The sequence below is a fragment of the Amycolatopsis sp. NPDC043885 genome (genome assembly GCF_056435685.1).
The window spans coordinates 113,871-164,059 of record NZ_JBWKEA010000022.1 but is presented as its reverse complement, the minus strand read 5'-3'; the positions used below and the strand labels follow the sequence as shown (position 1 = coordinate 164,059).

Below are 50,189 nucleotides of genomic sequence, written 5' to 3'. Positions count from 1 at the left end.
AGGAGGCCTTCACGGACACATGATCAGCCCCAGCCAAATCCAGTAGGCACCCAAGACGCTCTCGGCCCTGACCCGAACCGCCACTCACGACCCCACTTCGGCTCTGCCGGCCCCTGGGGTCAACCGAGGGAAGGAGGCCTTCACGCGCTCAGGACGGCAGTTCCCGCTCGGACCCGCGTGCCTGCCCAGTGATCAGCTGCTCGACGCCGTCCAGGATCCGCGCCAGCCCGAACCGGAAGGTGTGCAGCGGCGCGCTCGCCGCACCGTGCGTCTCGCCGGCCGCCTGCCCGATCCGCGCCGCGAGCGGGAACAGCCCGGCGTCGGCTTCGGGGATCTCCGCGAGCACGGGCGCGCTGGCCGTCCACCACTCCATGTCCGTCAGCCCGGATCGCCGTACGAGACTCGCCGATTCAACCGAGCCGCGCGCGATGCCCTGGACGAACCCGTTGACCATCGCGACCACGGCATCCATTTCCAGGTCGGTGAGCCCGATCGCGTCGACGGCCCTCAGTTCGCGTTCGTGTTTGGCGAAGGTGTGCGGGCCTAGGGGGAGACGGCCGGTGGTGAGCTGGAGCATCCACGGATGCCGGTGGTACATCTCCCACGCGTCCTCGGCGAGGATCGTCATCGTGACCCGCCAGTCGTGGCTCTCCGGTGGATCGGTCAGTTCGCCGTGGACCCGGTCGATCATCAGGTCGAGCAGTTCGGCCCGGCCGGGGATGTAGGTGTAGATCGTCATGGGGGAGACGCCGAGTTTCTCCGCGCCTCGGCGCACCGACAGCGCGGTGATGCCCTCGGTGTCGGCCAGCTCGATCGAGGCGGTGACGATCTCCTCGACGGTGAGCTTCGGCTTGGGGCCGCGGCGGGGTTTCTCGCGCACACCCCAGAGCAGTTCGATGGTCCGCCGTGGATCGCCCGTGCCGGTGTGGTCCGCGTCTGTCATCACGTTCTCTCTACGGTGTACAGAGTTGTGTTATCCTGAACTGTACACCGTACAGAGATTGGGGTTGAGTGGCGTCTCACGACGGTTTCGGCAGTGTCGTTTTCGAACCGAAGAATCCCCCTCGGACCAGCGGATTCGTCTTCTGGAACGCCGAGGGGGACACGCCGGGGACCGGGGAGGTGACCGTCGCTCTCCCCGAGGTCACCACGGTGCCGTGCGTGCGGCTCCCGATGGCCGAGGCGCTCCCCGCGCTGCTGCGGCTTCGTGAGAGCGGCGATCCCTCCGCGCGTTTCTGGAGCGCAGCGGCCACGGCGGCGTTGAAGCTCGCCGAGGCGGGCAGGCTGCTGCCCGGGCTCACGGAGTCCGATGTGGACGCCTGGCGCGCGGGGCCGCTGGAACCCGCGGACGCCGCTTGGCTGCGCGAGTTGTCCGAGGCCATGCCGGCGCGGGCACGAGCGATCCCGGGCGAGGGAAACCTGCTTCCCGCGCGGTATCCGTTGCTGCGTGCGTTCCTCGACGCCGTGGCCGACACCCTTCCCCGTACGCCGGCGGCCGCGCAGGCGGCGGGCGTCAAGGCGTTCGCCACCGCGCCCGCGCATCGTGTCCCGCAGTTGCGGGACTGGGCGGCCGAGGTCGCGGCGGGGCTGGATTCGGGTGTCCGGGTCTCGGTGCGGATCGAGGCACCGGGTGACGACTTCACGAGCGGCCGCTTCAGCGGGGTCGTCCAGGTGCACAGTCTCGCCGATCCCGGCGTCCTGATCGACGCCGCCGCGCTCTGGGCGGGCGACGACCGGTTCGGCCCGCGAGCACGGATCGACGTCATGCTGGCACTTCGCCGCGCCGCCCAGCTGTGGCCACCGCTGGAACCCCTGCTCAGCGCCGCGGTGCCCGACGAGGTCGTACTCGGCGACACCGACATCACCGAACTGCTCACCACGGCCGCGCCCCTGCTGGCCACGGCGGGTATCGACGTGCACTGGCCCGCCGATCTCGTCCGTGACCTGAGCGCGAAGGCCGTCGTCGGCGGCGGTGCCGCGCCGCCTGCCGACCTTCCGTCGTTCTTCGCCGGCGGCACGTTGCTGCAGTTCGACTGGCAGCTCGCGCTCGGCGGCGCACCCCTCACCGCGGCAGAGATGGACGCGCTGGCCGAGGCCCACCGACCTGTCGTGCGGTTGCGCGATCAGTGGGTGCTGGTCGATCCGGCGTTGGCGGCGAAGGCGCGGGATCGCGCGTTGAAGCCGCTCACGCCGATCGACGCGCTCGGCGCCGCCCTGAGCGGGACGGCCGAGGTCGACGGTGAACGCGTCGACGTCCTCACCGACGGCTGGCTCGCCGCGTTGCGGGAACGGCTGCTCGCGCCACCTGAGCCGCAGGCACCGCCGCGCGGGCTGGCCGCGACCTTGCGCGACTACCAGATGCGCGGCCTGCAGTGGCTCACCGCCATGACGTCGATCGGGCTCGGTGGCTGTCTCGCCGACGACATGGGTCTCGGCAAGACGATCACGCTGATCTCGCTGCACCTGCATCGTGCGGACGGACCGACGCTGGTCGTCTGCCCGGCTTCACTGCTGGGGAACTGGGAACGCGAGATCACCCGGTTCGCCCCCGGTGTCCCGGTGCGCCGGTTCCACGGCACCGAACGCTCGCTCGAGGATCTCGACGGCGGCTTCGTGCTCACGACCTACGGCACGCTGCGCGCCGACCCGGAACCGCCGGCGAGTGTCCACTGGGGATTGCTGGTCGCCGACGAGGCCCAGCACGTCAAGAATCACCGCTCCGGCACGGCGAAGGCGTTGCGGACGCTGACGTCGTCGGCGCGGGTGGCGCTGACGGGCACCCCGGTGGAGAACAACCTCGCCGAGCTGTGGGCGATCCTGGACTGGACGACACCGGGCCTGCTCGGCACTATGGCCGACTTCCGCCGGGTGTGGGCGAAACCGGTCGAGTCCGGGAAGGACCCCGAGGCCGCGGAGCGCCTGTCCCGGCTGGTCCGGCCGTTCCTGCTGCGCCGCCGCAAATCCGATCCGGGGATCGCGCCGGAGCTGCCGCCCAAGACCGAGACCGACCGGCCGGTGACGCTCACCGCCGAGCAGGCGGCCCTCTACGAGGCGACGGTGCGCGAACTGATGGCCGAGATCGCCGGGAGTGAGGGCATCGCGCGCCGCGGCCGGATCGTCAAGCTGCTCACCGGACTCAAGCAGATCTGCAACCACCCCGCGCAGTACCTCAAGGAGCCGTCGGAAGCGGTGCTGGACGGGCGGTCGGGCAAGCTCGAGCTGCTCGACGAACTTCTGGGCACGATCCTCGCCGAGGACGGATCGGTGCTGGTGTTCACCCAGTATGTCGCCATGGCACGGCTGCTGGAACGTCATCTCGCGCAGCGCGGGATCGGCACGCAGCTGCTGCACGGCGGCACACCGGTGCCCAAACGCGAGGAGCTCGTGCGCCGGTTCCAGGCCGGTGAGGTGCCGGTGTTCCTGTTGTCGCTCAAGGCGGCGGGGACCGGGCTCAACCTGACCCGCGCCGATCACGTCGTGCACTACGACCGCTGGTGGAACCCCGCGGTGGAGGACCAGGCGACCGACCGCGCGTACCGGATCGGGCAGACCAGGCCGGTGCAGGTGCACCGGCTCATCGCCGAGGGCACGGTCGAGGACCGGATCGCGGCGATGCTGCGGGAGAAGCGTGCGCTCGCCGACGCGGTGCTCGCCGGCGGCGAGGCCGCGCTGACCGAACTGACCGACGCCGAGCTGGCCGAACTGGTCGAGTTGAGGAGCCGCCGATGAGCACGCCAGGCGACCGCGTCCGCGGTTTCCCCGCCTTCGGCGCCCAAAGCGGACGCGGCCAGTTCGCCCGCTCGTGGTGGGGCCGCGCGTGGATCAGCGCGATGGAGGACACCGCGCTGGATCTCCGTCAGCTCAAACAGGGCCGCAAGTACGCCGCGGCGGGCCGGGTCGGTCCGATCACGGTCAGCCCTGGGCGGATCGCCGCCGTGGTCGACGACCAGGAGGGCCAGTACCGCACCGAGGTCCGTCTCGCGGAGCTGACCGGCGACGAGTGGGACCGGTTCCTCGACCGGGTCGCCTCGCGCGCCGGGCATCTCGCCGCGTTGCTGGACCGGGACATGCCGCACGACCTCGTCGAGGCCGCCGACGACGCCGGGGTGCATCTGCTGCCCGGGATCGGCGACCTCGACCCGGACTGCGACTGCCCCGGCTGGGAGCTGCCGTGCCGCCATGCCGCCGCGCTGTCGTTCCAGGCTTCGTGGTTGCTCGACGCGGATCCGTTCGTGCTGCTGTTGATGCGCGGCAAGGGGGAGCGGGAACTGCTCGACGAATTGCAGCGACGCAACGCTCCCCGGTTCGTGCGCACCGGCGACGACGAAGTCCCGGCCGAGCGCGCGTACGCCGACGAGCCGGGTTCGTTGCCGGATCTCGCCGGATTCGCTCCCACTGGAGGCCCGACCGTGCCGGGTGCGCCCGGCATCCCGGCCGAGACCTTCGCCCTGCTGGTCGCCAACGCGAGCCAGATGGCAGGTGCGCTGCTGACGTCGCGGCCGAAGCTCACCCGTAAGCAGGACGCCGTCCGCCTCGCTGCGACTCATCCGGAGACCGTCGACAGGCTGCGCCCGGCCGAGAGCGCTGAGGACTTCGACCGTGCGGTGCTCGCCTGGCGGTACGGTGGCCGGACCGGTCTCGACGTCCTGGAGACCACGTGGACCCCGCCGCCGCAGGCGATGGGCCGGGCACGGGCCGCGTTCGCCGAAGTCGTGGACGACCCCGGCCAGGGGCTGGACGCCGAACGCAACCACTGCACCGTCCACGGAACCGGGGTGCAGGTACGGCTGGGCAAGGACGGGCTCTGGTATCCGTACCGGGATCAGTGGCCCGCCGGTCCTCCCGAAGCCGATCCCGGCGCGCTGTTCGCCGCGTTGCTCGGCTGATCCCACTGCCGCCCTCGCCGCAGCTGATCCAGGTGCGGCGAGGACAGGTGGAGGATTCGGTACCGGGTCTCGTCCGACTCCGGCGCCTCACCGGTCCACAGGCTGTAGCGGATGACCTGCCAGGTCCGGGGGTCGACGGCGAGCGCGCCCGAATGCGCGCCGTCCTGGCGCAGGTGCTCGCGAAGTCCGTCGAGAGTCTCGCCGAGGAAGGCGACCGGGTCGGTCTCGTCGGGGATCCGCACGACGTGCTTTCCCGCCGCGACCGGGGTCGAGCCGAAAGCGGGTCCTTCCTCGAACCCGAGCACGGTCCAGTGCTGCACGGCGGGACGCCCGAAGGATTCGACGATGCCGCTGAACGGACCGCCGAACAGGAAGGCGTTCATCCCGGCCTCGTCGTGCCACAGGTAGAAGGGCGAGTACTGGTTCAGCGTCGAGCCGTCGACGCCGCGCTCGCGGATCCCGTAGACCTTCAGCCCCAGACCGCCGAAGTCGTCGAGCAGATGCCCGCGCGTGGCGACGCGTTCGCGGATGATGCCCATGTCGTAGTCGGCGGGGAGGGTGATCTCGTACTGCATCGCATGCATGTCGTACATACTAGTAGGTACAGAGCTATTTCCGGTTGAGCCGGACGATCCCCTCGTCACCCTGCACCGCGACGACGGCGATCACCTGCCGGTTGATCTGGTGCACCATCCCCGGCGGACCCGACACCGCCTCGCCCATCCCGCCGGAAGCCGGAGCGAGACCCACCTTCCCGGACTGGACCGTGACCGCGAGCGGGCCGGCGCCGCCGTCGTTCGGGATCTGGTCGCCGGTCCGGACCAGCACCTCACACTCCCCATCCGAGCAGGCTTTCAGATTCCGCCCGTCCACCGCGACGAACGGCGCGCCGGACGGGGCCGCCGCCTCCATCAGCACACTTCCCGCGGAAGGCCTCGAACTCGCCGCGGCGAAGATCGGCGTCGGAGTCGCTGTCGCGCAGCCGGCGGCGAACAGCGCCAGGGGGACCAGGACCAGGCATCTTCGGCGATCGACCATGACCGACGAACGTAGCCGAAGCGCGAGCCCTTGCATGCACCCGAATTCCGCAATCGTGCGGTTGTTCGCAGTGCTCGGCGCCGGTCCGACCGGGGGAGTCGGCCGGACCGGCGCAGCACGTGGTCATGCGGGCACCGAGAGTCCGGAACGCGCGAAAAGGACTCACTTACCTGCGCGACACCTCGACATACCTCGGCAGGGCCGCCACCCAAGGAACTCAGCGAGGAGTGAAGGCCTCTTGGCTACCTTCAGGGTAAGCAAGGAGGCCTTCGCGGACGAGCCGTCATCGGGAGGCCGACCCTCCCGGCCGCTCAGACCTCCGCACGGGCGATGATCGCCCGCGTGTCCACTCCGGACGGAAGCGTCCCGAACGCGACACCCCAGTCGCCGCCCAGCCGCGACGCGCAGAACGCGTCGGCCACCGCCGGCGTCCCGTGCCGCACCAGCAACGAACCCTGCAGCACGAGCGCCATCGACTCGACCAGCCGCCGCGCCCGGTACTCGATGTCCGACAGATCCGACAGTTCCTTGCGCAGCCTGCCCACCGCGTCGTCCAGCCGCGCGTCGGCACCGGACGCCTGCTCGACCTCCGCGAAATACGCCGCCACCGACTCCGGTTGCTTCGCCATCGCCCGCAACGCGTCCAGCGCCGCGACGTTGCCCGAACCCTCCCAGATCGACATCAGCGGAGCCTCACGGTAGAGCCGCGGCATCCCCGACTCCTCGACGTACCCGTTCCCGCCGAGGCATTCCAGCGCCTCCACCGCGTGCGACGGACCGCGTTTGCACACCCAGTACTTCGTCACCGCCAGCCCCAGCCGCCGGAACGCCTGCTCCTGCTCGTCCTCCGGCCGGTCGGTGGCCGACGCGAGCCGCATCCCGACCATCGTCGCCGCCTCGGACTCCACGACGAGGTCTGCCAGCACGTTGCCCATCAGCGGCTGATCCACCAGATTCGCCCCGAACGCGAGACGATGCCGCGCGTGGTGGACCGCCCGCACGGCGCCGTACCGCATACCCGACGCGCTCCCGACCGCGCAGTCCAGCCGGGTGTTGTTCACCATCTCGATGATGGTGCGCACCCCGCGGCCTTCCTCGCCGATCAGCCAGCCGATCGCGTCGTCGTACTCGATCTCCGAGGACGCGTTGGACCGGTTGCCCAGCTTGTCCTTCAGCCGCTGCAACCGGATCCCGTTGCGCGTGCCGTCCGGCAGGATGCGGGGGAGCAGGAAACACGACAACCCGCCCGGTGCCTGGGCCAGCGTCAGGAACATGTCCGACATCGGCGCCGAGGTGAACCACTTGTGCCCGACGATCACATAACCGCCGTCGCCGAGCGGCCGCGCCGTGGTGGTGTTCGCCCGGACGTCGGAGCCACCCTGCTTCTCCGTCATCGACATCCCGGCGATGAGCCCGCGCTTCGAACTCGGCTCACGCAACCCGAAGTCGTACTCCGTCGCCGCCAGCAGCGGCTCGTACCGCGCGGACAGCTCGGGATTGAACCGCAACGCCGGAACCGCCGCGTACGTCATCGAAATCGGGCACGTGTGCCCCGCGTCGACCTGGCCCCAGACGTACATCTTCGCCGCCCGCGCCGCGTGCGCACCCGGCCGGGAATCCCGCCACGGCGCCGCGTGCAACCCATGGGACACCGCGACGTCCATCAGCTCGTGCCAGTGCGGGTGGAACTCGACCTCGTCGATCCGGTTCCCGACCCGGTCGTGCGTCCGGAGCACCGGCTCGTTCTCGTTGACCAGCCTGCCCCACTCCTGGGCCTGCTCGCTCCCGGCCAGCCTGCCGAGGGCGTGGACCTCGGCCACCGCCCAGCCCGCGCCCGCCCGCTCCAGCCCTTCCAGCAAGGCCGGGTCGGCGGCGACGTCGTACTCCGCCAGCGGCGGGACCTGATTGGTGACCTCATGAGTGCTCGGCATCGGAACCTCCCAAGGAACGCAGGACGAAAGTGCGCAGCCCGGACACCTCGTCCGCACTGCCGGTGGTCAACGGGCCGATCAGCACCTCGGCGGCCGCCCCGACGAGCGCCGCCGCGGTGACGTCCGCGTCCTGGGCGGGCAGCGCCCCGGACCGGACGCCGTCGGCCACGTGCTGGGCCACGACGTCACGGAAGGCACGCCGGAACACCAGCCGCTCGGCCTCGATCGGCGCGTCGACGGGCTCGGCCAGCAGCGCGTACGCCATCCGCGGCGTCTTCAGCGCCCGGCTCGCGAAGGTGTCGAAGACCGCCACGACCCGCTCGGCAGGCGTGCCGGGCCGCTCCGACACCTCGCGCACCGCCTCGACCTCACGCGTGACGACCTTGCGGAACAACTCCACGACCAGGGCGGCCTTGGTGGGGTAGTGGCGGTACACGCTCCCGACCGCCACGCCCGCCCGTTCGGCGACCGCCGACACCGAGCAACCCGCGTACCCGCGCTCGGCCAATTGCTCCATGGCGGCGGCGAGAACGGCGTCGCGCTGGGCGTCCAGGCGCTCCTGGACTTTCGGTGTACGTCGATACGGCACCCAAGAAGTGAAGCACTGATTCACACCTTCAGTCAACGCACCCTGGCGAGCCCCTCCACCGCCCTGGCGATGCCCTTCTTGTCATAAGCACTCGTCGGCATGGTCGCCGCATGGGCATGCCGGACCACCCCGTCCCGGTCGATCAGCACACTGCCCGACTGCTGCAGCATCTTCTTCGCCAATCCGAACGCCTCATGCGGCGTGCCGTTCCGGCCCGAGACCACCGGGAGCGACAACCCGCGCTTCGCCCGCCACGCCTTGGCCTCCGCCCGGCCCTCGGGAACCGCCACCAACACCCGCACACCGGCCGCCGCCAGCTCCTCGGACCGCGCCGCCAGGTCCTTCACATGGCCGGTGCACACCGGACACGTGGTCGAGCGCATGAAATAGATCAGCACTCCGGCCGTACCGCGGAACTCCGAAAGCCGCACGACCTGCCCGGTCGTGTCCTCCAGCGCGACATCAGGGACCGTGGAACCGATTTCGAGCATGAAAACTCCTCAAAAGAAGGTCAGGAAGCGGGGTCGTCGAGAAAGGCACGGACCGTCGCCCGCGCACGGTGCAGCCGGGACTTCATCGCGGCCGTGCTCAGACCGAGCGCGTCGGCGACCGCCCGGCCCGAATGCCCCTGGATGTCACGCATGATCAAGACGCGACGCTGGTCGGCGGGCAACTCGGCGATCGCCGCGGCCACCCGCTGCGCCTCCAGCCGATCCAACGCGTCTTCCTCGGCCGAAACCACCGCGACGGAATCCGCCGGACCCGCACCACGCACCACCCGGCGCGCCCGACGGAGGCATTCGTTGCGCACGATCCGGAACATCCACGACGCGAGCGCACCCGTGGCCCGCAGCGTGCCGATCTTCCGGTACAGGATGATCAGCGCCTCCTGCGCCGAATCCTCCGCGTCCTCCGGCGAAGCACACAGCGACCGCGCGAACCGCTGCACATGCGGATGGGAACCCGAGACCAGCGCGGCGATGGCGGACGCGTCCCCGCCCTGCGCCGCCACGATCAACGATTCCCTCGGCCACTCGGCCTCCACGACAACCTCCTCCTGCGCCGAGCTTGTCCCGGCCCCTACAAGAGCCGCGACCCTCGCGAAAGGATTCAGCAGCCTCCACGTGACCCCGCTCACCCCAGCGGGCGCACCACGAACCCCACGTCACCCGATGGCATGATCGCCGCTATGACATGGACCGCCCCCGAGGTGACCCGGCCGTCCGGCGACACCGCCGCCGACGAGCCGACCCTCCTGCCCTCCCTGCTGGCCTGGCACCGCAGCACCTTCCTCCACAAACTCGCCGGCCTCACCGGAGAACAGCTCGCCACGGCATCGGTCCCGCCGTCGAACATGACCCTGCTCGGCCTCGTCCGGCACCTCGCCAAGGTCGAACGCTTCTGGTTCCGCCTGCGCTACGCCGCACAGGACATCGAACCCCTCTACGACCCCGCCCTCGGCAAGGACCACGACTTCGAAGTCCTCGACGTCGCCAAAGCCGAAGAGGCATACGACATCCTCCTGGACGAGATCCGGCTCGCCGACGAAGCCGCCGCCGAAGGATCCCTCGACGACACCTTCGACCTCGGCGGGAACCCGTTCTCCCTGCGCATGCTCTACCTCCACATGATCGGCGAATACGCCCGCCACAACGGCCACGCCGACCTCATCCGCGAACGCGTCGACGGCCACACGGGAGCCTGACCATGGACTACGGATTCGTCGGCGCGGGCGAGATCACCGCCGCCATCGTCGAAGGCCTCAGCAAGGACATCACCGACCCGCCCTCGATCTTCCTCTCACCCCGCAGCCGCAGCGTCGGCCAAGAACTCTCGGCACGCTTCGCCAACGTCGAAGTCCGCGACAGCAACCAAGCCGTCCTCGACAGCGCCACGACCATCGTGCTCGCCGTCCGCCCGCCGATCGCCGAAGAAGTCCTCCGAGACCTCACCTTCCGGCCCGACCACGTCCTGATCAGCGCCCTCGCCGGCGTCCCCCTCGACCGGCTGCGCGACTGGGCCGCCCCCGCCCGCGAAGTCGTCCGGAGCATTCCCCTGCCCCCGGCCGCGCGCCGCCAAAGCCTCACCGCGATGTACCCCGACAACCCCGAAGCCCGAGCCCTCTTCGACAGCATCGGCGGCAGCGTCATCCCCGCCGCGGAGAAGGACCTCGACGTCTTCAGCGGCGCCACGGCCACCTTCGCCGCCCACCTCGACTACCTCGGCACCATCGCCGCCTGGATGACCGACCAAGGCATCGAAGACACCACGGCGACCGCCTTCACCAGCCACATCTTCGGCCAGCTCGGACACTCCCTCGTCCAGCAGAGCGGCTCCCTCGAAACCCTCACCGGCAAACACATGACCCCCGGCGGGCTCAACGAACAATTCCTCACCGACCTGCGCACCAACGGCGTCCCCGACACCGTCCGCCAGGCCCTCGACGGAATCCTCACCAGACTGCGAAACCAGTGACCGTCATCGAAAAGCTCCGGGCCGCCGGATGCGTCTTCGCCGAAGACGAAGCCCACCTGATCACCGCCGAAGCCCGCACCCCCGACGAACTCGACACCATGATCCAGCGCCGCATCGACGGCGAACCGCTCGAAGTCATCCTCGGCTGGGCGGAATTCCACGGACTGCGCATCACCGTCGAACCCGGCGTCTTCGTGCCACGGCAACGATCAGAACTCCTCGTCCGCCACGCCACCACCCTCGCCGGACCAGAAGCGGTCGTCCTCGACCTCTGCTGCGGCACCGGCGCACTCGGCGCCGCCATCGCCGCCGAACTCGGCGACATCCGGCTCTACGCGGCCGACATCGAGCCCGCCGCAGTCCGCTGCGCCCGCGTCAACGTCGCCCAAGCCAGGGGAGAGGTCTTCGAAGGCGACCTCTACACACCACTACCCGCGACGCTACGAGGCCGGGTCGACATCCTGGTCGTCAACGCCCCGTACGTCCCCACCGACGCCATCGCGATGATGCCGCCCGAAGCACGCGACCACGAACCTCGCGTCGCCCTCGACGGCGGGCACGACGGGGTCGACGTCCACCGCCGCGTCGCCGCCGAAGCCCCACAATGGCTCGCACCGGGCGGGCACCTGCTGATCGAAACCGGCGAAAGCCAGGCCGCGAGCACCGCGGAAGCCATGGCACACAACGGATTGACCCCCGAAGTGGTCACCGACGAAGCGCTGTACGCGACGATTGTTGTCGGTGCTCGGGTCTAGGGTCGCCGCCGTGACCGACTACCTCCAAACCACCCGCACCGCCTACGACACGGTCGCGGCCGACTATGCCGAACTGCTCCGCGACCACCTCGCCGGATCCACCTGGGACCGCGCCGTGCTCGGCGCGTACACCGAACTCGTCCAGGCCGCCGGAGGCGGCCGCGTCGCCGAAATCGGCTGCGGACCCGGCCGCATCACCGAGTACCTCCACCAGCTGGGCCTCGACATCCACGGCATCGACCTCTCCCCGGAAATGGTCGCCGTCGCCCGCAAGTGGTACCCCCACCTGGACTTCCGGGTAGGGGAGATGCCCGGTTTGTCCATTGAGGACGGTGCATTGACCGGCGTCGTCGCGTGGTACTCCATCATCCACACACCACGAGAGCGGCTGCCGGAGATCTTCGCCGACTTCCACCGGATCCTCGCCCCGGGCGGCCACCTGCTCGTGGCCTTCCAGGTCGGCGACGAAGTACGCCACATCGAGCACGCCTATGGGCACGACATCTCTTGCGACGCCTACCGCCTGTCGCCCGAGAAGATCACCGAGCAGCTGGGGGAGGCGAAGTTCAGCGTGCTCTCCACCCTCGTCCGTGAGCCGTCCGAGGAATTCGAAAGCACGCCACAGGCTTACTTGATCGCCCGCAAGCAGTAGCTCAAGGACGCCGAGCCTCGACGAGCCGGGCCGCCGAGCCGTAGAAAACGCCTCGGTCGGTCTGGTGCTCGGCGAGATCGGCTCGCAAGGCATCCACAGCCGCGGCGCGAGCGGCCTCATCCAGGTCGCTCAACCGGCCACCATGCTGCTCGACGATGAAGTCGGCCGCATCATCCACGTCGCGGCCGAAGTACATCGGCTTGTTCACCGCGGTACACCGGACGTCGGAGTACCCGGCAGACACCAGCAACTTCTCGGTCTCGCCCGGGTCGCTCAGCGCGAGATCCGACGACGGCACCGCACGGCCCGCCGCGAAGATCGTCCGGAACGTGGTGATCCATTCGTTGAGCCGCAACGGCTGCCACGTCAGCAGGACCAGACGGCCACCGGGCCGGGTCGCCCTGGCCAAGTTGGAGAACGCGGCCAGGGGAATACCGAAGAACATCGATCCATGCCTGCTGATCACCACATCGAACCGCGCCTCGGCGAACGGATGGATCTGCGCGTCCACCTGCGCGAAAGAGACATTGGGAACGCCTTCATCCTCGGCGAGCCGACGAGCGAGAACCAGCATCTCACCGGAGAGGTCGACACCCAGCGCGGAACCGTCACTGGCGAACCGTGCGGCGTCCCGCGTCGTCTGACCCGCACCGCAACCGACGTCGAGGACGTTGTCAGTCGGCCTGATGCCGGCCGCGGCGAAGAACGTGTCGCGATAAGCAGCGACACCGTCGTTGAAACGCTGCGCGCGCTTCGCCCAAAGAGCGCCGTCGTCACCGTCCCACGCCATCAACATCCGCTCGTTCGACGGATCGACATGCACAGCGGCGCTCTCGGACATTTCGACTACCCCCAGGTTCTCTTCCGAAAAACGACCCTAGCTGACGGAGTTCGGCCGGGACGTCAGCGAGCCTTTGATGGAACTGTTCGACCGGATCACCCGGCGTCTGGTCCCGTCCGACGCGAAGTAGCGTTGGCGATGTTGACCATCCAGGTGATCCCGAACTTGTCCACGAGCGCGCCGGCCTCGTCGCCCCGCGCCTGCTTCTCCAGCCGCATGGTCACCGTGCCGCCGACGGACAACTTCTCGAAATGGCCGCGGAGTTCGCCATCGCCACCGAGGTAGACCGCGACGTTGTTGCCAGGGGAGTGCGGCACGTCCTCGACCTGGCCGTCAACGTCGCAAGCCATCAGCGTGTATCCGTGCGGGGTGTCGAGCTGGGCGTGCATGACCTTGTCAGCGTCGGGGGAGTCCGGCGAGCCGAAGTCCGCGATCCACCGAATACACGACATCCTGTGGCGGGTATTCGCCGCAGGATTCAGGCCAGGCCCCAGTAAGCCAGCCAAGCGTCCAACGCCGGCCCGGGCGGGTTGAGCCGACGAGCACGGGCGACGTTCTCCTCGTCGTCAGGAACGACCTCGGCCAGAACCAGCACGTTCCCGCGAGCTTCGCCGACACCGAACAGACCTTCGTCAGAGAGCCTGCGCAGCGCCGTCTCCATCGCACGAAGCCGAAGATCGAACTCCGCGTCGGAGGCATCGTCGTCGGCGATGTCGAACACCTCCGGCCGGGCGGCGAACAGCTCGCGGACCGGCTTCAGATGTTCCTCACCACCGATCGAAAACGGTGAATCGGCGTAGGAGTAGCGGACGTCGTCGGCGTCTGGTCGCTGTGTCAGCGCCTCGTGCGACCACGCCGACAGAGCCGGACCAAAGGCTTCGCCGGGCGTGGTCAGCGTGACGTAGTAGAACGTGTGGCCGGGGTTGTCGCGGAACAGGTCTGTGACGGCTGCACGAGTGGCCGTGGTCAACGCGTCGGCAAGGTCGGCTTCGGTAGGAATCACCAGGGCATCGAACCATGTCCCGCTTCAGCCTGAGGGAGGACATGTCCTGACCTTACTTGACCTTACTTGACATAATGTACATTATCGGCACTTTGGCTGACCTGGATAACGATGGCCGAGAGGGGCCTCGATGCAGGCGCGAAGGGGTCCTTCGTCGCATTTCATGCAGTGAAAGCGCCCTTCGTCACGCCTGATGCGGGCATGGCTCCCTTTGGCTCACCCTGAACCGGGTCGCCACAGATCTCCTGAGGCGACCCATGGCACCCCCGGCGACGCGAAACGGAGGTCCGATCACCCAGCCTCAATACGTCACTGTGACGAATCGATGTGGGTCTCACGGAGCCATTGATGATCAATGGAGGCGTCAGGCGCGGTTGGATCTCGTCGAGTCGGCCAGTCTGGCGACGACATGGACCCAAGTGCCGCCTAGGTGGCCCAAGTGTCACGAAAGGGTCGTTCCTGACGCTTTCGTCCTGAATGACCCTTTCATGACACCCCGGAGAGCGACGGGCGAACCGGGATCCCCCGCGAGGGGTTTCCGGACCCATCACTCCGTTTCATGCATAATCACTATTATGCATGAAACGGAATATAACCGAGTGTAAGACTGTCGGTGCCATGCGGTACAAGATGTTCATGAGGGTTTCCGAGGCACAGCAAGCCTTTTTCGCCGCACGTCGTCCCCGTAAGGATTCTCCTCACACCACCGACGCCTACCGCCGCGACCTCGCCGGCATCACCGCACTTCTGCTTCGCGAACTGGACCGCTCCCCTGACGAACTCACTGTCGAGATGCTCACCGCCCAGGCGCTCCGCAACGCCTTCGGTGCCTTCGCAGACACCCACGCGAAGAGTTCGGTGCTCCGCGCCTGGTCGACCTGGAATCAGTTCCTCACCTTCTGCGTGTCCGACGGGTTGCTCGCGGGCAATCCGATGGGCGCGGTCGCCCGGCCGAAGGCGCCTCCGCTGACGCCGAAACCGTTGCGCGGTGAGGAAACCCCGGAGCAGCTGCTCGCTGCCGCCGCCGACGGCTCGCGCCGGACACGAGATCCATGGCCGGAGCGGGACGTCTTGGTGATCGCGCTGGGGCTGGTCGCCGGGCTGCGTGCCGCCGAGATGCGGGCCCTGACGGCGCGATCGCTGGTCGGCCGTCAGGGCGAGATGCGGCTGCACGTCCATGGCAAGGGAAGCCGCGACCGGTCGATCCCGGTGCAGCCGATCATGGAGAAGATCATCGAGGAGTACCTGGCCTCCTGTCGTCGGCGGTTCCCGCAGCAACGGTTCGGGCCCTCCACTCCCCTCCTCCGGGATCGTGCGGGCGAGCCGATCGGCCGCGGCGCGCTCGAGTACCTCGTCAAATCCTGCTATCGGTGGGCAGGCCTGCACGACCGCGTGCCGGTCGGGGCGAACCTCCACGCGTTGCGGCACACCTTCGCGACAAGGCTGGCGGAGGACGGCGCGACGGCGTCCGAGATCATGGCTTTGCTGGGGCACGCGAGCCTCGCGACCAGCCAGAACTACATCGAGGCGACCGGACGTGAGCAGCGTGCGGCGGCCGCGAGCAACCGGACGTACCGGGCGCTGGACGGGATCTTGTAGCTCAGCGGAGTTGTTCGAGGTCCTTGGCGGCCTGGGCGATCTCGCCGGCGAGGCCGCGGAGTTCGGCGACGGAAGCGCCGTCGTCGGCCGCGGTGACGACGTCTTCGGCGGCGCAGCGGAGTTGGAAGAGCCTGTCCTGCAGGGTGGCGATCTCGGTGTCGGAGAGGACGACAGCGTCTTCGGGGAGTCCGCTGCGTTGGAGGGCGGTGCGGCGTTCGTAGGCGCGCTGGCGGCAGGATTGCCCGCAGTAGCGGCGGCGCCTGCCGACGTTGCCGCCTTGTTCGAGCCGCCGGCCGCACCATCCGCAGTGTTTGGGTACCCCCGCGCGGCGGAGTTCGGACACCTCTTCGGCGGATGTCTTCGGGTGTTCGGCCACTTCCCTCACGGATCAGACCCTAGCTGGCCATCCGGCGATCATGCCGAGGCCACGACCGAAGTGCACACTAGTGGGGTGCCGACACCGTTTCCGTACCTCGCCGACCCGCTCCCGCGTGCCTTCGCCCATCGGGGCTGGCACCTCGGTGACCTGGAAGGACTGGAGAACTCGTTGCCTGCCTTCCAGCAGGCGGTGACGGAGGGTTATCGCTACCTGGAGACGGATGTGCACGCGACGTCGGATGGTGTGGTGGTCGTTCATCACGACGCGTCGTTGGACCGGACGACGGACGGCGCGGGGTTGATCTCCCGGCAGACGTGGGCTCAGTTGCGGACGGTCAAGGTCGGTGGCCGTGCGCCGTTGTCGCGGCTGGAGGACGTCCTCGAGGAGCTGCCGGAGGCGCGGTTCAACATCGATGTGAAGTCGAACGAGGCGGTGGCGCCCTTCGTGCGGGCGATCGAGCGGACCGGGGCGTACGACCGGGTCGCGGCGGCGTCGTTCTCCGACGCGCGGCTGGCGCGGATCCGGAAGCTGGCGGGGCCGAAGCTGGTTACCGCGATGGGGCCGCGTTCGGTGGCGGTGATGTGGGCGAACGGGTTCTTGCCGCTGGTGTCGTTGCGGGCCTTGTCACGGGGTGCGATGGCGCAGGTGCCGGTGCGGCAGGGGCGATTGAAGGTGGTGGACCGGGCGTTCCTGCGGCAGGCGACGCGTGGGGGTTTCGAGGTCCACACGTGGACGGTGGACGATCCGGCGGAGATGCGGCTGTTGCTGGATCTCGGGGTGCACGGGATCGTGACGGACCGGCCGGATCTGCTGCGTGACGTTCTTCGGGAACGCGGCGCTTGGCCTTCCTGATCCGCGTTTAGTCCTCTAAATGCGTTGTAAGCGCATTTAGAGGACTAAACGCGGGGACGTCATCGGGGTGCTTTTCCGTTCCAGGCGGCGTCCCAGGTCTTGGGTCCGAGCCGTCCTGAGTCGTTGATGCCGTTGGCTCGCTGGAGGGCGAGGACGGCTTCGCGGGTTTTGTCGTAGTAGCAGCCTGTTCCGGTGAAGCCGTAGCCGAAGGCGTTCATCCGCAGCTGGAACTGCTTCAGGGGTACCGCGCAGTCGCCGTAGGCGTAGACGACGCCGGGCCAGGCGGGTTTGGGTCCGCCTGGCGGAGCGGGCGGGGTGGGCTTCGGCTTGGGCGGAGGCGGCGGGGCGGGCTGTCCTCCCCCGCCGATGTAGGCGGAGTCGGCGTAGGACGGGACGCGTTTGCTGCGGCCGTCGCTGTCGTTGCGGAAGCCGAGTTTGCCGGCGCATTCCCAGGGTTGCCAGCCGCGCATGCGGTAGAGGTAGAGGGCCCGGTAGTCCTGCTCGCGGGGGGCGGCCTGGTCGGGTCGCCCTTGGCCGCCGACGCTGCGCCAGGTGGGCAGGTCGAACTGGTAGGCGCCGTAGTAGCCGTTGCCGGTGTTGATGTTGTAGCGCCCGCTCGATTCACACATGCGGAGCTTGGCCCAGTGGGAGCCGTGGGGATCCGCGGCGGCGGATCCGGTGGTGGCGATCTGCAGGCCCGTCACGGCGAGGGCGAGCAGGAGTGTTCTCGCCACTACGCGGTGTGCTGTGCGAAGGCGATGGGTCCTCATGAGCGGAACAGTAAGTATCAGCCCCGTGCTTCACAAGAGTCACAGATCGCTCACTAGCCTCACACGAAACACACGGGGATCGTGGCAGCGACACGCCGACAATGGTCGGGAAGGTGTCCGGGAAGGGTTCGTCCCGCGTCGAAACGAACACGGTCCGGACTCGTGCCGGACAGGTGGGTGTGATCACCAGTAGTCTCCCGCTGACCTCGACGTTCTCGACTTCAGGAGCAGTGCATGACGGTGGCCGGGACCCGTGATCGCAAGCGGGTGTGGCGGGCTTGGTACCTCTATGACTGGGCCAATTCGCCGTTCTATTCGTCGGTGATCACCGTCTTCGGTGCGCTCTATTTGAGCGAGATCGCGTCGGCGGACGCGAAGACGAATTTCACCCTTAACGGGGACAGGGCGTGCACCGATTCGAGTGGAGCTTCGAGCACCCTTCAGAACTGCGACGTCTCCTTGTTCGGGCTCCACTTCCCCGCTGGTTCGCTGTGGGGGTATCTGCTGTCGATCGCGACGGTGACGCAGGTGCTGGTGCTGCCGATCGCCGGCGCGATCGCGGACCGGAGCAGGCACAAGCGGCGGATCCTCGGCGGGTTCGCATTCCTGGGTGCGGTGGCGTCGGCGTTGATGTTCTTCATCGCGGGGACGAACTGGGAGGTCGGGGTCTGGACGTTCATCCTGGCCAACATCGGTTACGGCGGTGCGCTGGTCGTCTACTACTCGTTCCTGGTGGACATCGCGGAGCCCGATGAGCGGGACGCGGTGTCGTCGAAGGGATGGGCTTTCGGGTATCTCGGCGGTGGTCTGGCGCTGGCGCTGCAGCTCGGGTTCTTCATGGGGCACGAGTTCTTCGGGGTGAGTGAAGGACTGGCGATCCAGATCTGCTTCCTGACGTCGGGGATCTGGTGGGCGGTGTTCACGATCCCGGCGGTGCGGGCGCTCCCCCAGACTCATGTGCCGAAGTCGGGCGAGCGTGGCCTGTCGGTGCTGACGGCCGGGTTCAAGGAGTTGAAGCAGACGATCAAGGAGGCGAGGGCCTATCCCCTGACGCTGGCGTTCCTCGGCAGCTATCTGGTCTTCACCGACGGGATCACGACGGTGGTGGCGGTGTCGGCGCAGTACGGCAAGGACGAGCTGAAGTACAGCACCCAGGTGCTGATCGTCACGATCCTGGTGATCCAGTTCCTGGCGTACGCCGGGGCGATGATCCACGGGGCGATCGCGGCGCGGATCGGGGCGAAGAAGACGATTCTGGGCAGTTTGGTGGCCTGGGTGGCCGTGCTGTGCTTCGCGTTCTTCATCGAGGCTGGTCAGCCGTTGCAGTTCTACGCGGTGGCGGTCGGGATCGGGCTGGTGCTGGGGGGAACGAACGCGTTGTCGCGGTCGTTGTTCGGGCAGATGATCCCGGATGGGAAGGACGCGCAGTACTTCTCGCTGTACGTGGTCGGTGAGCGGGGGACGTCGTGGCTCGGTCCGCTGTTGTTCGCGGCGGTCGGGCAGATCACCGGCTCGTTCCGGTACGCGATCATCGCTCTGGTGATCTTCTTCGTGCTCGGTTTCGTGTTCGTGTGGCTGGTGCCGGTGCGCCGGGCGATCGAGGCGGCGGGCAACCGACCACCGGCGGTGCTGTGAGGGAGGAGCGTGCCGATAGGGTCGGGCGTCGTGACCGTACTGAAGGAGAGTGGCCCGGATCCCACGGACGCGTTGTCGTCGGTGCCGGTGGCGGGTTCACGGCGGGGTGTGCCGGTCGTCGGGAAGCTGAAGTTCTGTTACGGGCCGATGGACTGCGGGAAGTCGACGCTGGCTTTGCAGATCGACCACAACCACGCGCGGCAGGGTCGTCGTGGGATGGTGCTGGTGCGGCATGACCGGTCCGGGGAGCCGCAGATCACGAGCCGGATCGGATTGACGCGCAAGGCGATCGAGGTGGGGAACGAGACCGATCTGCGGTTGCTGGTGCGTGAGCAGTGGGCGGCCGGGCGGCATGTGGATTACCTGATCGTCGACGAGGCGCAGTTCTTGTCGCCCGATCAGGTGGATCAGCTGGCCGAACTGGCGGATGACGTCCAGATCGACGTGTACTGCTTCGGGATCGCGACGGATTTCCGGAGTGTGTTGTTCCCGGGTGCGGCGCGGTTGTTCGAGCTGGCGGACGAGTTGCAGCCGGTTCAGGTCGAGGTGCTGTGCTGGTGCGGGCAGACGGGGCGGTTCAACGCGCGGGTGTCCGATGGCGAGGTGCTGCGGGCCGGCGACACCGTGGTGGTGGCGGATACTGAGCAGATGGTCGTTGAATCTTCACCGGTATCACGTTCTGAGGGCGAACCGAGTACGGTCCGTTATCAGGTATTGTGCCGTCGCCACTTTCGACTGGGCGACCTGGGGCCCTCCTCGGCCCAACACGGTCAGTTACGGTTGACGTGACAGGCGTACTACTAGCCCATCTGGGGGATATCCGCACCAAGATGGCCGTATTGACGTCACGCCAGAGCGCGAAACCACTCCTACTAGGAGAAGCTGTTGCCACCGGGTGACACAGCTCATCGTGAGCAAGGACATGCTGTCCAGGGAATCCTCTGGCCGTCACTGTCGTTGCATAGGGTGAGCATCACCCTGGCTCCACCCGGAGCTGACTGAAAGGACCCCCATCATGGCCGACCGTGTTCTCCGTGGAAGCCGGCTGGGAGCGGTCAGCTACGAGACCGACCGCAACCACGACCTCGCGCCTCGGCGCACCGTGCGCTACGCCTGCCCCAAGAACCACGAGTTCGAGGTGCCCTTCTCCGACGACGCCGAGATCCCCTCGGTGTGGGAGTGCAGGCTGCACGGCAGCGAGTCCGAGATCGTGGACGGCGGGCAGCCGGAGCAGAAGAAGGTCAAGCCCCCGAGGACGCACTGGGACATGCTCCTGGAGCGCCGTTCGATCCCGGAGCTCGAAGATCTGCTCAACGAACGTCTCGCCGAGCTGAAGGGACGCAGGACCACCCGGTCCGCCTGACGCACGGCACAAGTAGCTAGCCCCACCACGAACCGGCGAAGCCCCCGCGACCTCCCACCGCGGGGGCTTCGCCGTGTCCGGGGTCAGGCGACCGCGACCAGGGGTACCAGTGCGTCGCGAAGGCGCCGCAGGTGCTCGGGTGGCGATTCGAGCAGCGGGAGCCGGACCGTGGCGTTCGGGATGACGCCGAGCTCGGCCAATGCGGCCTTGGCCATGATCGCTCCCTGCGAGGTGCGCATGACGGCCTCCGCCAGTGGAAGCAGCGTGGCGTTGAGCGATCGTGCGGTGTCGAGGTCTCCCCCGCGCACGGCGGCGATGAGTTGGGCGTTGCGGTCGGCGAAGGCGTTGCCCACGACGCTGACCAGGCCGGTGGCGCCGGCGGCGAGATAGGGCAGGTTGAGCTCGTCGATGCCGCAGTAATAGGCCAACGGCGTGCGCGCCATGACGGCCATCGCTTCGAATACGTCGCCCTTGGCGTCCTTCACGGCCCGGATCCTGGGGTGGCGGGCGAGTTCGATCAGGGTGGCCGCTTCCAAGGCCGTCCCGGTGCGGGCCGGGACGTCGTAGAGCATCACGGGCAGGTCGGTGGCGTCGGCGACCGTCAGGCAGTGCGCCACGATCCCGGCTTGTGTCGGCTTGGAGTAGTAGGGGCAGACGAGCAGGAGCGCGTCGGCGCCGGCCGCCTCGGCTTCCTTCGCGCGTCGGATGGAGGTGGTGGTGTCGTAGGTGCCGACACCGGCGATCACGCGCGCCCGGTTCCCGGTGCGGTTCGCCACCGTGTGGACGAGCCGCGCGGCTTCGGTGCCGGTCAGGGTGGGTGACTCCCCGGTGGTTCCGCCGACGACGATGCCGTCGCAGCCGGTGGTCAGCAGGTGGTCGACCAGGCCGGTGAGGCCGGGTTCGCTGAGCACCCCGCCGGGTTCCATCGGGGTGACCATGGCGACGAGGTTGGAGCCGAAGAGTGTTTCGGTCATGCTGCCGATCCTGTCGACGCCGATACCTATGGTCCAACGATGGTTTTTGGACGGTATTGCGTAGCCTGGCTTTATGGTCGAGGTCGGAGCTCTGCGGTCGGTGGCCGCGCTGGGGACGCTGGCGCGGGCGGCGGACGAACTGGGATTCACGGCGTCGGCCGTGTCGCAGCAGATCAAACGGCTGGAACGCCAGATCGGGATGCCGGTGCTCGCTCCGGCAGGCCGCGGCGTCGTGCTGACTCCGGCGGGCCAGGCCGTCGTCGACTCCTCTTTGGAGGTGTTCCAGGCACTCGAACGGTGCGTCGAGGCCGCTCAGTCGGTCGCGGAGGGCGCGCCGCGCGGTGTCCTGCGGGTGGCCGCGTTCTCGACCGGCATCCGCGGCCTGCTCGCCCCCGTCCATCCGCGGCTCCTGACGCGCTACCCCGGCCTGCGGCTGCACATCACCGAACAGGACCCCGACCAGGCTCTGCATTCCGTCGAGGCCGGGACCGCCGACCTCGCGCTCATCCATGACGCCGACGGCGCGCCGGTACCGCTGTCCCCCGCGCTGTCACGGCGCCTGGTGCACACCGACCTCGGCGACGTCGTCATGGCCGAGACCCATCCGCTGGCGCGCGCCGAGCCGCCGCTGGACGGTGCGAACCTGGCCGGGCACGCGTGGGTGACCAGTCCGCCGGGCACGGTCTGCCACCAGTGGTTCCGGCGTGTGTTCGCCGGCCTTCCGGAAGAACCCGACGTGCGGCATCTGGTGGACGACTTCTCCACGCAGCTGTCGCTGGTGGCCTCAGGCGAGGTCGTCGCGTTGATCCCGCGGCTGGCGCGCCCGCCCTTGGCCGAAGGGCTCCTCGCCCGGCCGCTGCGGCGCCCGCCGACGCGCGAGGTTCACGCCGCGTGGCGCCGCAGTGCCGAGTCCAGCCCCGCGATCCGGGCGGTGCTGGCGGAACTCGGGGCGGCTCGGTCAGCTGGGGTACATGCTGGTCACGTTGACGAACGTGCCGGTGATCCCCATGGCGTCGCCGGAAGCGAGGAACGCCAGCGTGGAGGCGACCTCGGCGAGACGCGGTGAACGCTTGGTCATCCGGGCCTCGGTGAGGCCGTCGAGGACGTTCTGCATCATCTCGGGACTTGCCGGCAGCTGGTTGTTCACCGCGGAGAGCTTCTCGGGTGTGAAGGTCTCCGGGATACCGGCGACCCAGATGCCGAGCGCGCGGACACCGTGCGGTCCGATCTCGACGGCGAGATTGCGGATGAAGGTATCCAGCGCGGCGTCGATCGAGCCCGTGGCGCCCATCATCGGGCTGCCGTGGGCGGATCCGCTGTCGAGGGCGAGGATGGCACCGGAGCCCTGAGCGACCATGTGCCGGGCGGCGGCCCGCGCGGTGATGAAGTTCGTCGTGATTCCGGCGGTGATCGGGCGGACGTAGTCCTCGACCGACATCTCCACGAGTGGGATGCCTTGGATGTCGCCGCGCGGGACGAGGTTGAGCGAGATGTCGATGCTGCCCGCCTCGGCCACGACGGAAGCCGCGTGCGCGTCGACCGCGGTTTCGTCGAGGCCGTCGACGACGGCGACTTCGGCCCGTCCCCCGGTCTCCTTGATCTCGTCGGCGAGCTTCGTCAGTGCCGGTTCGTGGCGGCCGGTGAGGAAGACGCGGGCTCCGCGCGCGGCGAACTCCTTGGCGACGCCGTTGCCGATCGCCCCGCCGGCGCCGTAGATGATCGCGTTCTTGTTCTGCAGGCTCATGGGTTTTCCTTCCACGTTGTCAGGTACGACCGTTGAGACGCGGAAGGCGCGGAGATCTCATCGGTCCTCAGATCAGCGTCAGGGGCAGCCCGAACGCGGGGAACAGCGGAGATCTCATCGGTCCTCAGATCAGCGTCAGGGGCAGCCCGAACGCGGGGAACAGGTGCGGCTCGAACGCGGTGATCTCGGCGACCTTCCCGTCTTCGATGCGCAGCACATCGAGCACCTGTGCCCGGTAGACCCGGGTGCCCGGCCGCCGGACGTATCCCGCCGCGGCGGGAAGCCCGTTGGCCACGGCCGGAAGGTGTTTCCACTCCCCGAAGTACGTCGGCGAGGCGGGATCGAGGGATTGGGCGACGAACTCGAGGAAGACGTCCCGTCCGGAGAACCACAGCGGATTCGGCGGCATCGTGACCAGCACGTCCTCCCTCAGCAGCTCGGCCATGACCCGGCTGTCCCCGTTGGCGGTCGCGGCGGCCATGTAGCGCCGCAGGATCGCCTGCTCCTCGTCGGTCGGCCGCACGGTCCTGGCCCAGTCGGTGCGGCGTTCCGGCAGGCGTTCGCGCAGTGTGGGGCGTGCGCGCTGAAGGGCGCTGGTGACCGAAGCGACGGTGGTTTCCAACAGGTCCGCGGTTTCGGCGGCCTTCCAGCCGAGGACGTCGTTGAGGATCACCACGGCCCGCTGTTTCGGTGGGAGGTGCTGGATCGCGGCCAGGAAGACGAGCTCCATCGTTTCCCTGGTCTCGGCGATCTCCGCGGAGTCGTCCGGGAACGGCTGCAACCAGGGCAGGAACTGAGGCGGTTCGCCCTGTTCGACGTCAGGCAACGGGTCGTAGGGACGTGGGACCCGTTTGTTGCGCCGCAGGAAGTCGAGGCAGGTGTTGGTGGCGATGCGGTAGAGCCAGGCGCGGAAACTCGACCGGCCTTCGAACCCTTCGCGGCCGCGCCACGCTCGCAGGAACGTCTCCTGGACCAGGTCCTCCGCGTCGTCGTAGGACCCGACCATGCGGTAGCAGTGCACGCGCAGTTCTCGCTGGTGCTCCTCGATCCTCCCGGCGAAGGCGACCTCGTCCACGGTTTCCGTCACGGGCGCCGGTGTGACGTTTTCGTCCTTGGTCCGCAGCGCCAGTTGAGCGATGCGCCGCAGCCTGCCGACGTCGGAGGTGAGCGAGGCAAGGTCGGTGAGGAACACCTCCGGCGGCTGAGGTGCCAGCCGGTTCGCGACGCGGCCGACCTCGGCGATGAGGGTTTGCACGTCGGGGGCGGGGTCGCGCCGTGACCGGTAGGCCCGCTGGCGGCACGCGGCCGAGCAGTAGACGGCCGTACGCCCGCGCGAATCCGCCTTCGACGGCAGCGGGCCTCCGCACATCCCGCAGACCTTCCCGGTCACGGCTCACCTTCCCCGAAAACGTCACGCCCGATCAAGTTACGCATTATGCCGATGCGGCGGGCAGGTAGCCCGGGATGTCCTCGACGCGGTGGTAGACGTCGAGCCCGCGGGACAAGGCGATGGCGACGTCCTGGTCGGCGCCGGTGGATTCGCCCGGCAGCCGCAGGACGGCGTCGCAGTGATGCAGCAGCCTGTCGGCCGTCGGATACATGACCTCCTTGGCGATCGGGTCGGCGACGGTCTTCCCGCCTGCGCCGCGCAGCACCGGGAGCGCGACCCACTCGCCGATCATCGGCACGTGCCCGCTGCGGAAGATCGGCCAGACCGCCTCTTCGAGCCGGGCGAGATTACGGGCGAGGAGTTCGGGGGCGTCGCCGGTTCCGGAGCGGAACGGTCCGGCGATGAGGATCATCAGAGGTTTGCTCATACGCCGGAGCATAATGTGCAACAATCGGCAGGAACAAGGAGAAACGTGCACATGTTGGCTGCGCAGCGACGAGACCTGCTGATGGAACGACTCAAGACCGAAGGCCGCATCGTGGCGAAGGACCTCGCCGCCGAACTCGGCGTATCGGAAGACAGCATCCGCCGTGACCTGCGAGAACTCGCGGACGCCGGGCTCTGTCAGCGGGTCTACGGCGGAGCCCTGCCGGTCTCCCCGGCCACCGCGGACTACGCGACGCGCATGGCGGTCAGCGTCGCAGGCAAGGAACGGATCGCGAAACGTGCAGCAGCGTTGATCCGACTGGGATCGACGGTCATCCTCGACGGCGGCACGACCGCGCTCGCGCTGGCGAAGGCACTCCCCGTCGACCTCGAAGCGACAATCGTCACGCACAGCCCCACGGTCGCGGCCGCGCTCGTCACGCATCCGAAGGTCGAGGTGTTCCTCATCGGCGGACGGCTCTTCAAGCACTCCGCCGTCACCTGCGGGGCGGCCGCGGCCGAGGCGGCCGAGGGCATCAACGCCGATCTGTTCTTCCTCGGCGTCACCGGCGTGCATCCCGAGACCGGGCTCACCACCGGCGACTCCGACGAGGCCGCGATGAAACGCACCCTCGCCAAACGGGCCGCCGACACCTACGTGCTGGCCAGTTCGGAGAAGATCGGCGCGGCCTCGCCGTTCACCGTGCTCCCCCTGTCCGACGTCGCGGGCGTGATCACCGACGCGGCGCCGGACGAGCCGACGGTGAAGGAACTGGGAAAGCTCGGGGTGAGCGTGCTGGGGGTCAGCCCTTCTTGGCCAGCCCGCGAAGCTGCTGCCAGCGACGCTTGAGCCCCCACAGACCGACCAGGACGATCGCCTCGCGCACGACCGAACCGCTCATCTTCGACTGACCGACCTCGCGTTCGGTGAAGGTGATCGGCACCTCGACCACCTCGAACCCGGCGAGCGCCGTGCGGAACGCCAGGTCGATCTGGAAGCAGTAGCCCCGCGAGGCGATCTCATCGAGCGGGAGCTTCTCCAGCACCGTGCGGCGGTACGCGCGGAAACCCGCCGTGATGTCCTTGATCTTCGTGCCGAGCGCGATCCTCGCGTAGAGGTTCGCCACCCAGGAGAGCGCCTTGCGCTGGAACGGCCAGTTCACCGTGCTGCCACCGGGAACGTACCGGGAGCCGATGGACAGATCCGCGTCCTCGAGGGCCGCCAGTACCCGCGGCAGATCCTCCGGCGCATGTGAGCCGTCGGCGTCCATCTCGACGATGGTGGCGTAGTCACGAGCGAGTCCCCAGCGGAAACCCGCGACGTACGCGGCGCCCAGGCCGGCCTTCTCGGTCCGGTGCATGACGTGGATCCGCTCGTCGGCCTTCGCGAGCTCGTCGGCGACGTCGCCGGTCCCGTCCGGGCTGCCGTCGTCCACGACGAGGGCGTTGACCTCCGGGAGTGCTTCGAGCAGGCGTTCCAGGATCGGGCCGATGTTCTCCCGCTCGTTGTACGTCGGGACCACCACCAGCACCGGGTCGATTCCCTGGGCCCCCCGTGGCGCCTGCGCCATCCGCTTTTCCTCCGTGTTCCGGCGGGTCAGCCCGCCGCTTCCCTCGTTGCCTTGGCGACGCTCGCGCGCCGGGTGCGGAAACGCAGCACGTACCCGCCGGTAACCCCGGCGATCGCCAGGGCGAGCAGCCCGTACTCCGTCGTCACACCGAGTAGATCCGACAGCGTAGTCTGCTGCCTCAGCGGTACGCGCCCCACCAGGGAGTCTGCGGTGAACAGGCTGGTGGAGGCCGTGATCGAACCGTCCGGCGCGACGATCGCGCTGACCCCGCTGGTGGCGGAAACGATCACGGCGCGCCCGTGCTCGACCGCTCGCAACCGCGACATCGCCAGCTGCTGATAGCTCATCTCCCCCGGTCCGTACCAGGCGTTGTTGGTGGGTACGACGAGCAGTTCCGCGCCATCGGCCACCGACTCCCGCGCCGGGTAGTCGAAGGCTGTCTCGTAACAGATGAAGACGCCGACCTTGGTACCCGCGACCGACAGGGCGGCGTTGGCTCCGTCGCCCGGCTTCATGTCGGCGACGCTGTCGACGAACGGGGTCACCAGCTTCGCGACCTCACGGGCCGGGATGTACTCGCCGAACGGCACGAGCTGTTGCTTGGCGTAGCGCTGGCCCGGGCCGGTGACCGGATCCCAGACGAGCGCGGAGTTCTGCGCGCTTCCGTCGGGCAGCCGGACCAGCGCACCGATGATCGCCTGCGTGCCGTAGTCGCGGACCAGTTGATCGACGCCGGCATCGCCGGTGCGCATGGCCATCGCGGTCTCCGGCCATACGAGCAGATCGACCTTCGTGTTGCTCGCCTTGAGCTTTTCCAGCAGCCGGGCACTTTCGGCGAGGTGGTTGCTCCGGAGTTCGTCGCGGCGGCCTTCCAGCGCCAGGCCGATGTCCGGGGCGTTGCCCTGCACCGTGGCGACGGTGAGCTCGCCGTCCTGGGCTTCGGTGCCGATCGTCGGCCACACCGCGAGCCCCGCCACCACTGGAACCAGCGTCAGTGCCGACGCCGCCACCAGAGAACGGCGCGGATCCGCGCCCTTCAGCCGCAGGCACAGCGCCGCGAGCCCGAAACCGGTCGCCACGACGGCGAGACCGACCAGCGGAGCACCGCCGATAGATGCCAGCGAGACGAACGCGCCCTCCGGCTGGCTGAACGCGACACGACCCCACGGGAAACCGCCGAAGGGGAACCAGGTGCGAGGAGTCTCTAGCGCGATGATCACCAGTGCCGCCCACAGCGGCCCGAGCGGCAGCCTCCACACCACGGTGGCGAAAGCCCCGCCGAAACCGAGATACACCGACAGCGCCATCGCCAGCCCGAGCCACGGCCACGGCCCGAAGCCTGGGCCGAGGAAATCCAGCAGCCACGTCAGCAGCGGCAGGAAGAACCCCATCCCGAACACGAACGCGTAACCGAACGCGCCCCGGAACCTTCGTCCGTGCACCACCATGGCGAAGCCGGTGAACGCCAGCGGCGCGAGCCACCACAGCGGACGCGGAGCGAAACTGAGGTACAGCGTGAATCCCGACGCCGCGGCGACGAGGAAACGCACGAGCCAGGCGCGGGAGAAGCGCTTCCGGGGCGCCGCTTCGGGGTCCGGATCGGTCACGGTCGTGGACACTCCTGAACCCTAGGCCGTCCGGGTGAACAGATCGTGGATGACCTGTCCGTCGCGGACCGTGCGCAGACAACGGGGCAGTGTCGCGCCCTGCGCGAGGTTCGGCAGCGGGGGCACGCCCGCGCGCGGGTCGGTCGACCAGCGCTGTACACGTGAGTCCGGTGTCGCGACGACGAGGTCTTCGGCGTCCCAGATCGCGTAGTGCGCGGGAGCGCCCGGGACCAGGCTGCCGGTGACGCCGTCGTTGACGCCGGCGGCGCGGTGTCCCGCACGGGTGTGGGCGGTGAAGGACGCGCGGGCGGACAAGCCCGAGCCCGGCGTGCGGTGATAGGTCCCGGCGCGGACGGTGGCCCACGGGTCGACCGGCGTGACGGGTGCGTCGGAGCCGAAGGCGAGCAGGAGCCCTTCGGCGGCCATGGCGGCGAAGGGATTGAGCTTCGGGGCGCGTTCCGCGCCGAGGCGTTCGGTGTACATGCCCTGGGTGCCGCCCCATTCCGCGTCGAACTGCGGCTGGACCGAAGCGACCACACCCCAGCCCGCGAGCGCCTTCGCCTGGTCGACGTCGATCATCTCCACGTGTTCGAGCCGGTGGTGGCGGGCGGCCAGCGCTCGACGGCCGACGGTCTTCTCCGCGAGCCGGAACCCTTCGACGACCTCCGCGACGGCGGCGTCGCCGATGACGTGGAAACCGGCCTGGAGTTCGGCCTCGGTGCAGGCGCTGATGTGCTCGGCTATGGCGGGGGCGTCGAGGTAGAGCGTCCCGGAGGTGCCATGGGCGTCGGCGTACGGCTCGTGCAGGGCGGCGGTGCGGGAGCCCAGCGCGCCGTCGACGAACAGGTCGCCCGCGACTCCCCTGGCGCCGAGCGCGCGGGCGGTGTCGACACCACCGCGCTCGCCCCAGTAGCCGACGACTTCCGGCAGTCCGGGTTCGGAGGCGAGCGCGAGCAGATCCGTGAGGTCTTCGGCGCCGGAGATGTCCGGGCCCGCGCATTCGTGGACGCTCACGACTCCGCGCGCGGCGGCTTCGGCGAGGAACGCGCGCTGGGCTTCGCGGCGCTGCTGCGGCGTGATCGCCTCGCGCATCGCGGCGCGCACGAGGTGGTGGGCGTCGCGGGTCAGCGGTCCGTCGGCCGACCAGCCCGGCGCTTCGTGCACGCCGGCGGCGAGCGCGACGAGGGCGCTGGAGACGAGCGCCGAGTGGACGTCGACCCGGCTCAGGTACACCGGGGTGCCGTTCGAGGCCTCGTCGATCTCCGCGCGGCTGGGCAGCCTGCCGTCGCTCCAGCGGGATTCGTCCCACCCGTGCGCGACGAGCACCTGGCCGGGGCGGGCGGTATCGCGGACCGCGGCGAGGAGCTCTCCGGCACCGCGGATGTTCGCGAGGTTCAGCCCGGTGAGGTGCAGGCCCGTCGCGGTGGCGTGGACATGTGCGTCGACGAAGGCGGGTGCGACGAAGGCGCCGTCGAGGTCGACCAGTTCGGCGTCGGGATGCAGGGCCCTGGCCGGGCCGTCCTGTCCCACCCAGACGACGGTGCCGTCGGTGATCGCCATGGCGGTGGCGTCGGGGGCCGAGGGGCTGTAGATACGCCCGCCGAGCAGGAGCGTGGTTCGCGCGTTCGTCACGCTCCCGAGTTTGCAGCGTGCGGACGACCAGGTGACCGGCGGGTCGGTGACATTTCGACACACAACGCGAGACAGGAATATTTACGTCTTCCGAACGATGTGACAGGATATTTTCACGCGTTTCCGACGACGAGGAGTACAAGTGACTGCGATCCAGGAACCGACCTCGCCGGTGGCCGCCTACGATCAGCCCTACGACTACACCCGTGTCGAGCTGATCGAACCCGACTGGCGCCGCTTCCCCGGCTGGCACGACGTGACCGAGGCAGAGTGGCGTGACGCGCAGTGGCAGCGAGTGCACTGCATCCGCAACGCCAAGCAACTGCGCGCCCTCATGGGCGACCTGCTCGAGGAGCGCTTCTACGAGGACATGCTCGCCGACCAGCGAGAGATGGCCACGATGTCGATGCTGCTGCCGCCGCAGATGATCAACACGATGGCGCCCAGCGCGGGCACCGACCCGGTGAAGGTGACCGAGGCCTGGTACGCCGACCCGATCCGCCGCTACATGCTTCCGGTGCGCAGCGACCGCGACACCGAGTGGCCGAGTCACCCGCACTCCGAACGGGACTCACTGCACGAGGCCGAGATGTGGGTGGTGGAGGGGCTGACCCATCGCTACCCCACCAAGGTCCTCGCCGAGATGATCTCCACCTGTCCCCAGTACTGCGGGCACTGCACCCGGATGGACCTGGTCGGCAACTCCACCGAGCAAGTCGAGAAGCACAAGCTCTCGCTCAAACCGGTCGACCGCCAGGACGCGATGATCGAGTACCTGAAGAAGACCCCGGGCGTGCGTGACGTCGTGGTCTCCGGCGGCGACGTCGCCAACGTGCCCTGGCCACAGCTGGAGTCGTTCCTCATGCGGCTGATGGACATCGACACCGTCCGCGACATCCGGCTCGCGACCAAGGCGCTCGCCGCCCTCCCGCAGCACTGGATCCAGCCGAAGGTCGTCGAAGGGCTCGAACGCGTCGCCGGCACCGCGCAGCGGCGCGGCGTCAACCTCGCGATCCACACCCACGTCAACCACGCCCAGTCGGTGACCCCGCTGGTCGCCGAAGCCGCCAGGACCGCCCTCGACGTCGGCGTCCGCGACGTGCGCAACCAGGGCGTGCTGATGAAGGGCGTCAACGCGACCCCGGCCGACCTGCTGGACCTGTGCTTCGCGCTGCAAGGCGAGGCGAACATCCTGCCGTACTACTTCTACATGTGCGACATGATCCCGAACGCCGAGCACTGGCGGGTTTCCGTGCACGAAGCACAGGAACTCCAGCACGCGATCATGGGCTACCTGCCCGGCTACGCGACTCCCCGCATCGTCTGCGACGTGCCCTACGTCGGGAAGCGGTGGGTTCACCAGCTGGCCGAGTACGACCGCGAGCTCGGGATCTCCTACTGGACCAAGAACTACCTGACCAGCGTGGACAGGGAAAACGTCGCCAACGCCGACGAGGCACTGCAGCAGCGCTACCCCTACTACGACCCGATCTCCACCCTTCCCGAGGCCGGTCAGCGCTGGTGGCGCGACCAGCCCCGGACGGCCTGACCCGGCCGACCCGTCAGGCAGGTCCCAGAGGGGGCGTTCAGGCTCATGTGCGAGCTTCAAACGCCCCCTCTGTCGTACCGGCTGTTTGTGCTGGCCAGAACCGGTTGGTACCGGTTGCGACCGGACGTCGAACGGCCCAGAAAATCCGTGGCTGCCTGTCGGTACGCGATGGAATACCGGCTGACGTGACCGGGTCGCCTTCGCGCCGATGACCCCCGCGTGGTCGAGGTCCGGCACGCCGTCCACGGCCACACCCCGTAGCACTTGTCCAACCCAGCTCCACGACGACCACGCGTTCCCACGCGGCACGGCGTCGCAGCACCAACTGCGTCATGAACGCCGGTCGTGCCGCCGACGGGGCGCATCCCGTCCATCGGCTGAGGTCCTTTGCGCGCGAGCGTGCCACGAGGGGTCCCCATAGGACATTTCGTCCTATGGGGACCCGCCGGGGTCACTACCAGGCCTTCCCGAACTTGAGCCGGAACTCAGGATCCTCCTCGGCGGGCTTGCCCGCCCCCTTGATCCTGGCCTTCGGCTTGCCCGCCTTCTTGCGTTTGGCGGCGAGTGTCTCCGGATCCCACGGGTTCTCGAGCAGGCGTTCGCCGTCGGGCTCCTTCGTCGGTTCGTCCGTCACTGCGCGGCCGCGGGTTCCTTCGGCACCGGCTTGACCCCCCAGAGCTCGGGGTTCCCGGCCGCCTCGGCCATCTCCTTGACGTCACTGAAGTCGTTCGCCTGCCGGGCGAGGAACACGCCCATCTGGCGCAGGTCGCCCATTTTGCGGACGGAGGCCTCGACCAGATCGCTGACGTTCTGGACGAAACCGTTGAGCAGGCGGATGACGTTCGCGGCCTCACCGAAGGGGTTGATGAGGTCTTCGAGGAAGTTCGCCGAAGCCTCGGCGATCTGGTTGGCGCACTCGCTGATGAAAGCGATCGCGTCGCCGTAGGTCTCGTAGACGATGTCGATGCAGCTCTCCATCGTGCCGGCGATCTCGTTGAACACACCTTCGTTGCGGGAGATGCGCTTGGTGGCGTTGATCGCGTAGGTGTTGTACGAGTCGTACCCGCCGCCCTGCCAGTACGCGGCGAGGTTGTTGCGCGAGTCGTCGATCGCGGTCTCCGAGTCGACCATGTACCAGGCCTGGCCCCACCACACGGCCAGTTCTTCCATCCGATCGGCGTTGCCGAAGAGGAGATCCCGGATCATGAACAAGGTGTCGAGGGCACCCTTGTGCTCGTGCTCTTCGGCCTTCGCCTGGACTTTATTAGCCGCGTTCTCAGGCCACTCGGCCTTCTGGCGTGTCGCCATGCTCTGTTCTGTTCCTTAAGTTTCGAGTGTGTGCCGGGGCCTAGAAGCGGCTGTCCGCAGCGTCGTCGTCGCCACCCATGTATCCGAACTTCTCGTAGTACTCGGCGTCGCGGTTCTCGTACTCCTTGGCGACCTTGTCCAGGTTGCCGCGGACCTCGTCGATCTGCTCGATGCCGATCCGAGCGGTCTTCAGGATGGTCTCGCGGGCGACGTTGTAGTCCGTGGGGAAACCGGTCTTCATACCGAGCAGCCCCATGTCGGCGGGGGCCATGACCGCGTAGTCGCTGCCGCGGTCGACGAACTCCCGCCAGGCGTCCCCGGTGGTGACCCACGCCTCGGTGTTCTTGCGGAGGGCGTCCGGTACGACGTAGTAACCGGTGCCTTCGATTCGAGCCAAAGTCGTTCTCCGTTCGGTGATCAGCGGGGGCGCGAGGCGGTGAGGGCCTGCTGCCTGAGTTCTTGCGCGTGCTCCTCGGCGGCGACGATCGCCTCCAGCAGGCTCTCGCTCAACGCCTGGGCCGTGGTGTAGGGGAGGTTTTCGAGGTCGATGTCGATGCGTTGCAGCTGGCCGGCACCGGAGACCTCGACGACGCCGAGCTCGCCGGGGATGTCGACCTCGATGGCCTGATCCCTGGCGTTCGCGAGCGCTGTCGTGAGCGCGGCGTCGCGCTCCTCGATCTCGCTGACCAGGTTCTCCAGCCTGCGCCGGCGGCTCAAGCGCGCACCCCCGGGAGGATTCCTTCGGCCTTCTCGCGGCCTGCCGCGCCGGCCGCGGCCCGGGCTGCGACGATGGCTTCGATGGTGTCCGGGCCGATGTTCTGCGGGTAGGCCTGACGCAGCGCCTCGGCGCTCACGTCGAGGTCCGTCAGCCGTCCGTTGCCGTCCACTTCGGCCTCGACGAGGCCGCTATCCGAACGACCGGTAAAACGTTCTTCGGCCTGTTCGGCGGCGAGGCGTTCGAATTCCGCGGCCTTGGCCTCCCAAACGGCCATTTCCGCATCCGTGGGCGGAGCCCAGTCGTATCCGTTCATACCGCGCATGTAAGCATCGTTGACTTTGTCGATGCGGACGGTTCGGGGCAAACGCCGGAGACATTGTGTCCTAGATCACTATCGCCGCCTTGTCGGCTCCAGCTTGTCGGTCACGACGCCGGTTTATCCGCCAGCTGCTCGAGGCGGGCCATCTCCACGTCGAGGGCTGTTTGCGCCCGGCTCACCGTCTCCGAGCTGTATCCGCCGCTCGACCGGGCTCGCTGGAGGCGTTCGGACTGTTCGGTGAGGACACGCAAGCGCAACCGCAGATATTGCTGCACGCTCTCGACCTGCTCCGGCGCCGGACGGCCCGCGGTCGCTTTGCCCGGGACGCGCACGTCCGAGCGCACCCGGTCCAGGACCGCCTCGCTGAAGGGCCCGTCGGCCGGATCGTCCAAAACGGACTTCGCCGCGTCGGCGAGCTCGGCCATGAGCCGGACGTACTCCTGGCGCGCCCGGTCCGGATCCTCCTCGGGCACACGCGCCGCACGGATGACCGCCGGGAGGGTCATTCCCTGTACCAGCAGCGTCGTGGTCGCCACCACGTAGGCGATCAGGACCAGCAGGGCGCGGTCCGGGGTGTCCTGCGGAAGGGTCTGCGCCGCCGCGAGGGTGATGGCGCCGCGCATCCCCGCCCAGCCGAGCACCACACCGCCGCGCCAGCCCAGAGTCTCGGTGAGCCGGAACTCCACGTCCGCGGCGGCGCGATCGAGCCGTTTCCGGAAGTGCGCCACCCGTCTCGGTGACGCTTTGTCCAGCCGCTCGGTGACGGCTGGATTCGACTCGTCGCCCCGCAGCACCGCCTGCGTGGTTTCCAGTCGCGGTTTGAATCGCGCGGCTTTTCGCTGCTCGCGGTACAGGCCGGCGACCAGCGGTCCGACGAAGACGACGCGCGCGACGATGACGAGCGCCGACGCGGCCAGGCCGATGGCGAGCGCGCGCCAGACGCTCGAACCGTCCTCGTGCACCTCGTCGACGAGGGTCTTCACGCTGAGTCCCATGAGCAGGAACATCCCGCTCTCCAGCAGGAACGCCGCGGTGCGCCAGTTGACGGTCTCGGCGAGGCGGTCCGTCGCGCGCAGATGCCGCGGGGCGAGATGACCGGTCACCAGGCCGGCGACGACGACGGCGAGCACGCCCGAGGCGCCGGCCTCTTCCGCGGGCAGGAAGGCGATGAACGGGACCACGAACGAGATGGCCGTGTTGAGCACGGCGTTGCCCAGCAAGGCGCGCGCCCGCACGTTGACGACCCCGACCAGGATCCCGATCCCGACCGCCACGACGACCGAGAAGGCGAACTCGCCCACGACGCCCCAGACGGACACCGACCCGGCGACCGCGGCGACGGCGGACCGCAGCAGCACGAGCGCTGAGGCGTCGTTGACCAGCCCTTCGCCTTCGAGCACGGTCAGCAGCCGGGGTGGCAGACCGAGTCGCCGCCCCACGGACGTCGCCGCGACGGCGTCGGTGGGGCTGATGACCGCGCCGAGCGCGAACGCGGCGGGCCACCCGATCCCCGGCACCAGCCAGTGGAACAGCCAGCCGGCGCCCAGTGTCGTCCCCACCACGAGAAGGACCGCGAGGCCGGTGATCGGCCGGATGTTCCGCCGGAAGTCGACCATCGGCATGTTCACCGCCGCCGAATACAGCAGCGGAGGGAGCACCCCGGCGAGGATCAGCTCGGGTTCGACCTCCGGATGTGGGACGCCCGGCAGAAAGCTCAGCCCGATCCCGGCCACCACGAGGCTCAGCGGAGCAGCCAGGTTCAGCCGTTCGGAGAACGCGGCCACCACCACGATGAGGACGACGCCGAGCACGGCGACGAGAGTCAGGTTCACAGGGCTGTACGTGTCCTCTCGCCGTTCGCGCCACTCGGAACATGTCCATTGGTGACACGACGGCACCGGGCCCGCAAGTCGGAGCGGTACGGTCGGGCATCTCCGCCGGTGCGGATCTGATCCAGGCGGGGTCGGGCGTGGTGTGAAGGTGGCTACCGATCAGGACGACGAGACGGAATAACTGTTCGACGAGAAGTTCATGCCGCCGCTGGACGACGTGATCTCGAAGCCGAACTGCACTTCACCGACCGTCACGTCGCCGTACCAGCCGCGATTCTTGATCCAGTTCAGCACGGCGAGCACGTCGACCGAACCCGCGTTCGTGTTGGAGGTGCGCAGGAAGGAGAACACCGCGTTGGCGCCGTTGCTCCCCCGGTAGACGTCCCAGGTGTGGCCGCCGACCGACACCGTGGTCTCCTTCGAACCGATCGCTCCCACGGCACCCTGCTTGTTCATCCACAGCATGATCTCGTAGGCGTTGTTGTTCGCCCAGATGTCGTACGCCGTCGCGTAGGCGCCGCCACCCGGCCTGGAGACGTTGAAACTGCTGGAAAGGCTCCGCAGTCCGCTCAACTGGCGGCCGAGGTTCTTCGCCGAATGCGGATACGACTTCACTCCGCCGGTGTTCGGGTGGTTCGCCCAGACGCCGAAGTTGCTGTAGGAGTTCGCCCAGATCGACTGCGGGCCGGCGCCTCCGCCCCAGACGTTGTTGCGGACGGTGTAGCCGCCGTTCGACCAGCTCCCCCACTTGTCCGAAGAGCTCCAGGTGGCGGCCTGCGCCGTCCCTCCTACCATCAGGGTGGCGACCAACGCCATGACGACACTGCTCGACAAGGATCGTGCTTGCCTGCGCATAGCCGGGCTCCTTCCGTGTCTTTTCACCAAATGGACCGTTACCGCAGAGAAAACGTGCTGATTCTCGAATCGGCGGTGAAGACGAGGTAGACGTCGTGCCGCCCGTTCAGCCCGGACAACGTCGCGGTGGTCGTCGAGTACGTGTACTTGTCGCCGGTACTGGCGATCTGCGCGGTGCCGGCCAGCCTGCCGCGTGGGCCGCCGAGCCGGATTTCCACAGTGGACGTTCCTGGTGCGGCGCGAGCCGTTCTGGCGGTGAACGTCCGTGCCCCGGAACGGAAGTCCACGTCGCTGAAGCGCAGCCAGTCTCCCGCGCCGACTCCGACCGCGTCGCCACGGACCTTGCTTTCGTCGACCAGTTCGACGCCCGAGTAGTCGTCGAAGTCGATCGCCCTGGTGTTCCGCGTCAGGTCGCGCGGCGGGATCTGCTCGCCACGAACGGGGATCGCCGAGCGCAGCCGGATGTCGGCGGCGGACGCACCGACCATCACCTCGTGGACGGACGATTCCAGCACCCATTTGCCCCGGGTGACGTCCCAATGCCGGAGGTCGGGCACCGACAGGCGCACCGTCTTGGTCTGCCCTGGTTCCAGGTGCACCCGTTCGAAGTCGCGGAGCCGCTGATTCGGCTGCTTGTCGCGGGACACGAGTTGATGGGTGTAGAGCTGCACCACCTCGTCACCGGCACGTTTCCCGGTGTTGGTCACCTTCACCGTCGCTTCGAACGTCCCTTGTGGACCCGGCTTGCCGAGGCGCAGGTCGCTGTAGCGGAAGTTCGTGTAGGACAGACCGTGGCCGAAGGCGTAGAGCGGATCACCGGTGAAGTACTGGTAGGTGCTGCCGCGTTTCATGATGTCGTAGTCGAGGATGTCCGGGAGCTCGGCGTCCGAGCGGTACCAGGTCTGGGTGAGACGGCCGGCCGGGTTCACGTCGCCGTACAGCACGTCGGCGAGCGCGTTGCCGGTCTCCTGGCCGGCGTGCGAGGTCCACACGATCGCCGGGATGTTCTCCTGCTCCCAGTTCAAGGTCGTGGGATAGCTGTTCTCGACAACCACGACGGTGTTCGGATTCGCCTTGCGCACGGCCTTGATCAGTTCGCTCTGGCTCTGGGCCAGCGCCGTCGTGGTGCGGTCGTGGTCTTCCCGGCCGTTGATGAACGGCATGCTGCCCACGACCACGACCGCCGTTTCGGCCGATCGTGCCGCCTTCACCGCGCTGTCGATCCCCGAGGTGATCTGCTCCTTGCGGAACTTGGTCGCTCCCGCCGCGTTCGGCGAGCCCAGGGTCAGTGTGCCGTCGGCGGCTACGGTGAGATAGCTGTTCGGCCCGTCCCAGTCGTTCGGAAGCTCGTAACCGGCGTACCTGATCACGACCGTGCCGTCACCCGCGTCCTCCAGTTTGAACTGCTGGTGGACGAACCAGTCCCGCGGCTGCGGCGCCTGGTTGAGGAACGGACTGGTGGCATCGGCGAGGTTCTGCCGCTCGACGTACTTCCCGTTCGCGACACTGCGCAACGTCAGCACACTATCGCCCCACTCGAAGGCGTCGAACTGCTCCGTGGCCCCGGCACTGGTGGCGCCGGTCTTGAGCACCGCGCCCGCCTCACCCGCGCCGCCGCTGAGGTACCTGCCGGTGGCGGCGTCGCGCAAGGCGATCCTGTCGACGGCCTCGGTGTCGGTGATCTGTGCCCCGCCGCCGAGCCGCGCGCGGATCCCGTCCACCGGGGTCACCTTGTACGGCAGTCCGCCGGAGTACCAGTCGGTGTACAGGGTCTTCTCCAACGGCCCGATGACAGCGACTCCGCGCTTCGGGTCCAGCGGCAGCGCGCCGCGGTCGTTCTTCAGCAGCACCATGGCCTCGCCCGCCGCCTTGCGGGCGAGCTGCCGGTGCGCCGGACTGTTGACCACGTCCTTGCCGATCTTGGCGTACGGGCCGCCGTCCGGATCGAAGTCGCCGAGCCGGAAGCGGACGCTCAGGACGTGCTTCACCGCCTTGTCGATGTCGGCCTCGGCGAGCAATCCCTTGGCCAGCGCGGACGTGATGATCTTGATGGTGGGGCCGGGGTTCTGGTTGTCGACGGTGAAGCCGTCCAGACCGGCTTTGAGGGTGGCCGCGAACCCTTCCTCGTTGGTTCCGTAGTACTTCTCGGAGCCTGTCAGGTTGTACGGGGCGGACGCGTCGCTGACGTTGTAAAGCGTCTTGTCGGTCCACGTCCGCACGACGTCGTCAAGGTCGGGGTTGACCGTCGCGGGCCGTCCGTTGACGAGGTTGTACGACCCCATCACGCCGGTCGCCGCGTCGGCCGCGATAGCCGGTTTGAACGCCTGCTCGTCGTATTCGCGCAGCACTCGCGGGCGCAGGTTGGACGACGTGGTGTCGCGGCGGATCTCGTTGTTGTTGGCCAGGTAGTGCTTCAGCACCGGAGCGGTCTTGAGGTACTGGGGATGGTCGCCGGTCATCCCCTTGCCGTACGCCGTCGAGATCGCCCCGGTCAGCAGAGGATCTTCCGAGTAGCCCTCCTCGTTGCGCCCCCATCGCGGATCACGCAGCAGGTTCACCACCGGCGCCCACAGCTGGAGCCCCCAGAACCCGGGGTCCTGCGAGTGGTAGCCCCGCGCCTCGTCACCGACGACCGCCCCGACCTGTTCGATCAACGCGGGGTCCCACGTCGAAGCGAGCCCGATCGCCTGAGGGAAGACCGTGGCGCTCGCGGTCACGACGGCGCCGTTCGTGCGCTCCGTCGTCCAGCCGAGACCGTGGAGGGCCTCGGTTCCCGTCTTGAATTCGGGGATGCCCAGCCGCGGGATCGCCGGCTGGAACTGGTGCAGCAACGACACCTTCTCCGCCAGGGTCAGCCGCCGCACCAGATCGTCCACGCGCGTGGTCAACGGGAGGCCCGGATCACGGAACGGAAGAGCGTTCAGCTCGTCCGCGACCGCGGGTGAGGCGAGGCCCAGCACCAGGGTGATCGTCGTGGCGAACATGCCGATCCGGCGGAGGCGGACGGGGAGAGCTGCTCTGCTCATGAAGTCTCCATCGCGAGTAATCGAAGCGCTTCGACGAAACGGGCGGCGATATTCGGCGAGTTTCGAGCGGTCGTGATCGGGTGGCGATCGAGCAGGAGATCCGACTGTCGAAACGATTCGACAGTCGCGTTACGGCGATGTTAGCGGACAGGACACGACGAGACAATGCTCTCGGCCGCGTCGTGCCAGCGGTGTGTCCGTCTGGCACTCTCGAACACAGTGGACAGTTGCCGGCCGGAAGGAATCCCGTTGACCTCGATCGAACCCACCGGCCTCTCGCTCGAGCAGAAGGCGTCGCTGCTGTCCGGCCGCGACTTCTGGCACACCGAGGCGATCGAGGTCGCGGGGATCCCGTCCATCCTGCTCTCCGACGGCCCGCACGGCCTGCGACGGCAGGACGACGAGGCCGACAATCTCGGCGTGCACGACAGCGTGTCCGCCACCTGTTTCCCGCCGTCGGTCGCGGTGGGTTCCAGCTGGGATCCCGAGGTCGCCGCGCGGGTCGGCGCGGCCATCGGCAGGGAAGTCCGCGCGGCAGGGGTCTCGGTGGTGCTCGGCCCCGGTGTGAACATCAAGCGGTCCCCGTTGTGCGGCCGCAATTTCGAGTACTACTCGGAGGACCCGTTGCTGAGCGGGGCGCTCGCCGTCGCCTACGTGCGGGCCATGCAGGCCGAAGGCGCGGGAGCCTCGGTGAAGCATTTCGCGGCCAACAACCAGGAGACCGACCGGATGCGGGTCAGCGTGGAGGTCGACGAACGGACCCTGCGCGAGATCTACTTCCCGGCGTTCGAACGCGTCGTGACCGAAGCGCACCCGGCGACGGTGATGTGCTCGTACAACCGGGTCAACGGCGTCTACGCCTCCCAGAACCGCCGTCTGCTCAGCGACGTCCTGCGCGACGAATGGGGTTTCGACGGTCTGGTCGTCTCGGACTGGGGTGCGGTGAACGACCGGGTCGCCGCACTCGCGGCGGGGCTCGACCTCGAGATGCCGGGCACCGGCGGCAGCGGCGACGCCGAGATCGTGGCGGCGGTCCGGCGCGGGGAGCTGGACGAAGCCGTCGTCGACCGGAGTGTCCGCCGCGTTCTCGCCCTCGCCGGCAGGTCGTTGCCGCCGAGTGGCGACGTGGACCCCGACGCGCAGCACCGGGTGGCGAAAGAAGTCGCCGCCGGCTGCGCTGTCCTGCTGAAGAACGACCGGGACACGTTGCCCCTGACCACGCGATCCGCGGTGGCGGTCATCGGCGAGTTCGCCGCGAACCCCCGCTTCCAAGGCGGCGGCAGCTCCCACGTCAATCCCACCCGGGTCGATACCGCGCTCGACGCGATCCGGGAGCTCGGAGAATCCGTGACCTACGCGAGCGGCCTGGCCGACAACGCCGTCGAGGTCGCCCGTGAGGCCGACGTCGCGGTGGTCTTCGCGGGTCTGAGCGAAAGGGACGAATCCGAGGGGTTCGACCGGGACACCATCGGCCTTCCCGCGGCACAGGTCGAGCTCATCAAGGCGGTCGCGGCAGCGAGCACGCGCACCGTGGTCGTCCTCTCCCACGGCGGCGTGGTGTCACTGGAGGGTTGGCACGACGACGTCGACTCCATTCTCGACGGCTGGCTGCTCGGCCAGGCAGGCGGCAGCGCGCTCGCCGACCTGCTCTACGGCGTCACCAACCCGTCAGGTCATCTCGCCGAGAGCATTCCGTTGCGTTTGCAGGACAACCCCAGCTATCTCAACTTCCCCGGCGAGTCGGGCCACGTCCGGTACGGCGAGGGAGTCATGGTCGGCTATCGCTACTACGAGACCGCCGAGGTCGCGGTCCGGTACCCCTTCGGCCACGGCCTGTCCTACACCACCTTCGAGACCGCCGGCCTGACGGTCACGGCGACGGGCGACGACTCCGCCACCGTCGCGGTGACCGTTACCAACACCGGAACCCGCGCCGGTAAACACGTCGTCCAGGTCTACGTCGCCACCGACGCCGCTCCCGTTCGCACCCCGGCGCGGGAGCTCCGCGCGTTCGCCAAGATCTCGCTCGAACCGGGCGAGACCCGCCGCGTCGAGCTCACCCTCGATCGCCGCGCTTTCGCCTGGTACGAGGTCGAACTGAGCCGCTGGGTGGTCTCGCCGGGCGACTACACCGTCCAGATCGGCCGGAGCGCCGCGCATATCGTCGCCGAAGCGCTCGTCACGCTGGCCGGCGACGTCATCATCATCCCGGTCCTGTCGATCGACTCTACGGTCGAAGAGTGGTTCGGTCACCCGATCGTGGGTCCGGAGCTTGGCGAGTTGCTCGCCGGCCAGAGCAATCGGGCTGAGAGCAGCGCGGACTGGATGCGCATGGTCGCTTCGATGCCGATGCGCCAGTTCACCAAACTCATGGCCTACCGGGGTGTCTCGCTGCCCACTGACGCGTTGCCGCGGTTGATCGAACTGAGCAAGGGCGGTGCGCGACCCTCTCGATCCTGAATCCGTCGAATCGATTCGACGCGCACTATCATCGGCTGATGGTCACCATCGCAGACGTCGCCCGGGCGGCCGGGGTCTCCCCGAGCACCGTGTCCTACGTGCTGTCCGGACGGCGTTCGATCTCGGAGGACACCCGCCGCCGCGTCCAGCACAGCATCAGCGAACTCGGTTACCACCCGAACGCGGGCGCCCGCGCGCTGGCCAGCAGCCGCACCAACGTGCTCGCGCTCGTCGTCCCGCTGCGGACGGACCTGAACGTCCCGGTGGTCATGCAGTTCGTCGCGGCCACCGTCACCGAGGCACGCACCTACGACCACGACGTGCTCCTGCTGACCAAGAACGAAGGCCCGGACGGCCTGCGCCGGATCGCGGCGTCCGCCATCGCGGACGCGCTGATCGTGATGGACGTCGAAACCTCCGAGCCGCGTCTTCCGGTGCTGAGATCCTTGCACCGGCCGGTGGTGCTGATCGGAGTTCCCGCCGACCCCGGCGACCTCACCTGCGTCGATCTCGACTTCACCGCCGCCGGCGCCGCGAGCGTCACGCATCTGGCCGACCTCGGCCATCGCGAGGTCGCGCTGATCGGCCCATCCCCCGCGGTCTACAAACGCGGCACGAGCTACGCGGGACGCTTCCTGCGCGGCTTCCGCCAGACGGCCACGAAACGCAAGGTGCGCGCCGGTTCGTTCCCGTGCGCCCCTTCCTACGACGCGCTGCGTGCCTGCCTCGACGACGTGTTCTCCAAGCACCCCGGCGTCACCGGGCTGGTCGTGCACAACGAGGCCATCCTCGGCCCGTTGCTGTCCGAACTGAACCGTCGCGGCAAGCAGGTGCCCCAGGACATCTCGGTACTGGCCGTCTGCCCGGAGGACATGGCCGAGGCGCAGTCGGTACAGCTGACGTCGATCGCCATCCCGGCCGCCGAACTCGGCAGCCTCGCCGTCGAAATGGCGATGCGCCGTCTCGATGACGGAGGCCAGGCCGAGGTCCGGCTGCTGTCACCTCGCCTGACCGAACGGGGCAGCACCGGCCCGGCGCCTTCCTAGGCCCGACCGGCTCGGTACCAGTGTTCTTGCCCGCCTGAATACATGAAGGCCCCCTTCATGTACTCGGGCACGGTGTGAAGGTCGAGTTTCCTCGGCGCCCCCGTTGCGACTGCTGGTGCACCTGGGGCGAACGTGGCGATTATGGAGTCCGTGAAGGCCTCCTTCCCTACCCTCAAGGTAGGCAAGGAGGCCTTCACGGACAGGGCCTGGGACCAACTCCGCCCGGAATCCACGGAGCCCTTGGCTCCGCTTCGCGACACTCAGTTCGGTGCCCCAGCGCCACGAATCGTCAGCGCGCTTCCCGTCGCCACGATCGTCTCGTCACCCCCGGGAAAGGCCACCTGCCAGCCATCGGGCGCGGCGTCGACGTCGACGTGGACGCTGTCGCCCTCCCGGCGCGTGCGGAACGTCGAGCCGCCGACGGTGGTGGTGATCCCGGCGCCGTCCTCCAGCCGGTACGGCCGCAGCGTGACGCCGTCGGCGTAGTCGTAGTCCGGCCGGTCGTCTACGGCACCCAGCGGCAGAACGGTGTTGGGACGCACGAGCAGCGGGACGGTGAGCATGTCACAGACGGTCGTCACCCACCGCGGCCCCTGGATCTCGTCGCCGGTGAAGAAGTCGGTCCACACACCGTCCGGGACGTAGTAGGTCACTTCGCCCTCGTCCGAAAACACCGGTGCCACCAGGAGCGAGTCGCCGAGCATGTACTGCCGCTCCAGATGGGCGCACGCCGGATCGGCCGGGAACTCCAGCGCCATCGCCCGCATCATCGGCGTACCCTCGGCCGCCGCCTGTGCCGCCGCTTGCCACAGGTACGGCATCAGCCGCGCCTTGAGCTTGGAGAACACCCGCAGGACGTCAACGGCCTCCTCATCGAACAGCCACGGCACCCGGTAGGACGAACTGCCGTGCAACCTGCTGTGCGAGGACAACATCCCGAACGCGATCCAGCGTTTGAACAGTGCCGGATCCGGGGTGCCTTCGAAGCCGCCGATGTCGTGGCTCCAGTACCCGAAACCGGACAGACCGAGGGAAAGGCCGCCACGCAGGCTCTCTGCCATCGACTCGTACGTCGACTCGCAGTCGCCGCCCCAATGCACCGGGAACTGCTGAGACCCCGCGGTCGCCGAACGCGCGAACACCACGGCTTCGCCCTCCCCACGCCGTTTGCGGAGCACGTCGAAGACCGTCTGGTTGTAGAGATAGGTGTAGTAGTTGTGCATCCGCTCGGGATCGGATCCGTCGAAGTAGACGACGTCCGTCGGCACCCGCTCGCCGAAGTCGGTCTTGAAACAGTCCACGCCTTGTTCGAGCAGAGCGTCCAGTTTGGACGCGTACCACTCACGCGCGGCGGGGTTGGTGAAATCGACCAGCGCCATCCCCGGCTGCCAGAGATCCCACTGCCACACGTCGCCGTTCGATTTCCGCAGCAGGTACCCGCCCGCGACGCCCTCGGCGAACAACGGTGACCGTTGCGCCACATAGGGGTTGATCCACACGGAAATGCGCAGGTCACGCGCTTTCAGTCGCGCCAGCATGCCGACAGGGTCCGGGAACGTCCGCGGATCCCATTCGAAGTCACACCAGTTGAACTCGCGCATCCAGAAGCAGTCGAAATGGAACACGCTCAGCGGCAGGTCGCGTTCGATCATGCCGTCGACGAATCCCGAGACGGTCTCCTCGTCGTAGGACGTGGTGAACGACGTCGACAGCCACAGCCCGAAGGACCACGCGGGCGGGAGCTCCGGTCTGCCGGTCAGCGCCGTGTACTTGCGCAGGATCTCCTTCGGGCTCGGGCCGTAGATGACGAAGTACTCCAGCGACTGGCCCACGACGCTGAACTGCACCCGCGACACCGCTTCCGAGGCGACCTCGAAGGACACGCGCCCCGGATGGTCGACGAACACGCCATAGCCGGCGTTGGTCAGGTAGAACGGGACGTTCTTGTAGGCCTGTTCGCTGCTCGTGCCGGCGTCGGCGTTCCAGATGTCGACGACCTGCCCGTTGCGCACCAGTGGCCCGAATCGCTCGCCGAGCCCGTAGACCTGGGCTCCTACCGAGAGGTCCAGCTGGTCGCGGACATGGTGCTCGCCGTCGAGGCTCATGAAGCCCATGCCCTTGGCCCCGCTGGTGGTGAGTACCTTGTCGTCCGCGACGAAATCGACCTTCCATCCTTCGCCGCGGTGGAGCCGGACCGACAACGCGCCCGCGGTGAGCGTGTGCCCGTCCTCGGAGACTTTCGCCTCGTCGTCGACGGCCGACAGCTCGAAGTGGGGCTCTCGCGGCAGCCCGCCCTCGAAATGCGTGACGCTCACCCCGATCACGTCCGGCATCGGCGAGGAGAACCCGACCGTCGCCACCGGTCCCTTCAACAGGTCCCCACGGTGGCGGATGCGATGGGTCGGCGCGTGCACCACGATCCGGCCGTCCCCCGCGGTGAGGTCGTACACCTCCACCGGATGCGCCGCCTGTACCCCGTCACGCAACAGCCAGTATCCGTTGCTGAACTTCATTTGACCGCCCCTGCCGTGATGCCACGTGTCAACGTCCGCTGGAAGATCAGGAAGAAGGCGATCGCCGGGATGACCCCGAGCAACGCCGAGGCACTGGTCATGGTCGCGTCCATCATCCGCTGGCCCTGCAGCACACCCAGTGCGACCGGGACGGTCTGAGTGTCGTTGGAGATCAGCAGGATCAGCGGCAGGAAGAACTCGTTCCACGTCCAGATGAAGAAGAACACGAACAGCACACCCAGCGTCGGCCTGCTGATCGGCACCACGATCCGCACCAGGGTCTGCCATTTGTTCGCGCCGTCGAGATAGGCGGCCTCGAGCAGTTCGTGCGGGAATCCGACGAACGTCGAGGACAGCAGATAGGTGCCGAACGCGGCCTGGATGATCGTGAAGATGATGATCACGCCGAGCTGCGTGTCGTAGAGACCGGTCTCGTTGGCGAGGAAGTATAGCGGGTACGCCAGTGCTTCCTGCGGCAGCGTGTTCGCGATGAGGAAGGCGACCAGGATCCACGTCCGGCCGCGGACCCGGCCGATGCCCAGCGCGTAGGCGTTCAGCACCGAGATCACCACCGCGAGCACCGCGACCGACCCGCTGATCACGACGCTGTTGAGCAGTTTCTGCCCGAACCCGACCCGGACCCAGAAGTCGATCAGCCCCTGCAGGTACACGCCGTCCGGAAAGGACAGCGGGCCGTCGGCCGCGTATTCGGCCGGAGACTTCAGCGCGTTCAGCGCCACGACCAGGAACGGCGCCAGCATCACGACCGCGAGAACGATCAACGACCAGAGCGTCACGTGCCGTTTCACGCGTGCTCACCCCGCCTCTGGATCCGGAGGAACACCGTGGTGAGCACGAGGATCAGCACGGTGAGCACGGTCGCGATCGCCGCGCCGTAGCCGACCTGCGTCTTCTCGAAGAAGTTCTGGAACGAGTAGTACGACGGCACGTTGGTGGACCCTCCGGGGCCTCCCCTGGTCAGCACGTAGATCGGCCCGAACACCTTCAGCGCGGCGATGGTGCAGGTCAGCAGGACCACGAAGACCTCGGGCCGCAACTGCGGCACGGTCACATGCCAGAACCGGCCCCACCACGACGCGCCGTCCAGTTCCGCCGCCTCGTGCAGCGAAGGATCCGCTCGCTGCATCCCGGCCATGAAGATCACCACCGGATAGCCGACCTGGATCCACACCATCACGCCCATCACGCTCCACAGCGCGACATCCGGATCGCCCAGCCAGTTCTGGGCGAGCGAGCCGAGCCCGACGGCGGAGAGGAGTTCGTTCACCGCGCCCTCGGGGGCCAGTATCCAGCTCCACACGATGCCGGCGACCGCGATCGGCAGCACCTGCGGCAGGTAGACACAGGCCCGCAGCACGCTGGCCGCCCGCGTCCCGAACCGCTTGGCCACGAAATCGAACAACGCGGCCGCGATCACCAGCCCTGCCACCGTCGGCACGATGGCCATCGCCACCACGAGCCCGAGGTTGTGGCGGAACGACGCCCAGAAGACGTCGTCCGCGAACAACCGCCGATAGTTCTCCAGCCCTGTCCACTTCGGATCGCCTGCACCGGACCACTGGGTGAAGCTGATGCCGATGTTCATCGCGAACGGCACCAGGATCACCGCGATCAGCAGCAGCGCGCCGGGGATCAGGAAGAGCAGGTAGTTTCCCCGTCCCCTGGTCATTTGCCGACGTTCGCCAGATTCTCTTCGTAGGGCTTGGCGAGCTCGTCGAGCACCTGCGACGGCTGAGCGCTCGAGGTGATGAGCTTCTGCGTCGCCGAGACATGGACGTCGTAGTACCCGGGAGCGGGCCAGTCGGGATAGAACGCCAGCTTGTCCTGTGTGGACAGAGCGGTGAAGTCCTCGACCAGATCCTTCAGGCGCGGCTCGGCCGGTGGCGTGGGGCCGTTCACCACCGGGACACCGCCTGCCTCACGCAGCTTGTCCTGGATGGGCTGGGACATCGTGATCGCGATGAAGTCGAGCGCGAGGTCGCGGTTCTTCGCCCCCTTGGGGATGACCCACATATTGCCCGCGGAACCCGAGGTCATCCCCGGCCACGGGACCGAACCCCACTGGAAGTCCTTGATGCTCTGCACCAGCCTGCCGTACCACCAGCTGCCGCTGATCATGATCGGGTACTTGCCCTGCATGAACGACATGCCCATGCCCTCGGCGTCGACCCCGGCGGAATCCTTGCTGATGTAGCCCTTCTTCACCCAGTCGGCGAAGGTCGTCGCGCCGTAGGTCCACGCGGCGTCGTGGAAGTCGACCTTGCCGGTGTAGCGCTGGTAGCGGTCCACCCAGCCGCGATCGGCTTTGGTGAGGGCGAGCTGGTACAGGACCTGGTGCGCCGGGTACTCCGAGCCGCCGACGGCCAGCGGGGTGATCCCGGCACCGGTGAACTTGGCCATGGCCGTGGTCAGCTGCTCGATGGTCGTCGGCTCTTCGAGGCCCTGCTGCGCGAACATGTCCTTGTTGTAGAAGATCTTCACGTACTCGGCGTAGTTCGGGACGCCGTACCAGTTGCCGGATCCCATCACGCCGTTCTCGTCGTAACGGGCGGTGGTCTGGAGCGCCGGGGTGAGCTGCTTGTCCCAGCCGCGTTTGGCGACCTCTTCGCTGATGTCGGTCAGCAGTCCCTGTTTGGACAGCAGTCCCGCGGTGGCGTTCCCCTTGTTGTATTCCAGGAGGTCCGGCGCGTCGCCCGAATTGAGCACCATCGGTGCCGTCTTCTGGATCTGTTCGAAGCCCTTCTCCTCGAAGGCGACCTTGACGCCGGGATGGCTCGCTTCGAACTGCTTGATCGCCTCAGCCCAGGCCACGCCCATCGCGCTGTCCGGGGGCTCGTAGTGCCACAGCTTCAGGGTCTTCGGGTCGCCACTGCCGGATCCGGACCCGCAGCCCGCGATGGCCAGCATGGCGACCATCGCGGCGGCCAGTACTCGCTTCGACATCAGAGGTTCCCTCCAGAGAAGTCGGTGATGCTCGCCGGCCATCGTGGCCTCCCTCGGAATCCGCGGTGATCCGAACTGTCGAAGCGCTTCGATCGACACGATAGGACCGCGCGGCCGGTCAGCACAACGTCTTGACCGGGCGCGCTCCCACCTCTACTGTCAGGCCCTTTTCACCAGGCATGTGAGGGCCTCACGATGCGTGAGTTACGCCTTCAATCACGCGAGTTACGGCTTCGATCACGCGAGTTGCGCGCCGAACCGGATGGGGTGGCCCGCCACCGGCGTGGGGTCGAGGGCGCCGGTGCGGGCGAAGGTCGCCCAGACGGCACGGAGGGCAGCGCCGAAGGCGTCGACCTCGGACCACGGGACCTCGCCGAGCATCGGGCTGTCCTCCCAGGCCCGCTGGGTACCGAGCAGCAGCGGCAGTTCCAGGCAGTGGGTGGCGCCGAACTCGGATCCCTCGGGGCGCCAGTCCAGGCGATACGAGAAGACGTCCGCTCCGGCTGAGCGCAGACGGTCGCCGAAAGCGGCCAGTGGTTCGACGTAGATCTCGTCGGTGCCGGCGGCGCCGGGGAACGCGGTCATGTCGTCGGCGTTCCAGCCGTACAGCACGCCGAGGTCGCGCACGTTGTCCGCGAAGGACGCCTTGTCCAGCGTGTCCACCGGAATGAACGCGGGCTCCATCGGGTCGCCGGTGAGCCGCAGGTTGGTCAGCGCGGTTTCCTTCTGCGCGGCAAGGATTTCCGAGATCCCGGCGGTGCGCGGGTCGGTGCCGAGCGCGTCGGCGAACACCTGGCCGAGTTTCTCCGCCTGCTCGGGCCGGCGGGCGCCGAGGCCGAGCGGCGCGCTCTGCAGGATCGCCCGCCGGAACAGGCCGCGTGCCTCGGGCAGATCCATCAGCAGCCGGATGGAGATGCCGCCCGCGGACTGCCCGGCGACCGTCACGTTGTCCGGGTCCCCGCCGTAGGCCGCGATGTTGGTCCGCACCCAGCGCAGCGCCTCCAGCTGGTCGGCCAGCCCGAGGTTGCCGGGGCTGACGCCGTCCAGGTACAGGTAGCCGAGCGCGCCGAGCCGGTAGTTGACGCCGACCACCACCAGGTCACCTTCGGCCGCCAGCGCGCCGCCGTCGTACCAGTCCAGCAACCCACCACCGCTGGAGAATCCCCCACCGTGCAGCCACACCAGCACCGGCCTGCGTCCGTCATCCACGCCGGGGGTGCTGATCATCAGGTTGAGACAGTCCTCACCCTGAGGCAGGCGATCGCGCGGCGGGCCCATCACGCGGTCCAGCCGGGACGGCGGTTGCGGACTGAGCTCACCGCTGGACGGCGTCTGCTCCGAAACGGCGACCGGCAGCGCGAACCGCGCCGCTGTGGCATAGCGAATCGGTCCTGTTCGGACAATCGTGGTCATACGCACCTCGCGGGTAGGATCGGCTGGTGATCTTGCCTCGCCTGCTGGACGGCCGACTGAAGTTCCGCCACCTC

Annotated in this window: 49 protein-coding genes (1 of these 49 only partly in view); 17 read left to right on the top strand and 32 right to left on the bottom strand. The window is 68.2% G+C overall.

Features of this window, described 5'->3' with window-relative positions; translation table 11 throughout:
* Positions 1–148 precede the first annotated feature (148 nt).
* On the bottom strand, positions 149–943 hold the full coding sequence (locus AC069I_RS39380; protein ID WP_478267643.1) for a TetR/AcrR family transcriptional regulator C-terminal domain-containing protein: 795 nt from the start codon (positions 941–943) through the stop codon (positions 149–151).
* 68 nt (positions 944–1,011) lie between these two features.
* Between AC069I_RS39380 and AC069I_RS39375 the strand changes: the two genes are divergently transcribed.
* Complete coding sequence (locus tag AC069I_RS39375; RefSeq protein WP_478267642.1) at positions 1,012–3,729, top strand: DEAD/DEAH box helicase; 2,718 nt, start codon at positions 1,012–1,014, stop codon at positions 3,727–3,729.
* Entirely contained in the window at positions 3,726–4,886 is a 1,161-nt protein-coding gene (locus AC069I_RS39370) for an SWIM zinc finger family protein (RefSeq protein ID WP_478267641.1), read from the top strand. Before AC069I_RS39375 ends, AC069I_RS39370 begins: the two co-directional genes overlap by 4 nt.
* Here AC069I_RS39370 and AC069I_RS39365 read toward each other — a convergent pair.
* From AC069I_RS39365 to AC069I_RS39340, 6 genes are all read right to left on the bottom strand, one after another.
* Positions 4,823–5,470 carry a DUF4865 family protein gene (locus AC069I_RS39365; RefSeq protein WP_478267640.1) on the bottom strand — a complete coding sequence of 216 codons (648 nt, stop codon included), beginning with the start codon at positions 5,468–5,470 and terminating at the stop codon, positions 4,823–4,825. The two genes, AC069I_RS39370 and AC069I_RS39365, sit on opposite strands and share 64 nt — an antisense overlap.
* A 25-nt stretch (positions 5,471–5,495) precedes the next feature.
* Complete coding sequence (locus AC069I_RS39360) at positions 5,496–5,924, bottom strand: hypothetical protein (RefSeq protein WP_478228243.1); 429 nt, start codon at positions 5,922–5,924, stop codon at positions 5,496–5,498.
* Positions 5,925–6,235: 311 nt separating this feature from the next.
* Positions 6,236–7,855, bottom strand: coding sequence for an acyl-CoA dehydrogenase family protein (locus AC069I_RS39355; RefSeq protein ID WP_478267639.1), 1,620 nt, complete (start codon positions 7,853–7,855; stop codon positions 6,236–6,238).
* Positions 7,839–8,444: a TetR/AcrR family transcriptional regulator gene (locus AC069I_RS39350; protein WP_410646765.1), complete on the bottom strand. Its 606-nt coding sequence runs from the start codon at positions 8,442–8,444 to the stop codon at positions 7,839–7,841. Before AC069I_RS39350 ends, AC069I_RS39355 begins: the two co-directional genes overlap by 17 nt.
* A gap of 32 nt (positions 8,445–8,476) precedes the next feature.
* Positions 8,477–8,935, bottom strand: a complete 459-nt coding sequence (locus AC069I_RS39345; RefSeq protein WP_478228241.1) for a peroxiredoxin family protein — start codon at positions 8,933–8,935, stop codon at positions 8,477–8,479.
* A gap of 20 nt (positions 8,936–8,955) precedes the next feature.
* Positions 8,956–9,489 (bottom strand): RNA polymerase sigma factor, encoded by a 534-nt coding sequence (locus tag AC069I_RS39340; RefSeq protein WP_478232757.1) that lies wholly within the window; start codon positions 9,487–9,489, stop codon positions 8,956–8,958.
* 144 nt (positions 9,490–9,633) lie between these two features.
* On the opposite strand from AC069I_RS39340, the gene AC069I_RS39335 reads away from it, so the two are divergent.
* Genes AC069I_RS39335 through AC069I_RS39320 form a run of 4 tightly spaced genes read left to right on the top strand, consistent with a single transcriptional unit; the run spans position 9,634 to position 12,326 of the window.
* Positions 9,634–10,149 (top strand): DinB family protein, encoded by a 516-nt coding sequence (locus AC069I_RS39335; RefSeq protein WP_478267638.1) that lies wholly within the window; start codon positions 9,634–9,636, stop codon positions 10,147–10,149.
* A gap of 2 nt (positions 10,150–10,151) precedes the next feature.
* Positions 10,152–10,919 (top strand): NAD(P)-binding domain-containing protein, encoded by a 768-nt coding sequence (locus tag AC069I_RS39330; protein ID WP_478267637.1) that lies wholly within the window; start codon positions 10,152–10,154, stop codon positions 10,917–10,919.
* A complete protein-coding gene (locus tag AC069I_RS39325; protein ID WP_478228237.1) occupies positions 10,916–11,674 on the top strand; it encodes a putative protein N(5)-glutamine methyltransferase in 759 nt (252 codons plus the stop codon). Before AC069I_RS39330 ends, AC069I_RS39325 begins: the two co-directional genes overlap by 4 nt.
* Positions 11,675–11,684: 10 nt before the next feature.
* The gene (locus AC069I_RS39320; RefSeq protein ID WP_478228236.1) at positions 11,685–12,326 is read left to right on the top strand and encodes a class I SAM-dependent DNA methyltransferase; all 642 of its coding nucleotides are present in this window, start codon (positions 11,685–11,687) and stop codon (positions 12,324–12,326) included.
* A gap of 1 nt (position 12,327) precedes the next feature.
* Here the strand turns inward: AC069I_RS39320 and AC069I_RS39315 are convergent, their stop codons facing one another.
* From AC069I_RS39315 to AC069I_RS39305, 3 genes are all read right to left on the bottom strand, one after another.
* Positions 12,328–13,167, bottom strand: a complete 840-nt coding sequence (locus tag AC069I_RS39315; protein WP_478228235.1) for a class I SAM-dependent methyltransferase — start codon at positions 13,165–13,167, stop codon at positions 12,328–12,330.
* Positions 13,168–13,262: 95 nt separating this feature from the next.
* Entirely contained in the window at positions 13,263–13,619 is a 357-nt protein-coding gene (locus AC069I_RS39310; protein WP_478267636.1) for a VOC family protein, read from the bottom strand.
* A 26-nt stretch (positions 13,620–13,645) separates the two neighbouring features.
* Positions 13,646–14,170, bottom strand: a complete 525-nt coding sequence (locus AC069I_RS39305; protein ID WP_478228233.1) for a DUF4303 domain-containing protein — start codon at positions 14,168–14,170, stop codon at positions 13,646–13,648.
* A 618-nt stretch (positions 14,171–14,788) separates the two neighbouring features.
* On the opposite strand from AC069I_RS39305, the gene AC069I_RS39300 reads away from it, so the two are divergent.
* A complete protein-coding gene (locus AC069I_RS39300; protein ID WP_219151799.1) occupies positions 14,789–15,769 on the top strand; it encodes a tyrosine-type recombinase/integrase in 981 nt (326 codons plus the stop codon).
* A 1-nt stretch (position 15,770) separates the two neighbouring features.
* On the opposite strand, the gene AC069I_RS39295 is transcribed toward AC069I_RS39300, so the two are convergent.
* On the bottom strand, positions 15,771–16,154 hold the full coding sequence (locus AC069I_RS39295) for a hypothetical protein (RefSeq protein WP_125677752.1): 384 nt from the start codon (positions 16,152–16,154) through the stop codon (positions 15,771–15,773).
* Between the two features lie 66 nt (positions 16,155–16,220).
* Between AC069I_RS39295 and AC069I_RS39290 the strand changes: the two genes are divergently transcribed.
* Positions 16,221–17,000 (top strand): glycerophosphodiester phosphodiesterase family protein, encoded by a 780-nt coding sequence (locus tag AC069I_RS39290; RefSeq protein WP_478228231.1) that lies wholly within the window; start codon positions 16,221–16,223, stop codon positions 16,998–17,000.
* Positions 17,001–17,059: 59 nt separating this feature from the next.
* Here the strand turns inward: AC069I_RS39290 and AC069I_RS39285 are convergent, their stop codons facing one another.
* On the bottom strand, positions 17,060–17,734 hold the full coding sequence (locus AC069I_RS39285; protein WP_378436328.1) for a transglycosylase family protein: 675 nt from the start codon (positions 17,732–17,734) through the stop codon (positions 17,060–17,062).
* A 270-nt stretch (positions 17,735–18,004) separates the two neighbouring features.
* On the opposite strand from AC069I_RS39285, the gene AC069I_RS39280 reads away from it, so the two are divergent.
* The 3 genes from AC069I_RS39280 to AC069I_RS39270 all read left to right on the top strand — a co-directional run bounded on the left by AC069I_RS39280 (position 18,005) and on the right by AC069I_RS39270 (position 20,768).
* A complete protein-coding gene (locus AC069I_RS39280) occupies positions 18,005–19,405 on the top strand; it encodes an MFS transporter (protein ID WP_478267635.1) in 1,401 nt (466 codons plus the stop codon).
* A 30-nt stretch (positions 19,406–19,435) separates the two neighbouring features.
* On the top strand, positions 19,436–20,194 hold the full coding sequence (locus tag AC069I_RS39275; RefSeq protein WP_478228229.1) for a thymidine kinase: 759 nt from the start codon (positions 19,436–19,438) through the stop codon (positions 20,192–20,194).
* A 226-nt stretch (positions 20,195–20,420) separates the two neighbouring features.
* Positions 20,421–20,768, top strand: a complete 348-nt coding sequence (locus AC069I_RS39270; protein WP_005151365.1) for an RNA polymerase-binding protein RbpA — start codon at positions 20,421–20,423, stop codon at positions 20,766–20,768.
* Positions 20,769–20,851: 83 nt separating this feature from the next.
* On the opposite strand, the gene dapA is transcribed toward AC069I_RS39270, so the two are convergent.
* Positions 20,852–21,742: a 4-hydroxy-tetrahydrodipicolinate synthase gene (dapA, locus tag AC069I_RS39265; RefSeq protein ID WP_478228228.1), complete on the bottom strand. Its 891-nt coding sequence runs from the start codon at positions 21,740–21,742 to the stop codon at positions 20,852–20,854.
* A 73-nt stretch (positions 21,743–21,815) separates the two neighbouring features.
* Here dapA and AC069I_RS39260 point away from each other — a divergent pair, with 73 nt between their 5' ends.
* Positions 21,816–22,808 carry a LysR family transcriptional regulator gene (locus tag AC069I_RS39260; protein WP_478267634.1) on the top strand — a complete coding sequence of 331 codons (993 nt, stop codon included), beginning with the start codon at positions 21,816–21,818 and terminating at the stop codon, positions 22,806–22,808.
* Here AC069I_RS39260 and AC069I_RS39255 read toward each other — a convergent pair.
* The 3 genes from AC069I_RS39255 to AC069I_RS39245 all read right to left on the bottom strand — a co-directional run bounded on the left by AC069I_RS39255 (position 22,701) and on the right by AC069I_RS39245 (position 25,303).
* A complete protein-coding gene (locus AC069I_RS39255) occupies positions 22,701–23,486 on the bottom strand; it encodes an SDR family NAD(P)-dependent oxidoreductase (RefSeq protein WP_478228226.1) in 786 nt (261 codons plus the stop codon). The genes AC069I_RS39260 and AC069I_RS39255 overlap by 108 nt on opposite strands.
* 124 nt (positions 23,487–23,610) lie before the next feature.
* Positions 23,611–24,876, bottom strand: coding sequence for a sigma-70 family RNA polymerase sigma factor (locus tag AC069I_RS39250; RefSeq protein WP_478228225.1), 1,266 nt, complete (start codon positions 24,874–24,876; stop codon positions 23,611–23,613).
* Positions 24,877–24,919: 43 nt separating this feature from the next.
* Positions 24,920–25,303, bottom strand: coding sequence for a DUF4406 domain-containing protein (locus AC069I_RS39245; RefSeq protein ID WP_478267633.1), 384 nt, complete (start codon positions 25,301–25,303; stop codon positions 24,920–24,922).
* 51 nt (positions 25,304–25,354) lie between these two features.
* On the opposite strand from AC069I_RS39245, the gene AC069I_RS39240 reads away from it, so the two are divergent.
* Complete coding sequence (locus tag AC069I_RS39240; protein ID WP_340681915.1) at positions 25,355–26,152, top strand: DeoR/GlpR family DNA-binding transcription regulator; 798 nt, start codon at positions 25,355–25,357, stop codon at positions 26,150–26,152.
* On the opposite strand, the gene AC069I_RS39235 is transcribed toward AC069I_RS39240, so the two are convergent.
* Genes AC069I_RS39235 through AC069I_RS39225 form a run of 3 tightly spaced genes read right to left on the bottom strand, consistent with a single transcriptional unit; the run spans position 26,106 to position 30,112 of the window.
* Positions 26,106–26,873 carry a polyprenol monophosphomannose synthase gene (locus AC069I_RS39235; protein ID WP_457954448.1) on the bottom strand — a complete coding sequence of 256 codons (768 nt, stop codon included), beginning with the start codon at positions 26,871–26,873 and terminating at the stop codon, positions 26,106–26,108. The genes AC069I_RS39240 and AC069I_RS39235 overlap by 47 nt on opposite strands.
* Positions 26,874–26,899: 26 nt before the next feature.
* Positions 26,900–28,492 carry an apolipoprotein N-acyltransferase gene (lnt, locus tag AC069I_RS39230; RefSeq protein WP_478267632.1) on the bottom strand — a complete coding sequence of 531 codons (1,593 nt, stop codon included), beginning with the start codon at positions 28,490–28,492 and terminating at the stop codon, positions 26,900–26,902.
* Positions 28,493–28,501: 9 nt separating this feature from the next.
* Positions 28,502–30,112 carry an amidohydrolase gene (locus tag AC069I_RS39225; protein ID WP_478267631.1) on the bottom strand — a complete coding sequence of 537 codons (1,611 nt, stop codon included), beginning with the start codon at positions 30,110–30,112 and terminating at the stop codon, positions 28,502–28,504.
* 142 nt (positions 30,113–30,254) lie between these two features.
* Here AC069I_RS39225 and AC069I_RS39220 point away from each other — a divergent pair, with 142 nt between their 5' ends.
* Positions 30,255–31,661 (top strand): KamA family radical SAM protein, encoded by a 1,407-nt coding sequence (locus AC069I_RS39220; protein ID WP_478267630.1) that lies wholly within the window; start codon positions 30,255–30,257, stop codon positions 31,659–31,661.
* A gap of 454 nt (positions 31,662–32,115) precedes the next feature.
* Here the strand turns inward: AC069I_RS39220 and AC069I_RS39215 are convergent, their stop codons facing one another.
* The 8 genes from AC069I_RS39215 to AC069I_RS39180 form a co-directional block, all read right to left on the bottom strand.
* Positions 32,116–32,295, bottom strand: a complete 180-nt coding sequence (locus AC069I_RS39215) for a hypothetical protein (RefSeq protein WP_478228220.1) — start codon at positions 32,293–32,295, stop codon at positions 32,116–32,118.
* Entirely contained in the window at positions 32,292–32,969 is a 678-nt protein-coding gene (locus AC069I_RS39210; protein ID WP_478228219.1) for a hypothetical protein, read from the bottom strand. The genes AC069I_RS39215 and AC069I_RS39210 overlap by 4 nt, the downstream gene beginning before the upstream one ends.
* Before the next feature lie 40 nt (positions 32,970–33,009).
* Positions 33,010–33,366 (bottom strand): hypothetical protein, encoded by a 357-nt coding sequence (locus tag AC069I_RS39205; protein WP_478228218.1) that lies wholly within the window; start codon positions 33,364–33,366, stop codon positions 33,010–33,012.
* 20 nt (positions 33,367–33,386) lie between these two features.
* Positions 33,387–33,686, bottom strand: coding sequence for a hypothetical protein (locus tag AC069I_RS39200; RefSeq protein WP_478267629.1), 300 nt, complete (start codon positions 33,684–33,686; stop codon positions 33,387–33,389).
* Positions 33,683–33,961: a YbaB/EbfC family nucleoid-associated protein gene (locus tag AC069I_RS39195; protein WP_478228216.1), complete on the bottom strand. Its 279-nt coding sequence runs from the start codon at positions 33,959–33,961 to the stop codon at positions 33,683–33,685. Before AC069I_RS39195 ends, AC069I_RS39200 begins: the two co-directional genes overlap by 4 nt.
* Positions 33,962–34,110: 149 nt before the next feature.
* A complete protein-coding gene (locus AC069I_RS39190; RefSeq protein WP_478267628.1) occupies positions 34,111–35,838 on the bottom strand; it encodes a cation:proton antiporter in 1,728 nt (575 codons plus the stop codon).
* Between the two features lie 159 nt (positions 35,839–35,997).
* On the bottom strand, positions 35,998–36,693 hold the full coding sequence (locus AC069I_RS39185; protein WP_478267627.1) for a glycoside hydrolase family 12 protein: 696 nt from the start codon (positions 36,691–36,693) through the stop codon (positions 35,998–36,000).
* Between the two features lie 38 nt (positions 36,694–36,731).
* Entirely contained in the window at positions 36,732–39,719 is a 2,988-nt protein-coding gene (locus AC069I_RS39180; protein ID WP_478267626.1) for a glycoside hydrolase family 3 protein, read from the bottom strand.
* Between the two features lie 249 nt (positions 39,720–39,968).
* Here AC069I_RS39180 and AC069I_RS39175 point away from each other — a divergent pair, with 249 nt between their 5' ends.
* The gene (locus AC069I_RS39175) at positions 39,969–42,179 is read left to right on the top strand and encodes a glycoside hydrolase family 3 C-terminal domain-containing protein (protein WP_478267625.1); all 2,211 of its coding nucleotides are present in this window, start codon (positions 39,969–39,971) and stop codon (positions 42,177–42,179) included.
* A gap of 38 nt (positions 42,180–42,217) precedes the next feature.
* Complete coding sequence (locus AC069I_RS39170; RefSeq protein ID WP_478267624.1) at positions 42,218–43,225, top strand: LacI family DNA-binding transcriptional regulator; 1,008 nt, start codon at positions 42,218–42,220, stop codon at positions 43,223–43,225.
* Between the two features lie 260 nt (positions 43,226–43,485).
* Here the strand turns inward: AC069I_RS39170 and yicI are convergent, their stop codons facing one another.
* From yicI to AC069I_RS39145, 5 genes are all read right to left on the bottom strand, one after another.
* On the bottom strand, positions 43,486–45,738 hold the full coding sequence (gene yicI, locus AC069I_RS39165) for an alpha-xylosidase (protein WP_478267623.1): 2,253 nt from the start codon (positions 45,736–45,738) through the stop codon (positions 43,486–43,488).
* Positions 45,735–46,547, bottom strand: coding sequence for a carbohydrate ABC transporter permease (locus AC069I_RS39160; protein ID WP_199749239.1), 813 nt, complete (start codon positions 46,545–46,547; stop codon positions 45,735–45,737). The genes yicI and AC069I_RS39160 overlap by 4 nt, the downstream gene beginning before the upstream one ends.
* Positions 46,544–47,428, bottom strand: a complete 885-nt coding sequence (locus AC069I_RS39155) for a carbohydrate ABC transporter permease (RefSeq protein WP_478267622.1) — start codon at positions 47,426–47,428, stop codon at positions 46,544–46,546. Before AC069I_RS39155 ends, AC069I_RS39160 begins: the two co-directional genes overlap by 4 nt.
* Positions 47,425–48,702 carry an ABC transporter substrate-binding protein gene (locus AC069I_RS39150; RefSeq protein WP_478228207.1) on the bottom strand — a complete coding sequence of 426 codons (1,278 nt, stop codon included), beginning with the start codon at positions 48,700–48,702 and terminating at the stop codon, positions 47,425–47,427. The genes AC069I_RS39155 and AC069I_RS39150 overlap by 4 nt, the downstream gene beginning before the upstream one ends.
* Before the next feature lie 237 nt (positions 48,703–48,939).
* Complete coding sequence (locus AC069I_RS39145) at positions 48,940–50,115, bottom strand: carboxylesterase family protein (RefSeq protein WP_478267621.1); 1,176 nt, start codon at positions 50,113–50,115, stop codon at positions 48,940–48,942.
* A 26-nt stretch (positions 50,116–50,141) separates the two neighbouring features.
* Between AC069I_RS39145 and AC069I_RS39140 the strand changes: the two genes are divergently transcribed.
* Positions 50,142–50,189 carry the 5' portion of a LysR substrate-binding domain-containing protein gene (locus AC069I_RS39140; protein WP_478228205.1) on the top strand. Its footprint extends 876 nt past the window's final position, so the window shows 48 of its 924 coding nt (coding positions 1–48); its start codon is at positions 50,142–50,144; the stop codon falls past the right edge of the window.

What these genes read in the sequence shown, in the direction of transcription:
- AC069I_RS39380 (WP_478267643.1), bottom strand. Translation starts at nt 943, where the DNA reads ATGACAGACGCGGACCACACCGGCACGGGCGATCCACGGCGGACCATC.
- AC069I_RS39370 (WP_478267641.1), top strand. Translation starts at nt 3,726, where the DNA reads ATGAGCACGCCAGGCGACCGCGTCCGCGGTTTCCCCGCCTTCGGCGCC.
- AC069I_RS39365 (WP_478267640.1), bottom strand. Translation starts at nt 5,470, where the DNA reads ATGCATGCGATGCAGTACGAGATCACCCTCCCCGCCGACTACGACATG.
- AC069I_RS39360 (WP_478228243.1), bottom strand. Translation starts at nt 5,924, where the DNA reads ATGGTCGATCGCCGAAGATGCCTGGTCCTGGTCCCCCTGGCGCTGTTC.
- AC069I_RS39355 (WP_478267639.1), bottom strand. Translation starts at nt 7,855, where the DNA reads ATGCCGAGCACTCATGAGGTCACCAATCAGGTCCCGCCGCTGGCGGAG.
- AC069I_RS39345 (WP_478228241.1), bottom strand. Translation starts at nt 8,935, where the DNA reads ATGCTCGAAATCGGTTCCACGGTCCCTGATGTCGCGCTGGAGGACACG.
- AC069I_RS39335 (WP_478267638.1), top strand. Translation starts at nt 9,634, where the DNA reads ATGACATGGACCGCCCCCGAGGTGACCCGGCCGTCCGGCGACACCGCC.
- AC069I_RS39330 (WP_478267637.1), top strand. Translation starts at nt 10,152, where the DNA reads ATGGACTACGGATTCGTCGGCGCGGGCGAGATCACCGCCGCCATCGTC.
- AC069I_RS39315 (WP_478228235.1), bottom strand. Translation starts at nt 13,167, where the DNA reads ATGTCCGAGAGCGCCGCTGTGCATGTCGATCCGTCGAACGAGCGGATG.
- AC069I_RS39310 (WP_478267636.1), bottom strand. Translation starts at nt 13,619, where the DNA reads ATGTCGTGTATTCGGTGGATCGCGGACTTCGGCTCGCCGGACTCCCCC.
- AC069I_RS39300 (WP_219151799.1), top strand. Translation starts at nt 14,789, where the DNA reads ATGCGGTACAAGATGTTCATGAGGGTTTCCGAGGCACAGCAAGCCTTT.
- AC069I_RS39280 (WP_478267635.1), top strand. Translation starts at nt 18,005, where the DNA reads ATGACGGTGGCCGGGACCCGTGATCGCAAGCGGGTGTGGCGGGCTTGG.
- AC069I_RS39270 (WP_005151365.1), top strand. Translation starts at nt 20,421, where the DNA reads ATGGCCGACCGTGTTCTCCGTGGAAGCCGGCTGGGAGCGGTCAGCTAC.
- dapA (WP_478228228.1), bottom strand. Translation starts at nt 21,742, where the DNA reads ATGACCGAAACACTCTTCGGCTCCAACCTCGTCGCCATGGTCACCCCG.
- AC069I_RS39260 (WP_478267634.1), top strand. Translation starts at nt 21,816, where the DNA reads ATGGTCGAGGTCGGAGCTCTGCGGTCGGTGGCCGCGCTGGGGACGCTG.
- AC069I_RS39255 (WP_478228226.1), bottom strand. Translation starts at nt 23,486, where the DNA reads ATGAGCCTGCAGAACAAGAACGCGATCATCTACGGCGCCGGCGGGGCG.
- AC069I_RS39245 (WP_478267633.1), bottom strand. Translation starts at nt 25,303, where the DNA reads ATGAGCAAACCTCTGATGATCCTCATCGCCGGACCGTTCCGCTCCGGA.
- AC069I_RS39240 (WP_340681915.1), top strand. Translation starts at nt 25,355, where the DNA reads ATGTTGGCTGCGCAGCGACGAGACCTGCTGATGGAACGACTCAAGACC.
- AC069I_RS39235 (WP_457954448.1), bottom strand. Translation starts at nt 26,873, where the DNA reads ATGGCGCAGGCGCCACGGGGGGCCCAGGGAATCGACCCGGTGCTGGTG.
- AC069I_RS39210 (WP_478228219.1), bottom strand. Translation starts at nt 32,969, where the DNA reads ATGGCGACACGCCAGAAGGCCGAGTGGCCTGAGAACGCGGCTAATAAA.
- AC069I_RS39195 (WP_478228216.1), bottom strand. Translation starts at nt 33,961, where the DNA reads ATGGCCGTTTGGGAGGCCAAGGCCGCGGAATTCGAACGCCTCGCCGCC.
- AC069I_RS39185 (WP_478267627.1), bottom strand. Translation starts at nt 36,693, where the DNA reads ATGCGCAGGCAAGCACGATCCTTGTCGAGCAGTGTCGTCATGGCGTTG.
- AC069I_RS39180 (WP_478267626.1), bottom strand. Translation starts at nt 39,719, where the DNA reads ATGAGCAGAGCAGCTCTCCCCGTCCGCCTCCGCCGGATCGGCATGTTC.
- AC069I_RS39170 (WP_478267624.1), top strand. Translation starts at nt 42,218, where the DNA reads ATGGTCACCATCGCAGACGTCGCCCGGGCGGCCGGGGTCTCCCCGAGC.
- yicI (WP_478267623.1), bottom strand. Translation starts at nt 45,738, where the DNA reads ATGAAGTTCAGCAACGGATACTGGCTGTTGCGTGACGGGGTACAGGCG.
- AC069I_RS39155 (WP_478267622.1), bottom strand. Translation starts at nt 47,428, where the DNA reads ATGACCAGGGGACGGGGAAACTACCTGCTCTTCCTGATCCCCGGCGCG.
- AC069I_RS39150 (WP_478228207.1), bottom strand. Translation starts at nt 48,702, where the DNA reads ATGTCGAAGCGAGTACTGGCCGCCGCGATGGTCGCCATGCTGGCCATC.
- AC069I_RS39145 (WP_478267621.1), bottom strand. Translation starts at nt 50,115, where the DNA reads ATGACCACGATTGTCCGAACAGGACCGATTCGCTATGCCACAGCGGCG.